The 57,671-nt window shown below is 35.6% G+C and carries 47 protein-coding genes, 1 other RNA gene and 2 pseudogenes (1 of these 50 running past the window's edge); 29 read left to right on the top strand and 21 right to left on the bottom strand.

Features of this window, described 5'->3' with window-relative positions; genetic code table 11:
- The 4 genes from DRF59_RS11670 to DRF59_RS11655 all read left to right on the top strand — a co-directional run.
- Positions 1–468, top strand: partial view of a DUF1573 domain-containing protein gene (locus tag DRF59_RS11670; protein ID WP_115959971.1) — the 3' portion only. It extends 33 nt beyond the left edge of the window; only the last 468 of its 501 coding nucleotides appear in the window; its start codon lies off the left edge, out of view; the stop codon is at positions 466–468.
- Positions 469–478: 10 nt separating this feature from the next.
- On the top strand, positions 479–841 hold the full coding sequence (gene yajC, locus DRF59_RS11665) for a preprotein translocase subunit YajC (protein WP_115959968.1): 363 nt from the start codon (positions 479–481) through the stop codon (positions 839–841).
- A 117-nt stretch (positions 842–958) separates the two neighbouring features.
- Positions 959–1,681: an SDR family NAD(P)-dependent oxidoreductase gene (locus DRF59_RS11660; protein ID WP_241505573.1), complete on the top strand. Its 723-nt coding sequence runs from the start codon at positions 959–961 to the stop codon at positions 1,679–1,681.
- Between the two features lie 322 nt (positions 1,682–2,003).
- Positions 2,004–2,852, top strand: coding sequence for a mechanosensitive ion channel family protein (locus DRF59_RS11655; protein ID WP_115959962.1), 849 nt, complete (start codon positions 2,004–2,006; stop codon positions 2,850–2,852).
- 126 nt (positions 2,853–2,978) lie between these two features.
- Here DRF59_RS11655 and ligD read toward each other — a convergent pair whose 3' ends face one another.
- The 3 genes from ligD to ku form a co-directional block, all read right to left on the bottom strand.
- Complete coding sequence (ligD, locus tag DRF59_RS11650) at positions 2,979–4,862, bottom strand: DNA ligase D (RefSeq protein WP_115959959.1); 1,884 nt, start codon at positions 4,860–4,862, stop codon at positions 2,979–2,981.
- Positions 4,863–4,933: 71 nt separating this feature from the next.
- Positions 4,934–5,539 (bottom strand): DNA polymerase ligase N-terminal domain-containing protein, encoded by a 606-nt coding sequence (locus DRF59_RS11645; RefSeq protein WP_115959956.1) that lies wholly within the window; start codon positions 5,537–5,539, stop codon positions 4,934–4,936.
- Positions 5,540–6,325 carry a non-homologous end joining protein Ku gene (gene ku, locus DRF59_RS11640; protein WP_115959953.1) on the bottom strand — a complete coding sequence of 262 codons (786 nt, stop codon included), beginning with the start codon at positions 6,323–6,325 and terminating at the stop codon, positions 5,540–5,542. It lies immediately after the preceding gene.
- Between the two features lie 145 nt (positions 6,326–6,470).
- Between ku and DRF59_RS11635 the strand changes: the two genes are divergently transcribed.
- Both DRF59_RS11635 and DRF59_RS11630 read left to right on the top strand, forming a co-directional pair.
- On the top strand, positions 6,471–7,037 hold the full coding sequence (locus DRF59_RS11635) for a Crp/Fnr family transcriptional regulator (protein WP_115959950.1): 567 nt from the start codon (positions 6,471–6,473) through the stop codon (positions 7,035–7,037).
- A 172-nt stretch (positions 7,038–7,209) separates the two neighbouring features.
- Positions 7,210–8,481, top strand: a complete 1,272-nt coding sequence (locus DRF59_RS11630; RefSeq protein ID WP_115959947.1) for an adenylosuccinate synthase — start codon at positions 7,210–7,212, stop codon at positions 8,479–8,481.
- Between the two features lie 71 nt (positions 8,482–8,552).
- Here the strand turns inward: DRF59_RS11630 and aspS are convergent, their stop codons facing one another.
- Both aspS and DRF59_RS11620 read right to left on the bottom strand, forming a co-directional pair.
- On the bottom strand, positions 8,553–10,307 hold the full coding sequence (aspS, locus tag DRF59_RS11625) for an aspartate--tRNA ligase (RefSeq protein WP_115959944.1): 1,755 nt from the start codon (positions 10,305–10,307) through the stop codon (positions 8,553–8,555).
- A gap of 136 nt (positions 10,308–10,443) precedes the next feature.
- Complete coding sequence (locus DRF59_RS11620; RefSeq protein ID WP_115959941.1) at positions 10,444–10,803, bottom strand: ankyrin repeat domain-containing protein; 360 nt, start codon at positions 10,801–10,803, stop codon at positions 10,444–10,446.
- Positions 10,804–11,095: 292 nt separating this feature from the next.
- Here DRF59_RS11620 and DRF59_RS11615 point away from each other — a divergent pair, with 292 nt between their 5' ends.
- A complete protein-coding gene (locus tag DRF59_RS11615) occupies positions 11,096–12,490 on the top strand; it encodes an MATE family efflux transporter (protein WP_115959938.1) in 1,395 nt (464 codons plus the stop codon).
- 95 nt (positions 12,491–12,585) lie between these two features.
- Complete coding sequence (locus tag DRF59_RS11610) at positions 12,586–12,705, top strand: 30S ribosomal protein THX (protein WP_115959935.1); 120 nt, start codon at positions 12,586–12,588, stop codon at positions 12,703–12,705.
- 56 nt (positions 12,706–12,761) lie between these two features.
- Here DRF59_RS11610 and DRF59_RS11605 read toward each other — a convergent pair whose 3' ends face one another.
- The 3 genes from DRF59_RS11605 to DRF59_RS11595 all read right to left on the bottom strand — a co-directional run bounded on the left by DRF59_RS11605 (position 12,762) and on the right by DRF59_RS11595 (position 15,273).
- Positions 12,762–13,418 (bottom strand): DUF937 domain-containing protein, encoded by a 657-nt coding sequence (locus tag DRF59_RS11605; protein WP_115959932.1) that lies wholly within the window; start codon positions 13,416–13,418, stop codon positions 12,762–12,764.
- 84 nt (positions 13,419–13,502) lie between these two features.
- A complete protein-coding gene (locus DRF59_RS11600; RefSeq protein WP_115959929.1) occupies positions 13,503–14,762 on the bottom strand; it encodes a protein O-mannosyl-transferase family in 1,260 nt (419 codons plus the stop codon).
- Position 14,763: 1 nt separating this feature from the next.
- Entirely contained in the window at positions 14,764–15,273 is a 510-nt protein-coding gene (locus DRF59_RS11595; RefSeq protein WP_115959926.1) for a DUF2480 family protein, read from the bottom strand.
- A 139-nt stretch (positions 15,274–15,412) separates the two neighbouring features.
- Between DRF59_RS11595 and lpxB the strand changes: the two genes are divergently transcribed.
- The 12 genes from lpxB (at position 15,413) to DRF59_RS11535 (ending at position 35,746) form a co-directional block, all read left to right on the top strand.
- Positions 15,413–16,516: a lipid-A-disaccharide synthase gene (gene lpxB, locus DRF59_RS11590; RefSeq protein ID WP_115959923.1), complete on the top strand. Its 1,104-nt coding sequence runs from the start codon at positions 15,413–15,415 to the stop codon at positions 16,514–16,516.
- A gap of 39 nt (positions 16,517–16,555) precedes the next feature.
- Positions 16,556–17,647, top strand: a complete 1,092-nt coding sequence (locus DRF59_RS11585) for a glycoside hydrolase family 99 protein (RefSeq protein ID WP_115959921.1) — start codon at positions 16,556–16,558, stop codon at positions 17,645–17,647.
- A gap of 146 nt (positions 17,648–17,793) precedes the next feature.
- Positions 17,794–19,566, top strand: coding sequence for a ComEC/Rec2 family competence protein (locus DRF59_RS11580; protein ID WP_115959919.1), 1,773 nt, complete (start codon positions 17,794–17,796; stop codon positions 19,564–19,566).
- Positions 19,567–19,711: 145 nt separating this feature from the next.
- The gene (locus tag DRF59_RS11575) at positions 19,712–20,374 is read left to right on the top strand and encodes a succinate dehydrogenase cytochrome b subunit (RefSeq protein ID WP_115959917.1); all 663 of its coding nucleotides are present in this window, start codon (positions 19,712–19,714) and stop codon (positions 20,372–20,374) included.
- A 15-nt stretch (positions 20,375–20,389) separates the two neighbouring features.
- On the top strand, positions 20,390–22,402 hold the full coding sequence (locus tag DRF59_RS11570; protein ID WP_115959915.1) for a fumarate reductase/succinate dehydrogenase flavoprotein subunit: 2,013 nt from the start codon (positions 20,390–20,392) through the stop codon (positions 22,400–22,402).
- A 24-nt stretch (positions 22,403–22,426) separates the two neighbouring features.
- The gene (locus tag DRF59_RS11565) at positions 22,427–23,194 is read left to right on the top strand and encodes a succinate dehydrogenase/fumarate reductase iron-sulfur subunit (protein ID WP_115959912.1); all 768 of its coding nucleotides are present in this window, start codon (positions 22,427–22,429) and stop codon (positions 23,192–23,194) included.
- Between the two features lie 359 nt (positions 23,195–23,553).
- Complete coding sequence (locus DRF59_RS11560) at positions 23,554–25,083, top strand: TlpA family protein disulfide reductase (protein ID WP_115959909.1); 1,530 nt, start codon at positions 23,554–23,556, stop codon at positions 25,081–25,083.
- Positions 25,084–25,192: 109 nt separating this feature from the next.
- Positions 25,193–26,599: a 23S rRNA (uracil(1939)-C(5))-methyltransferase RlmD gene (gene rlmD / locus DRF59_RS11555; protein ID WP_115959906.1), complete on the top strand. Its 1,407-nt coding sequence runs from the start codon at positions 25,193–25,195 to the stop codon at positions 26,597–26,599.
- 73 nt (positions 26,600–26,672) lie between these two features.
- On the top strand, positions 26,673–27,149 hold the full coding sequence (locus DRF59_RS11550; protein WP_115959904.1) for a DUF6452 family protein: 477 nt from the start codon (positions 26,673–26,675) through the stop codon (positions 27,147–27,149).
- On the top strand, positions 27,115–27,774 hold the full coding sequence (locus tag DRF59_RS11545; RefSeq protein ID WP_115959901.1) for a DUF6048 family protein: 660 nt from the start codon (positions 27,115–27,117) through the stop codon (positions 27,772–27,774). Before DRF59_RS11550 ends, DRF59_RS11545 begins: the two co-directional genes overlap by 35 nt.
- A 294-nt stretch (positions 27,775–28,068) precedes the next feature.
- Complete coding sequence (locus tag DRF59_RS11540) at positions 28,069–31,044, top strand: reprolysin-like metallopeptidase (protein ID WP_115959898.1); 2,976 nt, start codon at positions 28,069–28,071, stop codon at positions 31,042–31,044.
- A gap of 289 nt (positions 31,045–31,333) precedes the next feature.
- On the top strand, positions 31,334–35,746 hold the full coding sequence (locus DRF59_RS11535; RefSeq protein ID WP_115959895.1) for a GEVED domain-containing protein: 4,413 nt from the start codon (positions 31,334–31,336) through the stop codon (positions 35,744–35,746).
- A gap of 87 nt (positions 35,747–35,833) precedes the next feature.
- Here the strand turns inward: DRF59_RS11535 and coaE are convergent, their stop codons facing one another.
- The 4 genes from coaE to ruvB form a co-directional block, all read right to left on the bottom strand.
- Complete coding sequence (coaE, locus tag DRF59_RS11530) at positions 35,834–36,463, bottom strand: dephospho-CoA kinase (RefSeq protein WP_115959892.1); 630 nt, start codon at positions 36,461–36,463, stop codon at positions 35,834–35,836.
- Between the two features lie 9 nt (positions 36,464–36,472).
- Complete coding sequence (locus DRF59_RS11525; RefSeq protein ID WP_115959889.1) at positions 36,473–37,339, bottom strand: MBL fold metallo-hydrolase; 867 nt, start codon at positions 37,337–37,339, stop codon at positions 36,473–36,475.
- A 13-nt stretch (positions 37,340–37,352) separates the two neighbouring features.
- Positions 37,353–37,964, bottom strand: a complete 612-nt coding sequence (locus DRF59_RS11520) for an FMN-binding negative transcriptional regulator (protein ID WP_115959887.1) — start codon at positions 37,962–37,964, stop codon at positions 37,353–37,355.
- Positions 37,965–38,057: 93 nt separating this feature from the next.
- Positions 38,058–39,080: a Holliday junction branch migration DNA helicase RuvB gene (ruvB, locus tag DRF59_RS11515; protein WP_115959884.1), complete on the bottom strand. Its 1,023-nt coding sequence runs from the start codon at positions 39,078–39,080 to the stop codon at positions 38,058–38,060.
- 251 nt (positions 39,081–39,331) lie between these two features.
- Here ruvB and hutI point away from each other — a divergent pair, with 251 nt between their 5' ends.
- The 3 genes from hutI to DRF59_RS11500 all read left to right on the top strand — a co-directional run bounded on the left by hutI (position 39,332) and on the right by DRF59_RS11500 (position 43,026).
- Positions 39,332–40,558, top strand: a complete 1,227-nt coding sequence (hutI, locus tag DRF59_RS11510) for an imidazolonepropionase (protein ID WP_115959881.1) — start codon at positions 39,332–39,334, stop codon at positions 40,556–40,558.
- 114 nt (positions 40,559–40,672) lie between these two features.
- Positions 40,673–41,596, top strand: coding sequence for a formimidoylglutamase (gene hutG, locus DRF59_RS11505; protein ID WP_115959878.1), 924 nt, complete (start codon positions 40,673–40,675; stop codon positions 41,594–41,596).
- 137 nt (positions 41,597–41,733) lie between these two features.
- Complete coding sequence (locus tag DRF59_RS11500) at positions 41,734–43,026, top strand: aldehyde dehydrogenase family protein (RefSeq protein ID WP_115959875.1); 1,293 nt, start codon at positions 41,734–41,736, stop codon at positions 43,024–43,026.
- 89 nt (positions 43,027–43,115) lie between these two features.
- Here the strand turns inward: DRF59_RS11500 and pyk are convergent, their stop codons facing one another.
- Genes pyk through DRF59_RS11475 form a run of 5 tightly spaced genes read right to left on the bottom strand, consistent with a single transcriptional unit; the run spans position 43,116 to position 47,297 of the window.
- Entirely contained in the window at positions 43,116–44,561 is a 1,446-nt protein-coding gene (gene pyk / locus DRF59_RS11495) for a pyruvate kinase (RefSeq protein ID WP_115959872.1), read from the bottom strand.
- A complete protein-coding gene (locus tag DRF59_RS11490) occupies positions 44,554–45,027 on the bottom strand; it encodes an IPExxxVDY family protein (RefSeq protein ID WP_115959869.1) in 474 nt (157 codons plus the stop codon). The genes pyk and DRF59_RS11490 overlap by 8 nt, the downstream gene beginning before the upstream one ends.
- Positions 45,005–45,769: a ribonuclease III gene (gene rnc / locus DRF59_RS11485; RefSeq protein WP_115959866.1), complete on the bottom strand. Its 765-nt coding sequence runs from the start codon at positions 45,767–45,769 to the stop codon at positions 45,005–45,007. Before rnc ends, DRF59_RS11490 begins: the two co-directional genes overlap by 23 nt.
- Positions 45,770–45,778: 9 nt before the next feature.
- A complete protein-coding gene (fabF, locus tag DRF59_RS11480; RefSeq protein ID WP_115959863.1) occupies positions 45,779–47,023 on the bottom strand; it encodes a beta-ketoacyl-ACP synthase II in 1,245 nt (414 codons plus the stop codon).
- Positions 47,024–47,057: 34 nt separating this feature from the next.
- A complete protein-coding gene (locus DRF59_RS11475) occupies positions 47,058–47,297 on the bottom strand; it encodes an acyl carrier protein (protein ID WP_002976354.1) in 240 nt (79 codons plus the stop codon).
- Positions 47,298–47,630: 333 nt separating this feature from the next.
- Between DRF59_RS11475 and DRF59_RS11470 the strand changes: the two genes are divergently transcribed.
- The 4 genes from DRF59_RS11470 to DRF59_RS11455 all read left to right on the top strand — a co-directional run bounded on the left by DRF59_RS11470 (position 47,631) and on the right by DRF59_RS11455 (position 53,486).
- Positions 47,631–48,797, top strand: a complete 1,167-nt coding sequence (locus DRF59_RS11470; protein WP_115959860.1) for a hypothetical protein — start codon at positions 47,631–47,633, stop codon at positions 48,795–48,797.
- Positions 48,798–48,871: 74 nt separating this feature from the next.
- The gene (locus DRF59_RS11465; protein ID WP_115959857.1) at positions 48,872–49,123 is read left to right on the top strand and encodes a class I lanthipeptide; all 252 of its coding nucleotides are present in this window, start codon (positions 48,872–48,874) and stop codon (positions 49,121–49,123) included.
- A 15-nt stretch (positions 49,124–49,138) separates the two neighbouring features.
- On the top strand, positions 49,139–50,401 hold the full coding sequence (locus DRF59_RS11460; RefSeq protein WP_115959854.1) for a lanthionine synthetase LanC family protein: 1,263 nt from the start codon (positions 49,139–49,141) through the stop codon (positions 50,399–50,401).
- Positions 50,394–53,486, top strand: coding sequence for a lantibiotic dehydratase (locus DRF59_RS11455; RefSeq protein WP_115959851.1), 3,093 nt, complete (start codon positions 50,394–50,396; stop codon positions 53,484–53,486). The genes DRF59_RS11460 and DRF59_RS11455 overlap by 8 nt, the downstream gene beginning before the upstream one ends.
- A 293-nt stretch (positions 53,487–53,779) precedes the next feature.
- Here DRF59_RS11455 and DRF59_RS21325 read toward each other — a convergent pair.
- Together DRF59_RS21325 and DRF59_RS11450 are read right to left on the bottom strand one after the other, a co-directional pair.
- Positions 53,780–53,920 (bottom strand): annotated as a pseudogene (locus DRF59_RS21325) (IS982 family transposase); the annotation flags it as partial.
- Positions 53,913–54,430: pseudogene (locus DRF59_RS11450) on the bottom strand (M24 family metallopeptidase); the annotation flags it as partial. The pseudogenes DRF59_RS21325 and DRF59_RS11450, both read right to left, overlap by 8 nt.
- Before the next feature lie 145 nt (positions 54,431–54,575).
- On the opposite strand from DRF59_RS11450, the gene DRF59_RS11445 reads away from it, so the two are divergent.
- Entirely contained in the window at positions 54,576–55,040 is a 465-nt protein-coding gene (locus DRF59_RS11445; RefSeq protein WP_123873679.1) for a hypothetical protein, read from the top strand.
- A 5-nt stretch (positions 55,041–55,045) separates the two neighbouring features.
- Entirely contained in the window at positions 55,046–55,378 is a 333-nt protein-coding gene (locus DRF59_RS11440) for a hypothetical protein (protein ID WP_115959845.1), read from the top strand.
- A gap of 51 nt (positions 55,379–55,429) precedes the next feature.
- On the opposite strand, the gene ssrA is transcribed toward DRF59_RS11440, so the two are convergent.
- Both ssrA and DRF59_RS11430 read right to left on the bottom strand, forming a co-directional pair.
- Positions 55,430–55,833, bottom strand: a transfer-messenger RNA (tmRNA) gene (ssrA, locus tag DRF59_RS11435).
- 134 nt (positions 55,834–55,967) lie between these two features.
- On the bottom strand, positions 55,968–57,671 hold a 1,704-nt coding region (locus tag DRF59_RS11430; RefSeq protein ID WP_133297272.1), incomplete at its 5' end, for a T9SS type B sorting domain-containing protein.

Raw genomic sequence — 57,671 nt, 5'->3', positions numbered from 1 at the left:
ATCATAGGCTTTGGTTTAGTTTCCTGCAAAAAAGAAAGCAAAGAAACTCAAAGCGCTGATTCTGTAACTACTGACTCTGTTGCTGCAGCACCGGCAGTGACTGATTCATCTGCTACTTTAACAACTGAAGCTGCTGCTCCGGTTTCTAATGAACCTTTAACTTCTATTGCTTTGTCTGAAAGCAACTTCGATTTTGGAAATATTAAAAAAGGAGATAAAGTAGAGCATGTTTATGAAGTTACCAACACCGGTAAAAATCCATTGATTATTTCTGAAGTTAAGCCCGGATGCGGATGTACAGCTCCTGATTTCACAAAAGAACCGATCATGCCTGGTAAAAAAGGAAAAATTACATTGCACTTCGATTCTGCAAACTTTGATGGAAATGTTCAGAAGTATGCAGATGTTTTTGCAAACGTAGAAAAATCCCCAATTAAATTAACGTTCACTGCGAACATCCAACCATAATTTTTAAAATATGTTGACATTATTTTTACAGGCACAGCCACAAGGATCATCATCTATGATGCTGATTATGATGGGTGTGATGTTTGTAGGATTCTATTTCCTGATGATAAGACCTCAGATGAGAAAACAAAAGCAGGAAAAAAACTTTCAGGAAAACCTTAAAGTAGGGACCAGAGTGGTTCTTACCTCAGGTCTTCACGGAAGAATTGCCCAGGTTCAGGATGATGGTTTCGTAATTGAAACATTATCAGGAAAACTGAAATTTGAAAAAGCTGCTGTATCAAGGGAAATGACTGAAAGTCGCTTCGGTGACAAGTCAAAAACAGCTGATAAAGCTGACAAAAAAGAAACGGAAACTGAAGAAAAAAAATAATTCAGTAGAATAATATTAGTAGCGGCTGGTGAACAAAGTTCACCAGCCGCTACTTTTTAAGGGACCTTGTTCCGGAATTTATTTCTTATCAATTATCTTTGCTGTATGGATCAAAATATGAATAAAACGGTTCTTATTCTGGGAGCAAATTCTGATGTGGCAAAACAATGCATTAAGCAATATATTGCCAAAGATTATTCTGTAATAGCTGCCTCTAGAAATACAAAATCACTGGAAGACTTTATCCTTGAAAATAACCTGGCACATTCAAAGATTACAGTTGTATATTTTGATGCTGCAGAATTTGATTCCCATCATAAATTTTATGAAGGACTTTCTGTAAAACCCCATATCGTTGTTTATGCTGCCGGTTTTCTGGTTGACAATCAGAATGCACTGCTAAATTTCAAAAACGCAAAACAAATGATGGAGGTCAATTATATGGGAGGAGTCTCTATCCTAAGCATTATTGCAATGGATGAAAGCAATAATAACCTGGAAAGAATTGTAGGCTTATCTTCATTATCCGGAGTCAGAGGGAGGAAAAGTAATTTCGTATACGGAAGTACAAAAGCTGCATTTACCCAGTATCTGGCAGGATTAAGACAGGAGCTTGCCTCCCGTAACATTATTGTCAATGCTTTGGTAATAGGATATATCAGAACCAAGATCAATGAAGGGTTGAAGCTTAATGAATCTCTTATTATGGAGCCGGATTATGTAGCAAACTTTATAGTCAATGCCGGAAGATCCTTTATTATTGTCCCTGATTTTAAATGGAAAATAATCTATTATATATTAAAGCTTTTGCCGGAAAGCCTGGTTTCTAAATTGCCATAATTCAGATCATTGAATTAATTTTATTTTTTAATTGGAGCGGATTTCGGAAATTTATTTTCGTCTGTATTAAATTTCGGTATTCTCTTTGCTATTGTAAAACCCAATTTTCTTCTTAGTAAAATTCGATTACAAAAATGAGCATTGAGAAAAAACAGATCATACCTGTTTTACTATTCAATTTAATTTGATACATCAAACATTTACTTTAACCATAATGGTTTAGGTTAGTTTCTTCTGAAAGTATATATGCTTTCCCTCAATTTCATTTGATTTTTACTATTCACAGGAATACTGATATGCAATATTAAAATAGTAGTTTAAAATGAATGATTTAGAACTGAACAAAATTCAGCAGCATTGGGATACTTTAATATCTTCCGCAATTTCATGGGCTCCAAGAATTATCACTGCCATAATTTCGGCAGTAATGATCTATCTGATTGGCGCCTGGCTAATAAGAATGATTAAGAAACTTGTTGAAAAAGCTTTTAAAAAGCGTAATATGGAAGTTTCTTTACAACATTTCCTTTTAAATATTATTAACTGGGGACTCAATATTCTCCTCTTTATAGTGGTGGTTACTCAATTGGGAGTGCAGACCTCAGCATTCGTTGCCATGATCGGGGCAGCAGGTTTAGCTATAGGTCTGGCTTTACAGGGGTCATTAACAAATTTTGCCGGAGGAATACTTATTCTGTTGTTAAAGCCGTTTAAAATCGGAGATTTTATTTCTATGAATTCAGGAGCTTCGGGAACTGTGCAGGCTATAGATATTTTTCATACGAGACTGGTTACTCCGCAGAACCAGTTAATTGTGATTCCTAACGGAGTGGTTTCCAATAACAGTATTACCAATTTTACCCAATTAGGTACAAGAAGAACCTCAATAGACATTGGAGTGGCTTATGATGCTGATCTGAGACAAACAAAAGATCTTCTGCTGGAGGTCATAAAAAATAATCAATATGCTCTTTCAGTACCGGCTCCACAGGTAGTGGTAACTGAACTTGGAGAGAGTGCTGTAAATATATCGGTAAGAGTGAGTACTTCCACTGAAAATTTCTGGGCTATGAATGAAGAGCTGATTATCAACTGTAAGGAAGCCCTTGATCAGGCCGGAATTGGTATTCCTTTTCCACAAAGAGATGTACACCTTTACAATAATCAATAATTACATTCTGAATTGATATAAATATTCCGGCAGTATTATACCGCCGGAATATTTATTTAGGTATAGAAAGAAGAGGAATTTATAGAATCATTTTAAACTCCTTATCTTAACCTGTCCTGAAGAAAACTAATCATTCAGTTCCTGCAGAGCTTCCAAAGCTTTCATCATATCGATTCCCTTACCCAGGACAGGTTTAAAAAGATCTCCTTTTTCTTTAATCCTTTCCAGAGCATTATTAATATTAAAATCTGTTGGTTTTATGCCTGCTTTAAGTTCATTCCAATCCAATGGCATGGAAACTGAAGCTCCTTCCTTAGGCCTCAGGCTATAGGCACTGGCTAACGTTTGTCCTGTTCTGTTTTGAAGATAATCAAGGTAAATCTTATTTGAAGCTCTTTTTTGTAAGCTCCTTTCCAGTGTTGTTATTTTCGGAAGGTTTTTATTAACCTGCTTCATAAGAATATGCGCAAAATCCTTTACCTGATCAAAATCATAATTTCCGCCCATCGGAATGTAGACATGAATTCCCGTACTACCCGAAGTTTTGCAATATCCTTTTATTTTTATTGAGTTCAGGACTTCATTGACCTGAAGAGCAGTCTCAATAACATCATCAAATGTATTTTTCTTTGAGGGATCAAGGTCTAAAACAAGATAATCAGGATGCTCCAGATCAGGAAGCGAGCTGTTCCACGGGTTAAGGTCAATACAGCCCAAATTATTCAGATAAGCTAAAGTTGCCTTGTCGTTACAATAGATGTAATCGATGTATTTATCATTAGATTCAGAATATACTTCTGTTGTTTTAATCCACTCGGGCACATGTTCACCGGCATCTTTCTGGTAAAAGCTTTGTTCTTCAATTCCGTTAGGAAACCGGTTAAGAGATAATGGACGATTTTTTAAATGGGGAAGAATATAACTGGCAACAGATTGATAATATTCAATGACATCTCCTTTGGTAATACCATCATTAGGAAAATAAATTTTATCCTGATTGGTCAGTTTAACAATATGCTTGTTTAAAGTGATTTCCTTTTCCTTTTCAGCGTGCGCTGTTTTTTTTGAAGAAGTTGTAGCTTTCATATCTTTAAATTTTTCGGTGTATTTATTATTGACGGGACTCTTAACTTCCTGTGGTTCTTTATCCTCACGGATAGCTATAAAAACAGGATGTCGATAAATTCCATCTTTGGTAATTTCGGAATACTTGATTTCGCAAACCAATTCAGGTTTAATCCAGGTCACCGGCATATTAGTTTTTGGAATTTCATCAAATGGAGCTGTTTTTACAATTAGTTTTTCAAGTTCTCCATAAAGCTGTCTTAAAGAAGTTTTATTAAAACCTGTTCCGGTATGTCCACAATAGGTAAGTTTGTCATTAATATATTTTCCCAGGATTAAAGCACCGAAATTTTCCCTGGACCCTCTTGGTTCAGTAAAGCCACAGATAATGGCTTCTTCTGTATTTGAAAATTTTATTTTAAGCCAGTCACTGGTTCTGTGGTTTTCTATATATTGGCTGTCAGCGCGTTTGGCTATCATTCCTTCCAGCTTCATCTTTTTCATCTGCTCAAAAAATTCAATTCCTTTTTCCGGGATATGATCGCAATATTTAATAGTATCTGTTTCAATTAAAGCTTCTTTTAAAAGTTCTTTCCGCTGAAGCAGAGTGAGCTCTTCTGTGGAATGCCCGTTTAGCCAGAGAAGGTCAAAGACCTGATATACCAGAGCAAGATTGGGATTGTCTCCAATTTGTTGTAAAAGCTGGAAGCTGGGTCTTCCATTTTCGTCATACGCCACAATTTCTCCATCCAGGATCATATGTTGCTTTTGCAATAAGAAATCCTGGGCTACTTTACTGAATTTGGATAAGAAAGAAATGCCATTCCGGGAATAGAAGAGTGGCTGATCATTACTCAGATCTGCAATAGCTCTGTATCCATCCCATTTTATTTCAAAGACCCAGTCCTGATCATCAAAAGCTTTCTCAGAAAGTTTTGCTAACATGGGTCTGATAAAATTTTTTAATTTTTTTTCAGTGGTTAAAGAATTAATACTTCTGAAATGGCTTTCTGAAGTTATGATTTCTTTTTTCTGCTTTTTTTCAGGCTTTTTTTTTCCTCTAAAAATTTAGTGACCAATGATTTGGGAGAGGTATTCTCTTCTGCATCATACGGACTTTCTGCAAATTCGTCTTTATGTTTGATGAGAAGCCAGGCGTTGTCTTCTGAATTTTTCATTTTAACCAGAGCAAATTCACCTTTCAGTTTTTTACCATGTAAAATAAATTTTAAAGATCCTGCATGCAGTTCTTTTAACAATTCTTTTTCATCAGAAACTGCTGAGTTTTCTTCCAATGGTTCATAGGTACCGCTGTCCCATACCTCAACTTGCCCGGCTCCATAATTCCCTTCAGGAATATTTCCTTCAAAGTCCTTATAGTCGTATGGATGATCTTCCACCATCATTGCCAGCCGTTTATCCTTTGGATCCAACGACGGGCCTTTCGGGACCGCCCAGCTTTTTAAAACACCTTCCATTTCCAACCTGAAATCATAATGAAGCCTGGTAGCTGCATGCCTCTGAATAACAAAAATCAGTTTATTTTTACTTTTTTTTGTTTTTCCCTTTGGTTCACTCGTTTCATTGAACTTACGCTTTTTATGATAATCCTGAAGAGCCATTTATGATGCGGATTTAGATTTGGAACTGTTAAGACTGGCTTTTAACTGGGCCATAAGGTCAATCACTTTACCTTCCTGTGCAGGTTGGGCTTTTTTGGCTTTGATATTTTTGCCTTTCGCTTTCTGTTTAATAATCTTCATCAGATCATCAGAATAGGTATCTTTATACATTTTAGGATCAAATTCCTGGGAAAGCTGTTCTATAAGGTTTATCGCCATTTTTAATTCTGCCGGCTTTGGAGCTTTATGGGCAGGAATTTTTAAATCTGAATAATCCCTTATTTCCTGATCAAATCTAAGACGATTCAGAACCAGGATATCATCATTGTAGGGACGTATCATACCAATTGCCTCGCTTTCACGAAGAACAAAAGTTCCTATTCCTACCATTTTTGTTTCTTCAAGAGCTTTCAGGAGAAGCCTGTAAGCACTTTCACCATTTTTCTGGGGTTCCAGATAATAAGGTGTTTCAAAGTAAACACTATCTACTTCTATTTCCTTTACAAACTGGTCAATAGAAAGTATTTTCGTTTTTTCAGGGCTTGCAGCTTCGTAATCTTCTTCATCAAGAACGATATATTTGTCGTCCATGAGATAACCTTTGACGATATTTTCCCATTTTACTTCTTTCCCCGTATTTTCATTTACTCTTTTGAATCTGATATTTGAAAAATCAGATTTATCAAGCATGTCGAGATCTAATTTACTGGTTTCTGTTGCAGAATAAATCTTAACGGGAATGTTTACTAAACCGAAGCCAATGGCGCCATTCCAAATTGCTTTCATTGTCTTACGTTTTTAAAAATCAAGCAATTAATATGCCGTGTGAGGCTGGTGTGGTATGTTTTAAAGGCTTTTTGTCAAATGGCAATTGTTTTAATGTTTTACTTTCATATCTTTATATTTCCATAATCTGCGGATAAAAATCATCATGGAAGAGCTTTTTAATTATATCAGAAAATTCGGGGTGTTGAGTGACAGGGATGAGCTTCTTATTGGCGAAGGAATCCAGGAAGTAACCGTACAGAAAGGCGAAATTTTTGTAGAAGCCGGAAAAGTAAGTCAGAGGATTGCTTTTGTAAAAGAGGGCGTTTTCCGGTCTCTGTATTATAATAAACAAGGAGATGATTTTACCCGTTATTTTATTTATGAGGGACGATTCATCGGAGACTTTCAGGGATTTACCGACCAATTGCCTGCTCATGAATATATCGAGGCCATAACTGATGCTGTATTGCTGGTTATTGATCTGAAGCATTTTAAAATACTCGAAGAAAAGATTTCTGTATGGCCTGTATTATTTGCCAGAATTCACGGATTTGTTGCTGAAAATAAATTAAAAGTAGCAAGTATTATGCTTAATCAGGATGCAAAATCCCGGTATATCCATTTTTTAAATCATTATCCCGGACTGGCCAACAGAGTTCCCCAGTCTATGCTGGCTTCATACCTTGGAGTAACACCTTCTTCATTAAGCCGTATCAGAAGAAATATTTAGTTGTAGTGATAAATGATGGATTAAAGGTTTAGGATTAGCTGTGTTAAAATCATGGTTTTCAGCATTGAATATAATAAACTTACTATCTGTTTCTAATACAACTGCTCTTTTTGCCAAATGACAATGGCTGCCTTTTCAAACGGTCATAGCTTTGTATCATAAAATTTTAAATATGGATATTGTATTAGGATTGCAATGGGGAGATGAAGGAAAAGGTAAATTTATTGATCTGATCAGCGAAAATTATGATATTACAGCCCGCTTTAATGGCGGAGCTAATGCAGGACATAGTATTGAACGTAACGGGAAAAGAATTACACTTAAAATGATTCCTTCGGGAATCTTTATGAAAGAAGTTCAGAATGTAATTGGCACCGGAACAGTTCTTGATCCTGTAAGTTTTAAAAAAGAAATACTGAATCTCCATACTTTTGAGCCAGCCATTCAGCCGGAAAAAAATATAATTATTTCCCTCAAAGCCCATTTGGTATTGCCAACCTATAAGCTTCTTGATATTTTTATGGAAGAAAGCTCTGATTATACAACAATTGGAACAACCAGAAACGGGATAGCACAGGCTTATTCAAATAAAATATTAAGACAGAATCTGAGAGTAGGGGATATGTTCCTTCCGGATTTTCAAAGCCGGGTACAGCATATTTTGAAAAGAGACTACAAAATGCTGGAAGATAAAGGAATGGTTGCCCTACCTGCTCTGGAACCGGTCATCGAAGAATTTTTTGATGCAATAGATTTTCTGAAAAAATTCAATTGTACAGAAACCGAAATATATCTTAATAATGCTCTATCCGATGGAAAAAAGATACTGGCAGAAGGTTCACAAGCTACAATGCTGGATATTGATCATGGTACATATCCTTACGTGACATCTTCTTCAGCCACAGCAGCAGGAGCTTGCTCAGGGTTAGGTATTTCACCTAAAAAAATGGGTGATATTTATGGGATTGCAAAAGCATATTGTACAAGAGTAGGCAATGGGGCATTTCCAACGGAGATTCTAGATGAGTTCGGAGATGAACTCAGAATGAAAGGAAATGAATTTGGATCTAATACAGGCAGACCAAGAAGGATCGGGTGGCTGGATATTCCGGCTTTAAAATATGCTGTAATGATTAATGGCGTTACTCAGCTGGTCCTCACCAAAGCAGATGTCTTAAGCGGATTAAAATCAGTGGCTGTTTGTACTCATTACGAACTGGAAGACGGGACCATTGAAACGGTTTCAGGTGCTCTTCCTCATCATGCAAAACCTGTCCTGAAATGGATGGCAGGTTGGAAGGCTGATTTTTCCAGTATAAAAAATAGATCTGAATTGCCTGAAGAATTAACTGATTTTCTGATTTATCTGGAGACTGAATTGGAAATTCCTGTAAGTTATCTTTCTATCGGGCCTGGGAGGGATCAGATTTTGAAAATGAAATAAGGTATTTCCAAAACATTTATCATACGATTCAATCATCAAATGAAAAAGCGGGGCATCGCCCCGCTTTAAATTTATGCTTTTAAATCTAATTTTAATTCAAGCTCATCAAGCTGTGCATCAGCAATAGGAGCAGGCGCATCAATCATGACATCCCGTCCTGAATTATTCTTAGGGAAGGCAATATAATCCCTGATCACTTCATTGCCATCCAGAATTGCTACCAGACGGTCAAATCCGAATGCTAAACCACCATGAGGAGGAGCTCCGTATTTGAAAGCATTCATCAGGAATCCAAACTGAGCTTCTGCTTCTTCTTTTGTAAATCCTAGCAGATCAAACATTCTCGATTGTAATTCTTTATCAAAAATCCTGATTGATCCTCCTCCGATTTCATTTCCGTTAAGAACCATATCATAAGCATTGGCTCTTGCTTTTCCCGGATCTGTTTCCAGTAAATGGATGTCTTCCGGTTTTGGAGAGGTGAACGGATGGTGCATTGCATGATATCTCCCTGTCTCCTCATCCCATTCCAATAGCGGGAAGTCTACCACCCAAAGTGGGGCAAACTCATTTCCTTTTCTTAATCCCAAACGGTTTCCAAGTTCCATCCTCAATGCTGAAAGCTGGGCTCTTACCTTGTTTTCGTTTCCGGAAAGAATAAGCATCAAGTCGCCTTCTTTTGCTCCAAATTTTTCAATAATCTTTGTCAGATCTTCTTCAGTATAGAATTTATTTACTGATGAGGTTTTTACTCCGTCATTCTGGAATTTTACCCAAACCATTCCTGAAGCTCCAATCTGCGGACGCTTTACCCAATCAACAAGTTCATCAATCTGCTTTCTTGTATATTCTGCACATCTTTCTACGTTAATTCCGACCACTAATTCTGCATCATCAAATATTTTAAAATCCTTTCCTTTTACCAGTTCATTAAGTTCTACGAACTCCATCCCGAAACGGATATCCGGTTTGTCATTTCCATATTTTCTCATGGCATCCGCAAACGTCATTCTCGGAAAGTTACCAAACTCCTGACCTGTAATATCTTTCAAAAGTGTTTTAGTCATTCCTTCGAATACATTCATGACATCTTCCTGCTCTACAAAAGCCATTTCACAGTCTATCTGTGTAAATTCAGGCTGTCTGTCAGCTCTTAAATCCTCATCACGGAAACATTTTACGATCTGAAAATATTTATCCATTCCTCCCACCATCAAAAGCTGTTTGAATGTTTGGGGAGATTGAGGCAATGCATAAAACTGTCCCGGATTCATTCTGCTTGGTACTACAAAATCTCTGGCTCCTTCGGGAGTTGATTTAATGAGAACGGGAGTTTCTACTTCAATAAAACCTTCATCAGAAAGGTAATTTCTTACTTTCTGAGCCATTTTGTGACGGAAAATCAGTTTTTCTTTAACCGGATTTCTTCTGATATCCAGATAACGGTATTTCATTCTTAATTCCTCTCCGCCATCTGTTTCATCTTCAATAGTGAAAGGTGGAAGCTGTGAATCATTCAGAACAACTAATTTTTCCACTAAAAGTTCAATTTCTCCTGTTGGAATGTTTGGGTTTTTGCTTACCCTTTCAATAACTTTTCCGGTAACCTGAATTACAAATTCACGCCCCAGCTTTTTTGCTTCTTCCATTAACTGTGCAGAAGATCGCTCCTGGTCAAAAACCAGCTGGGTAATTCCGTAACGATCCCGAAGATCTATCCAAATCATAAATCCTTTGTCACGGATAGTCTGTACCCATCCTGATAGTGTAACTTCTTCATTCAGATTTTTTAGAGATAGCTCTCCATTGGTGTGTGATCGAAACATAATTATTTGTTTAAAGTTCAATGTTTAAGGTTCATATATAAACCTTGCTTTTTTCGTTGGCAAAGATAAGGTTTTTGAAAGTTTTATAAACAAAAAAACTTCCTTTCGGAAGTCTTGTATAATTTTTTAATCTGTTTTAGTTTCTAGTTGCTCCATGCTGAATCAGTAACTGGGCTGTTTCTTCTCTTTTTCCTGTTTCTGCCAATTCCAGCGGTGTTTTATCCTTACATTTCTTATTAATATTCACTTTGCTGTTCAGTAGAAACTTGATGATCGTATTGCTTCCGTACAGGGCACTGAAGCCAAGTGGTGTATAAGATTCCTGACCAATCGTAAAGCACTTATTGTAATCTCCCGGTGCAAACTGCTTTTTAAATGTTGTTATATTATCAGAGTTGATGGCTTTCATTTTTGCCTGAGAAAGCTGTTGAGCAGAAAACATACCGGCAGATAATAACATTCCAAATAGAAAAGTAGTAGAGATTATTTTTTTCATAAGAACTATTTTTTAGAATATACAAATCTAATTAAATTTTATTAGCAATTGCTAAGTTTTGATAACATTTGCCTGTATTTATGATATATCTGAAAAAATCGTTAAAAGCGATGTTGCCTATTTTTTCAACGCTGCTTCATCAATTAATTTTTGGATACCTTCTTGTTGCTCATTTTGATAGCTATAAAAAGCATTGCAGATAATTTTATCCTTGAAATACATGAAAAAACTTTTCATATGCTAAGTCCTGATTATTTCTGAATCAATATTTTTGCTGATAAATAGAAAATTTATGACCCGATATATAAGTTTCCTTAAAAAAGCGCTGAGTGGTGAAGAAGCAGACTATACGAAGATAAGTATCAGGAGTGCGGTACTGTTTTTAGCCATCCCGATGATGTTGGAAATGGCTATGGAATCTGTATTTGCTTTGGTTGATCTGTATTTTGTAGGACATTTAAAAGAGAGTGGTTTTGCCATTCAGACTGTAGGGCTTACAGAATCTGTTCTTTCTGTAATGTATTCTATTGCGATTGGAATGAGTATGGCAGCAACGGCTTTGGTAGCAAGACGGATTGGGGAAAAGAATCCGGAACAGGCTTCCAGAAGCGCTGCCCAGGTTTTGCTGGTGTCATTTCTGATCACTTTCATTTTAAGTGTATTGGGGGTAATATATGCTGAAGAAATTCTGATTCTGATGGGATCAAAGCCGGAGGCTGCGGCGTATGGGAAAAATTTCACAAGAATTATGATGGGAAGCAGTACTATTATTATGCTTTTGTTTTTAATAAATGGAATTTTCAGAGGAGCAGGAAATGCAATGATTGCAATGAAAAGTTTATGGATTGCCAATATTGCCAATATTATTCTCTGTCCGGTTTTAATTAAAGGTGTGGGGCCTATTCCCGCGTTGGGATTAACAGGTGCTGCATTAGCCACCACAATAGGACGGAGTATCGGGGTGATGTATCAGCTATATCATCTCCTTGTAGCTGATACGCAGATCCGAATAAGGCTTAGCTATTTTAAACCGGATTCTGATCTGATCAGATCCATTATAAAGATTGCAACACCGGGAATCTTTCAGTTTGTCATTGCATCATGCAGCTGGATTTTTCTGGCAGAACTTGTAGCCACTACAGGAGGAGAGAATGCTTCTGCAGGTTATCAGACCGCATTAAGATTAATGATGTTTTTTATGCTTCCAGCCTGGGGGTTAAGTAATGCTGCCTCTACACTGGTAGGACAAAATATGGGAGCCAATGAGATGCTGAGAGCAGAAGAGTCTGTAATGAAAACCGTAAAATATAATGTGATCTTTATGTTAGCAGTCAGCCTGATATTCCTCTTAATGGGTAATTTTCTGGTTAGCTTTTTTACCCGCGAAACTGAGATTATGAATTTTGCAAAAAATGCACTTCATATTATGAGTACGGGATTTATTTTTTATGGAATAGGAATGGTGATGATCAATGCATTCAATGGTGCAGGAGATACATGGACCCCAACCTGGGTAAATCTGTTCGGATTCTGGCTGTTTCAGATTCCTTTAGCTTATTTTCTAGCAAAATATTGGGGAATGGGCCCTAAGGGTGTTTTTATTTCAATACCGGCAGCTGAAACCCTTATTACTGTAGTAGCCTTTATTTTATTTAAAAGAGGAAAGTGGAAAACAGTAAAAGTTTAAGAGAACTGAATTTCAGATTTCTACTTTGTCATGCAATGCATTGGATTTTAAAAGAATATTTCCTAAATTCGTAAGAACAACAAATACTTATTACTATGGGAAAAGGAGATAAAAAGTCAAGAAGAGGTAAGATCAATTCAGGAAGCTATGGAAAAAGAAGGCCTAAGAAAGCCTCAAAATCCTTTGTAACCTCTGAAGAAAAAACTAAAAAATAGCAATAAAAAAGACCAAAGAATAATCCTTGGTCTTTTTTTATAACAAATTAAACTAATTATTTTCCTCCAAGAATATTTCCAAGAATGCTTCCCAGGCCACCTTGTTGTTGCTGGTTATTATTTCCTCCGCCAAGCACGCTTCCCAAAATATCATTCAAAGGATTTCCTGATGACTGAGACTGGCCTCCTCCCAAAACACTTCCCAAAATGTCATTCAAAGGACTGGATTGTTGTGCCTGTGCCTGGTTAGAAGCATTTCCCAGGATTCCTCCCAAAAGATCTCCTAAGCCTCCTGCTCCTACATTATTTTGCTGTTTTTGCTGTCCTATATACCCCATGATAACAGGAGCGAGCATTGCCAGGATAGGACCGATTTTATCAATTGAAATTCCGGTGTTTTGAGAAAGCTGGTTTTCCACATTACCTTTTTGACCACCGAAAATATGATTAAGAATAGAACCTCCTTCAGCTTGTCTGGCTTCTACCTGCGAAGCATCATCAAGAATACTCCCATTATGATCTTTGTCCAGAGCATTGTTTAACGCTTCCGCTTCTTTAGCGTCCTGAGATTTATTTCTCAAATAAGAAATGATCAGGGGAGTTGCTACAGCCAGTAAGGCAATAACCTGATTTCTGCTGATTCCAAATTTGTTTTCAGCCTGTTCAGCAACCTGGTTGCTCGTATTCCCTGTAAGTAGGTCTATTAAACTCATTTTTTGTGTTTATTTTAAAGTGTTAAGTAGCTCAAAGTTATCAAAAATTATGGTTCACAAAATGGCTACCGGTCATAATTATTGTTAAAGTTTTCTGATTTCCTCCTCTGTGAATCCTTTGCTCTTTAGCAGCTCAATATATTTCTCTGCTTCTTCGGTCATCCAGAATATAGGATCAGGGGCTGTCTTTTTGTCTATCGTAAATTCCAGAATGCCGACATTGTTGTTCATCCATGGAAGCATATAGTACTCCAGGCCGCCTTTATATTTTTTGTAGTGATCAAAATCCTGTCCTTTTTCGGTAAATGACACCACTTTAAGGGATAATACATAAAAAAGAGGGATGAAGAGACATATCCAGGAAATTTTTTTTACTACAGGATATTTTATCCGGGACAGTCCGTAGCCCACAGATAATGCGAATATCATATTAAAAGGAATAAAGAAAACGTAATTGTCTGTAACGGCATAAAAGGTTGCAAATCCATATATACATACAGATCCTATGAAAAAAACAAGGAACATTTTTTTGTTAGACCTGTATAAAAAATAGATTCCTGCAATCCCTGGTACAGTAAATATATTAAAGTTGTAAATGATATATACTACGGATTTTATAAGATCCTGGATATACTGGGTCACCGTTTTTTTAAACGAATCTGAAAGCCATGATCCCCGTTCAGAAGTATAGGGTGAACTCAGAGAAAGCCCCTGAAAAATATTTAAGATTGTAATGGAGGCAAATATCAGCAGAAATAATAATAAAGAAGTATACGCATATTTCATTTCCTTTCTGAAATAATAAATGAATAAAATAAAAGCCGGAATGAGTAATATATTCTGAATATGTACCCAAAAGCTAATTCCTAAAAATACACCGCTTAAAATAATATATTTTTTCTTATCATCCACGAAGCTTCTGACTACGGAAAAGAAAAACAAACTCAGCCATAGAGAATTGTATGTGTAAACTTCTACTATTTCTGCATTTTTCCAGAATGAGAAACTAAAACCAAAAATAAATGTGGAAACAATTGAGACCCATTCAAGTTTGGTAATACTTCGTACTGTACAATAAATTATAGAGACCGTAAGAGATGCTGATACGATAATCAGAAACCGGCTGGCTTCAATAGCATTTGCGCCCGAAATATTTTTAATGAAAATAACCGTGTTAATATATAAAAAATGAGTGGTAGCGGTAGCGGTTGTCACAAAATCACCCTGTTCTGCCGGAAGTACAAAGCCAATGGCATCTGCAAAAGGAATTTTCGTAAAGCTTCCGCTATAATAAATGGCCAGGAAAATGAAGAATATAAAAACTGCGGATAAATATTTATTCATTCTAGTTCTTTACAATAGGAACATTTGAACAGGCTTCTCCGAACATCAATGATTTTACAACAGGCTTTAATTGTTCGACCAGTTCGATATAAGCATTTTCCGGAATTTCTTTATCTGAACACCCTTTTACCAAAACTCTTTTGCCTCTCATTTCCTCAAAGTCATAGGTCTGAATAGCATTATGCATAAGAATAATCTCCAGGTCCTCACGATCACCGAAAACGATTTTTTTAGCCACATCTGTAAGCTTTGCAGTCAGTACAAAATAAGCCCAAAGTGGAATAATTGTATCTACGGAATTGTAGATATAGATGTATGCATCCTTGTATTCTTCAACATTAATAGCCTCTACTTTTTCACGAAAATCTTTTTCTTTCAGGATCATTTCCTGAAAAAGAAAATCTTTAAGATCAATACCCTTTCTTTCTCCTTTTGGGAGTAAGGTCGTAAGGTCAAAATTTATAAGGCCGCTTTCTGCAACTTTATTTCGGATTTCAAATTCTTCTGACATTTTTATCGTTATCTTTGAACAAATTTACAAATTAAGATCAATATACATTTTAATTTGTTCTCTATCCTTACCATAGAAACCTCCCATAATTATAATGTGTTTCTGATGGTCATAAAAACAAATAAAGATTTCGGAAGAAATGAAATATTATATTATTGCGGGAGAGGCTTCCGGTGATCTGCATGGAAGCAATTTAATGAAATCCTTAAAACAACAGGACTCCCATGCAGAGTTTAGATTTTGGGGCGGCGATCTGATGAAAGCCCAGGGCGGAGTGCTGGTAAAACATTATCGGGATCTGGCCTTTATGGGGTTTCTTGAAGTTGTGATGAACCTGAGAACAATTCTGAACAATATAGCATTCTGTAAAGAAGACATAAAAAAGAACAGGCCTGATATTTTAATACTGATTGACTATCCGGGGTTTAATTTAAGAATTGCCAGATTTGCCAAAGAATTAGGGATTAAGGTAATCTATTATATTTCCCCACAGCTTTGGGCGTGGAAAGAAGGACGGGTAGAGATCATTAAAAAATATGTTGATGAAATGATGGTCATTCTTCCGTTTGAAGAAGATTTTTACCGTAAACATGGAGTCCACTCTCATTTTGTAGGACATCCGTTATTGGATGCTATTTCTGATCTGAAAGAAATTAATATTGACCAGTTTAAGACAGAAAACGGACTGAACGAAAAGGAAATTATTGCACTCCTTCCGGGGTCCAGAAAACAAGAAGTTGAGAAGATGCTTGAAATGATGCTTTCCGTGAGGCCTTATTTCAAAAACTATCAATTTGTAATAGCCGGAGCTCCAAGTCTTCCCAAAGAATTTTATCAAAGATATGTAGATGATAATGTACATTTTGTATCTAATATGACTTACGATCTGCTGCGGTGTTCAAAAGCAGCCCTTGTTACTTCGGGAACAGCAACACTTGAAACTGCTTTATTAAATATTCCGGAGGTTGTCTGTTACCGGGGAAGTAAAATTTCCTATGCAATAGCGAAAAGGCTTGTAAAAAACATTAACTACATTTCCCTAGTGAACCTGATCATGGATAGGGAAGTTGTAAAAGAGCTGATTCAAAATGATCTCAATACTAAAAATCTTGTTGATGAACTTAATAAAATTCTGGAAGGGGAGAAGAGAAAACAGGTACTGAATGATTATGCCCTTTTAAGAGAGAAGTTAGGAGGTAAAGGAGCGAGTGATCATGCAGCCCGGGTAATTTTAAAAGTATGAAAAATTAAAATTTTATAAGAAGTACAAATTGTTACTGGAATGAATTATTTAAAAAACTTTCTGCTGCTTGTCCTAAGTCTTTTTTCCTTTTCAAATAGCTTTGCTCAGAAGAATAACTCAAGAGATAAAGTTCAGATATTCTATTATGGCTGGTATGGAAATCAGGCTGTTGATGGAAGCCTTCAACATTGGAACCATGAAATCATCCCTCATTGGAATAATCCAAAATGGAATAATCTCGGCCATTACAAAGGAGGCGATGACATAGGTGCTAATTTTTATCCTGCTCTGGGTAATTACAGCTCTAATGACAGGAAGATCATTGAGAAACATATGAAAATGATCAAAGAATCAGGAGTAGGGGTCGTTGTTGTAAGTTGGCTGGGAAAAGATTCTTTCACAGATAAAAGCATGATTAAATATCTGGATATTGCTAACCGGTATGATCTGAAAATAGCATTTCATATAGAACCGTTTTATAAAACAATTACTGAACTTAAGGAACAGCTTTCCTATCTTATTAAAACATATTCTCATCATCCGGCTTTTTACAAGAAGGATGGAAAACCTCTGTATTATGTGTATGACAGTTATAAGATCTCTCCTGAAGAATGGTCGGAAATGCTTTCCGTGAGTGGTCAAAAAACGGTACGTAATACAGATCTGGATGCATTCTATATAGGATTGTGGGTAGATCAAAATGACAGTGTCTTCTTTGATAAGTCTGGATTTGATGGCTTTTACACATATTTTGCCAGTGAAGGTTTTGTCTTTGGAAGTACAACTTCTAACTGGAATTTTCTTGCTAAATATGCAAAGGATCATCACATGATTTTCATACCTTGTGTTGGACCCGGATATTCGGATACAAGGATAAGACCATGGAATGAAGCTAATTTCAAAAGCCGTGATAATGGCAGATATTACGAAAATATGTTTAATGCTGCGATAAAAATTAATCCTGAAATTATAGGAATAACTTCATTTAATGAATGGCATGAAGGAACGCAGATAGAACCTGCAATTCCAAAAAGGACCGGAGAATTTATTTATGAGGATTATGGAAAAGATCCCTGGCTGTATATTAAAGAAACAAAGCGTCTGACCGATGTGTTTTTAAAAGAAAAGTAAAACTTTTTATTTAAACATTATTTTAGAGTAAAAAAACAAGCGCCCTGTTAATCTCTTTGAGAATTTTCAGGGCATTTATTTGGTAAGCACAGAGGTAGATAAATAACCGTTTTAGTTCCTATTTTAGAAAAATAACTGATGAGAACTTGAACAGACAGCCACTTTTTATTTTAACAGTATGTTTTATCCTTGGAATATTTCTTCAGGATAGATATTTATTGGAAAATACTTTTATTTATTTTACAATTATAAGTTGTGCTGGAATTTTAATTTCCCTGTTTCTGCATTCTTATTTTTTGAGTAAAGTGAAGCCTTACTTATTGGGCATATTATTTTTTTGTCTAGGAATTATTTTTCATTTTTTCAATACTTTTTCTCCTGATTATGGAATAGATTTAAAAGAAAAGCAGGATATCGTTTTTAGTGTTTCTCAGCAATTAAATTCGACGGAGAAATACAGGAAATATGAGGGAGCCGTTCAAGCCGGAAATAAAAGTTTTCACGCCATCATTTATATCCCGAGAAACAGTATTGAGGCTGATTTTAAACATTATTATAAGGCCCGGGCTAATATTGTACAGGTAAAACCTCCGAAGTATGATTTCCAGTTTGATTATGCCGGATATCTGAGGCGTAAAAATATTGAGTATCAATGTTATCTTTCCGGTGATCTTTCACATGCAGATAAACCGAATCTGAGTTTTGGGGATGTAATCAGGCAGCAAAGACTTGAAGTTTTACAAAATATTGATAATACCAGGATGTCAGAAGGAACGAAGGCTTTTTTAAAAGGCATTATATTGGCTGACAGAACAGAAATTGACATGGGGGTATTGGAAGATTTTAACAAAACCGGTCTTGTTCATTTGCTGGCTATTTCAGGTACTCATATTATGGTCATTTTCGGAATGTTTTACTTTTTGCTGGTACGTTTTATTCATTTGGATTTAAGAAAGTATGCAATCATTGTAAGTCTTGTATTTATATGGTTTTTTGCAATGTTTATAGGTTTTGGAAATTCAGTTTTAAGGTCTTGTATCATGCTGAGTGTTTATTTCATTTATATTATGTTGCAGAGAAAACCGGATCTGCTGCATTCCCTTGCTTTGTCAGCACTTATTATTTTATTTTTTGATACGCATCAGCTTTTTGATGTAGGATTTCAACTCAGTTTTTTAGCTGTTTTGGGAATTTTCTGGTTGAATCAACCTCTGTTAAAGCTTTTTCCGAGACAGGATCATTATCTTAAAAAACTGATATTTAATACCATTACCATTTCAGTTTCAGCACAACTGGCTACACTTCCTGTGGTTTTGTATTATTTTCACCAGTTTTCTTTCATCTCAGTGATTGCTAATTTTGTTATTGTTCCTTTTTCGGAAATAATTATTGTATTTTCCTTTTTGGTGACGATTCTTGCTGCTTTTCAAACCAACCTGGAATATATTTATACAATATATGATACAACAATTCAGTTTTTATTAAAAACAATCCATTGGTTTGGCAAAGTAGATATGCTGTTTTTTGAAAATATCCCAATGAATCTGCCAGAAGTTGTAACAATACTGGGGGTAGTATATCTTTTCAGATCTTTTATTCTAAGTATTAATTTTAAGAATTTTATGGAATTGCTAATATCTGTAGTCTTGTTTTTAATCGTTAGAATAGGATCTGATATTATTGAAAATCAAAAAGATGAGGTTGTTTTTCATCACTTTAATAAAGATCAGGTTTTATTGGTTAAAAAAGGGAATAAAGTATGTTTCTGGGTTCCTGAAAAAGCTGAACAGAAAAAGATTACCCGTTATGTTATTAATCCTTACTGTTCATCAAGAAGGATAAGCGATTATGAGATAAAAACCTATTCGTCTTCAGTACGAAAAATAGTGTTTCAGGAACAGGTTTATGACTTGAAATAACCTTTAACTTCATTTTTATTTTTCCTTTATTTATAACGTTTTAAGTCTTATTTAGAAAGATTACAAACTGGCTAATTGTGAGATTTCTCACTTTTCGATATTGTTAACATTTCTTAATTTTGTGGAAATTCAAATTTAAACTTATATGGCAGGTTTAACGAGTTCTACGATAGGTAGAAAATACGCTATGGCATTATCAGCTATGTTTTTGCTGATTTTTCTTATACTGCATTTGACAACCAATTTGTTATCAGTTCTGAATAAGGATGCGTTCAATACAGCATCTGATTTTATGGGCTATAATCCTTTTGTGCAGTTCTTAATGCAGCCTATTCTTGGTTTTGCAGTGATTTTCCATTTTGTAATGGGATTTATACTTGAAATTAAGAATAACAAAGCACGTCCTGTAAAGTACGCTGCAAACAACGCTTCTGCTAATTCTTCATGGATGTCCAGAAATATGATTATTTCCGGGGCTGTAGTTCTAGCTTTTCTGGCGTTACACTTGTATGATTTCTGGTTCCATGAAATGAACTACAAGTATCTAGAAGGCATTGCTCCCGATGCAGAACGTTTCTGGCCGGAGCTTCATGAAAAGTTTGCTGATCTCTGGAGAGTGGTTTTATATGTGGTTTCTTTTGTTTTATTAGGACTGCATTTGGCTCACGGTTTTCAGTCTTCATTCCAGTCAATCGGTGCCAGACACCCAAAATATACTCCGGTAATCAAGGCTTTTGGAAAATGGTATTCAATCCTTATTCCTGCCGGTTTTGTTTTTATCGCAATTTTTCACTTTGTAACTCAATAATATCAATATACAAATATGAGTAAATTAGATTCAAAAATTCCTGCAGGTCCTTTAAAGGATAAATGGAAAAATCATAAAGACCATATGAACCTTGTTGCACCAAACAACAGAGATAAGATTGATATTATTGTTGTAGGTACAGGTTTGGCAGGAGGTTCTGCTGCTGCTACTTTAGCGGAACAGGGGTACAATGTAAAAGCATTCTGCTATCAGGATTCTCCAAGAAGAGCACACTCTATTGCTGCTCAGGGGGGGATTAACGCCGCTAAAAATTATCAGGGTGACGGTGACTCTACGTACAGATTATTCTATGATACTATAAAAGGTGGTGATTATAGAGCAAGAGAAGCCAATGTTTACAGATTAGCGGAAGTTTCTGCAAATATCATTGACCAGTGCGTGGCACAAGGTGTTCCTTTCGGAAGAGAATATGGAGGACAATTAGATAACCGTTCATTTGGTGGGGTTCAGGTAAAAAGAACATTCTATGCAAAAGGACAAACCGGCCAGCAGCTGTTATTAGGTGCATATTCTGCCATGAGCCGTCAGATCGGTAAAGGAAGAATCAAAATGTACAACCGTCACGAAATGATGGACCTTGTAATTGTTGACGGAAAGGCAAGAGGGATTATTGCAAGAAACCTAGTAACGGGAGAGATTGAAAGACATTCAGCTCATGCTGTCGTAATTGCGTCCGGAGGATATGGAAATGTATATTTCCTTTCTACCAATGCAATGGGATCAAACGTTTCTGCTGCATGGAAAATTCATAAGAAAGGTGCTTTCTTTGCGAACCCTTGTTATGTGCAGATTCACCCGACTTGTATTCCTGTACACGGAACACAGCAGTCTAAGCTTACTTTGATGTCTGAGTCACTGAGAAACTCAGGAAGAATCTGGGTTCCTAAAAAGATTGAAGATTCAGTAGCCATCAGAGAAGGTAAACTAAGACCGGAAAATATTAAAGAAGAAGATAGAGATTATTATCTTGAAAGAAGATACCCTGCATTCGGTAACCTTGTACCTCGAGATGTTGCTTCAAGAGCCGCTAAGGAAAGATGTGATGCAGGATTTGGAATTGAGAATAATGATACGAAGGAAGGTGTTTACCTTGATTTCTCCACGGAGATTATGAAGAAAGGTAAAGAAGCAGCTATTGAAAAACATATTCATAATCCTACAGAGCAGCAAATCTATGATCTTGGTAAGAAGTGGGTTGAGGAGAAATACGGGAACCTGTTTGTGATGTACGAGAAAATTACAGCGGATGATCCTTACAAAACTCCGATGAAGATTTATCCTGCAGTTCACTATACTATGGGAGGTGTTTGGGTAGATTATAACCTTCAGTCTACAATTCCTGGGTGTTTTGTAATTGGTGAAGCAAACTTCTCTGATCACGGAGCAAACAGGTTGGGGGCTTCTGCACTGATGCAGGGTCTTGCTGACGGATATTTTGTACTGCCTTATACAATAGCAGATTATCTTTCTGCAGACATCAGAACTGGTGCTATTCCTACAAATTCCGGAGCGTTTGATGAAGCTGAAAAAGGGATTAAAGAAAAGATTGATTTCTTCCTGAATAATAAAGGAACTCATTCTGTAGATCATTTCCATAAGAGGTTAGGACACATTATGTGGAATAAAGTAGGAATGGGAAGAACTCCTGAAGGGCTGAAAGAAGCGATCAAAGAAATAGAAGAAGTAAGAAATGACTTCTGGAAGAACGTAAAAGTTCCTGGCGAAGGAGAAGGAATGAATACTGAGCTTGAAAAAGCATTCAGAGTAGCAGACTTCCTTGAATTGGGACAACTAATGGCCATCGATGCCCTGCATAGAAATGAGTCTTGTGGAGGACACTTCCGTGAAGACCATTCAACTCCGGATGGAGAAGCGGAAAGAGATGACGTTAATTACAAATACGTCGGAGCTTGGGAATATCAGGGAGCAGATATCAACAATGAGATTCTGCATAAAGAAGAGCTGATATATGACAACATCGAGGTTAAAACTAGAAGTTACAAATAATCTCCAACCTATAAATATATAATTATGAGTGCAAAAAAAGGCTTACATCTTACGCTGAAAATTTGGAGACAAAAAAATAATAAATCTAAAGGTCAGTTTGAGACCTATAAAATATCAGATGTTTCTACAGACTCTTCATTTTTAGAGATGTTGGATATTCTAAACGAAAACTTAATTAACGAAGGAAAAGAACCTGTAGCTTTTGACCACGACTGTCGTGAGGGGATCTGTGGAATGTGTTCTCTTTACATCAATGGTAGAGCTCATGGTCCGGACACAGGTATTACCACATGCCAGCTTCATATGAGGATGTTTAAAGACGGTGAGACGATCGTTATTGAACCATGGAGAAGTGCTGCCTTCCCTGTTATTAAAGATTTAATGGTAGACAGAAGTGCATTTGACAGAGTAATGGCTGCCGGTGGTTTCGTATCTGTAAATACTTCGGGAAATACATTGGATGCCAATGCTATTCCGGTGCCTAAAGAAGATGCGGATAAAGCGATGGATGCTGCTGCCTGTATCGGATGTGGTGCTTGTGTAGCTACTTGTAAAAACGGATCAGCAATGCTGTTTGTAGGAGCTAAAGTTTCTCAGTTTGCGCTGCTTCCTCAGGGTAGGGTAGAAGCAAAGAGAAGAGTTCTGAATATGGTTAAGGCTATGGATGAAGAAGGATTCGGGAACTGTTCAAATACAGGAGCATGTGAAATAGAATGTCCTAAAGGAATTTCTCTTGAAAATATTGCAAGAATGAACAGAGAATACATGTCAGCCCTTGTTGATCAGGGATAATACATAAATTAAATTTATTTAAAAAAATACCATTTCTATAAATGGTATTTTTTTATGGCTTATTTTTAAGCCATAAGGGTATTATTCCAAAGGTATTTATATGATCTTTATTGGAATATAATTTTATTTAAAATATTTTTCTTGTTAAAGTTTGTTAACTTATTAAATATGCTTTGGTATTCTTTATTTAATAAGTCTATATTTGGTGGGTAATAGAATTGTTTTTTAATAATAAGAAAGCGGCTAAAAAATGCTGGAGATCTCTTTAATGGGAGGCTTCATAAAATTTTTAAAAAAAATAATCGGTGTGAATTAAGAAGCCTTAAAAAGCGTATTTTTGTGTAATATTAAAAATTGAAATGAAAAAATATCTTTTATTGTTTATCATCGCGGTTTTCGTGATGTCTTGTTCAAAAAAAGTAGAAGTAAAAGGAAAAATTACTGGAGGTTCACCACTAGAAAGAATTGAATTCGTAGAAGCTTCAGGAGTGGGAACCTTACCTTTGATTAATATAGGTTTAGATAAAGACGGTAACTTTTCCGGAAACTTTGAAGCTCCTAAAGATGGAATGTATGTAATTAATTATGCTAACAGGCAGAACCTTATCTATCTTGAAAGAGGACAAAATGTAAATATTTCAGGAAACGGAATGACCTTTCCAAATGAGTATGTTATTACCGGAGATGCTAAAAAGAATAATGACTTTTTACAGGCTACTCAGAAGTTCCTGGCAGAATATGCAGGTAAGGTAAACTTAAACCAACTGATGGCAGGTGATGAAGCTGCATTTTTGAAAGGAGTTCGTAAAGTAGAAGCAGATATCAATAAAAACGTTGATGAGCTGGCAAAAAAGAATAATCCAAGCAGCGGACTTGTGACATGGAAAAAGAATGATGTTAAAGTAACCATCCTGAATTTGCTTGCAAACTATGAAATGTCACATGGCCCAATGGCAGGAAACCCATCATATAAATCATCTAAAGCTTTTAAAGATTATGAAACCAAATTAGAAGATGATAAAGATGCAATGGTAAAAACAATACCGCTTTACAGACAGTACTTATTGGTTAAAATGACTCCTGATTTCCAGAAATATGCTGAAGCAAACAGTAAAGGGAAAGCAGATATTACGACTTCTGAGCTGTTTGCCCAATATCTGAAGACTAAAAAAGAAATCTCTCAGACTGCTAAAGATTATCTTTTAGCTTTTGTAATGGCGCAGGCCGACATCCATCCTACAACTCCTGCTAATAAAATTGATAAAATCAAAAAAATCATTGATACTGATATTAAGGATGCTACTATTAAAAGTGACTTGCTTAAAATGCAGGTAGCAATTACAGGATTAAAAATCGGTGAAGCAGCTCCTGAAGCTCCTTTGGTAAAACAGGATGGGAAAGCATACAAGCTTTCTGAAAACAAAGGAAAGCCTTATATGTTATTCTTTTATGCTTCATGGAATCCTTATATTAGTGAAGCGACAGTCCCTGTATTAAAAGAAGTGGTTAACTTTTATAAATCTAAAATGAACTTTGTATTTGTAAACGTTGATGATACAAAAGATCAGTTTGTTAAAACAAGCAATTCTTTATTGAAGGGGATTCAGGGAGTAAATGTATATGGAGAAAAAGGTATGGAATCAGAAATTGCTAAAAAGTACGGCGTTTACGGATTCAAATTGCCTTGTTTTGTTATCATTGATAAAGATGGTAAAATTGCCAGCAGGTCTTTCGTAAATTTAGGAGAGCCGGAACTGGTAACTGTTTTGGATAAATTAACAGGTCTTTCGGCTCCTAAAGTAGATCCGAATATGCAGCTGCAACCAGGATTACAGGTAGACCCGTCTGCCCAGCAACCGGCAAACCCACAATCGGCTCCAACGAAATAGTAAACTTTGATATAGATGAAAACCTTATCTTCGGATAAGGTTTTTTTTATTGTATTTTTGCAGAACGGAACGGAACGGTTTCAAATACAGAAAAAATAGAATTTGTAGAATGAAAAAGAAGAAAAATATTATTCTTGAAAATATTAAGCTTGTGGCTGCCGGTGCAAAAGGTGTTGCTATTGGAAGAACAGAAGAGGGTAAAACAGTACTGGTTTCAGGAGCTATTCCCGGAGATCTGGTAAATGTAAGAGTCAAAAAAGCAAAATCCAAATACTATGAAGCGGAAGCAATAGACATCTTAGAGAAATCTCCGTTCAGAACAGAGCCTAAATGTATACATTTCGGAACCTGTGGAGGATGTAAATGGCAGAATATGAGCTATGAAAAGCAGCTTGATTTTAAACAGGAAGAAGTATATAACAATATTAAAAGAATTGGAGGTATTGATGATTTTGAAACGGTACCTATCCTGGGTTCTGAAGAACAGTATTTTTATAGAAATAAGATGGAGTTTTCCTTTTCTAATGCAAGATGGCTTACTCAGTACGAAATAAGTTCTGAAGAAAATTTTGGGAGTAAAGATGCTTTAGGATTTCATATTCCCGGAATGTGGAGTAAAATTTTAGATCTTAAAGAATGTTTCCTGCAGGAAGATCCTTCTAATGCAATAAGGCTTGCAGTAAAAGAATATAGTGTTCAGAATGGTCTTGACTTTTTTGATGTAAGGAACCATGAAGGTTTCCTGAGGACTTTAATGATGAGACAGAATTCCAAAGGAGAATGGATGGTTCTTTTTCAGCTTTTCCGCGAGGAAAAGGAGAACAGAGAAAAGCTTTTCCAGTTTTTATTAGAAAAGTTTCCTCAGATTAAAACTTTGGTATACGCTATTAATCCAAAAGCTAATGATTCAATCTATGATCTGGACATTAATGTATATTCTGGTGATGGATATCTGATGGAAGAAATGGACGGATTGAAATTTAAGATCGGGCCGAAGTCATTCTTTCAAACCAATTATAAACAGGCATTGGAATTATACAGAAAGACCTTGGAATTTGCAGATTTGAAAGGAGATGAAGTAGTGTATGATCTGTATACGGGAACAGGAACAATTGCACAATATGTTGCAAGAAATGCAAAACAGGTAATTGGAATTGAATCGGTGCAGGAAGCGATAGATGCAGCAATTGAGCACGCTGAATTAAATGGACTTACCAATACAACTTTCTATTGTGGAGATATGAAAGATATTTTCAATGATGAATTCTTAGCTAATCATCCTAAAGCAGATATTCTGATCACAGATCCCCCACGAGACGGGATGCATCAGAAGGTGGTAGAGCAGATCCTGAAGCTTTCACCTGAAAAAGTAGTGTATGTAAGCTGCAACTCGGCTACACAGGCGAGAGATCTGGCATTGATGAAGGAATATTATACACTGGTTAAAATATTACCGGTAGATATGTTCCCACAGACCCATCATGTTGAAAATATTGCCTTATTGGTTAAAAAATAAATTATTTAAATTTGAATTCAGATCTTATATGAAACGCAAGTTCCATCTGATAAGATTAAAATAGAATGTACAGATGAAATATTTTAAATTTTTTATGATAACCTGCCTGATGGGAATACTTACTTCCTGTGGTGGAGATGATGACATATGTGAAAGCGGAGAAGGCACACCGAGAATAAATATCGCATTCAGGTCATTTGAAACAGGAAAGGCGATGACCCTGGATTCGTTATATGTGGCTGTAGATTACGGTACAGGAAAAGTTCAGCTTGGTGGTGTTGGAAATGTAGATTCAAGGCTTATTCCCTTAAGAGTAGATGACTCTCCTTATACGGATGTTTATTTTAGGTTAAGGGATAAAGGAGCTGAATCCAAAGTCAGGATAAAGTATACTACTAAATCTACATATGTGTCTCCCGGATGCGGAATAAAAAAAACATATGAAAATTTAAATTCAGAATTAATAACTCCAACTCCTGTTCAGGGTTTACAGGAGGGGCAAAATTATATAGAGAATGAAGACAAGACTAATCTTTACCTTCTTTTTTAGTTTATTTGGTATTTTTAACTGGGCTCAGGATAAAAAAGAAGATAAAAAGGATCATTGGAAATATGAACCGAACTTTATGGTTGGTTTTGATGTTCTTAATACCGGTACGGCTTTTTTTTCAGATAGAAAATTATACCAGGGATTTATTTCTTCAAAAATAAAAGGGAATGTACACGCTATTGCTGAAGCCGGGTTTGAGAAAAACATATATCAGAAGAATGGCTACGATGCCAAAGTAAATGGTCCTTTTGTTAAACTGGGGGCATTTTATATGTTGGCAAAAGATGCAGAAAATGAATTCAATGGATTTTATGCCGGTGGAAAAGTAGCCGGTTCATTTTATAATCAGGAGTATATGGCAATCCCGGTTCGCGGTTTTGGAGGCAGTAGTTCTTCTGTGTCTTTTCCTTCTTCATCCCAGACCTCTTTCTGGCTGGAGGGAACTATCGGGGGAAGAGTACAGCTGTTTAATTCCAATTTCTATATTGATGTAAACCTTCAGCCACGATATCTGGTATATACATCAAAACAGGAAGAGATATCTCCCATGATAATCCCCGGATTTGGAAGAAGCTCCTCCAAATTTAATATGGGATTTGCATGGAATATAGCATATAAATTTTAAAGGAGCATCTAGCTCCTTTTTATGTTTTATGGCATGATCTGATTTTAAATACCTGCTAAAATTAAAGTGGTTTTGAAATTGTTAAATTTTTAATTTTATGTAGTATTGGTGGGTTATTGTATAATAAAATCAATATTTTTTTTGAAATTGAAAATAAATAAATTTAACTTAATTTTTGTGTTTTTGTAATCAATTTTAATTTTTGTGGTAGTATTCTTTTTATTTAATATTTAAGTTTTAAATATTTATAGTATAAAATGGTTATATTTGGAAAAAAAATATAATTAACATTTTATGAAAAGACTACTTACTACTTTGATGTGTGCTTTAGTAGGAGGAACGGTGTTCGGGCAATGGACGCCGGCTTCTGGTAAGGTAGATGTCAAAAAAAGAGCAGAAGTTAAGGCTGCCCGTGTAGAATCGTATTTCAAATTGGACTTAAATCAACTGAGGACTCAATTGAAAGGAGCGCAGGAAATGGGGGCAAATGCTAAACCGGTTGTTGTTTCTATACCAACGTTAAGTGGAAGAATTGAAAAATTCAATGTATACAGTTTCCCTGTTGTTGTAAAAGAACTTGCCGATAAGTATGAGTTAGGCTCTTATATTGGGGTTTCTGTTGATGATCCTACTCATCATATCAGATTCTCGGTGGCACCAAATGATTTCCAGTCTATGTTGTTTAAGGACGGAAATTATGAATTTGTTGAACCTGTGGATAAAGCAAATGGACTATATTCTGTACATCCGAAAAGAAATAAATCCGGAGACAAGCCTTTTGTATGCAGTACTACTGAAGATCCTGCTGCTGTAAAAGAAGTTGAAAGCTTGTATAACAGTGGAAAATCATTTTCTCATAACCCGGGATCATTTAATAAAAATTCAGACAAGAAATACCGTACCATGAGATTGGTAATCTCAACTACGGGCGAATATACTACATATTTTGGAGGAGTTCCCGGAGCTTTAGCGCAAATTAACGCAACTCTTACCAGGGTTAATGGTGTTTTTGAAAAAGATTTTGCACTGCATTTAAATTTACAATCCTATCCTTCTTTGATTTATACAGATGCTAACACTGATCCTTATTCACCAGCATCACAAATGAATAACTGGAATCTTGAGTTACAGCAAAAGCTAACCGCTGTAGTAGGTAATGAAAATTATGATATAGGACATTTATTTGGGGCCAGTGGCGGCGGCGGAAACGCCGGATGTATCGGTTGTGTATGTGTGAACCCTGCTACACCTACCAGTAAAGCAAAAGGTTCTGGTTTTACTTCCCCTGCAGATGCTATTCCGATGGGAGATAACTTTGATATTGATTACGTGGCTCACGAAATGGGACACCAGTTGGGAGGAAATCATACCTTTTCACATGCAATTGAAGGGTCTGGTGTAAACGTTGAGCCTGGATCCGGATCTACTATTATGGGATATGCAGGAATAACCGGAACGACTACTGATGTACAGGAGCATTCTGATGCTTATTTTCACAGAGCCAGCATCGGTCAGATTCAAACAAACCTGATTAATAAAACTTGCGATATTGAAACTTCTGTGGCAAATAATCCACCAGTAATTGCTGCTCTTTCCAATTATACAATTCCTAAGAAAACTGCATTTGTACTGACGGCTGATGTTACGGATCCGGAGGGAGATGCAATGACCTATACCTGGGAACAAATGGACAGCGGAGCTACAAGCTCACAGACCATTAATAAAACTAATTTAGGGAATACAACGTATGGAGCATCTTTCAGATCAGTTGCGCCTTCTGATAGTCCAACAAGATATTTTCCTAAATTTTCTTCTGTACTTGCCGGAGTTTTAGATAATTCATTAGATACATGGGAATCTGTTTCACAAGTAGCCAGAAACTCTAAATTTGCTATTACTGCAAGAGATAACAGTGCGAATATATTACAACAGCAGACCAGCTCTGCACAACAAACAATAACCGTTGGTAATGACGGGCCTTTCCAGATTACCCAGAATTATCTTTTCTCTAATGCAGCTTCCAATTTGACATGGGATGTTGCTAATACATCCTCTGCACCTTATAATGTTGCAAATGTTAAGGTTGATTACTCAACAAATAATGGAACAAGCTGGACTGTTCTTTCTGCATCCACCCCTAATGATGGTTCAGAATCTTATACAATGCCGTCAGCATTGAACGGGCAGACTGTTTTAGTGAGAATTTCAGCTATTGGAAATGTCTTTTATGCCGTTAAAAAGGTTTCTGTAACTTCGCAGGTAACATGTGGCTCAGCACCAATAGGCGTTGTAGCTCAGAATATTACTCTAACCGGAGCTAATATCTCATGGAGTCCTGTTGCTGGTGCGGCATCTTATGTTGTACAATATAAATTAGCATCTGCTTCTACATGGTCTCAGGTGTCTGCTTCTACAAATTCAGCAACATTAGCCAATTTAACTGATTGTGTTCCATATCAGGTTCAGGTGGCAGCAGTTTGTTCTGGTGTGACAGGTCCTTACTCTGCTGTGACTACTTTCTCAACTGCATGTACAGCGTATTGTACATCTGCTAGTGACAGTGGACAATATAATTATATTTCTAATGTAACATTGGGAACAGTAAATAATACAACTGCAGGCTCAACCTATTCAAACTATACTACCAATACAACTTTACAACCAATATTATTAGTCAATAGTTCAAATACAATAAGTGTATCGCTTACTGTAACTCTTTCAGGAGCCAGTACTAATGCAATGGCTGCATGGATTGATTTTAATAAAAATGGTGTATTTGAAGCTAATGAGAGAGTTTTGGATATGCCAATAGAGCAATTGATAGTTGGAACTACACCTAAAACGGCAACATTTACGGTTCCGTCAACAGCTGTAACAAATTCTCCGTTAAGAATGAGAGTTGTTACTATTTTAATGAATCCGAATTATATAGGAGAGAGTATTCCGGATGACTTTGCATGTGGAGATTTCCCTAATGGTGAAGTAGAGGATTATAATGTAATAATTGCCAATAATCTTGCAACTTCAGAAACAGGAGCTCAGAATAATGGTATTCAGCTATATCCAAACCCGGTAAATGATATTTTAAATGTAACTAAAGTTTCAGATAAGGCAACTTATAAAATTTATAGTGCTGCTGGCCAATTGGTTGATAGCGGAAATATCAATAGCGGAAAAATTAATGTTTCAGCTTTAGTTAAAGGCGGATATGTAATTACTATTGATGAAAAAGGTCAGAATCAGTTCCGATCTAAGTTTATCAAAAAGTAATGTAAACCCTTAAAATATTAAATCCTCAAGTTTCTTGAGGATTTTTTTTATTTCAAATCATATAAAGCATTATTATGGAATTTTTTCAAAAAAAGATTTTAATGGATGCGTAATAATGAAAAAATTATTAGATTTGTGTAATTATTAAAATATTAGCGTATGAGGTGAAAATTATTTTTTTTATACAGATTTCTGTAAACAAGGATGTTTCAAAATATATTTGAAAACAGGAAAATAGGAAAAACCTATAATTCTTTTACTATTCTATCATTTATTAAATTTAAAAAATATGAGTGTACTTTTACTCTGTAAAATGAGCAGGCCCCGGAGGGCGCTCATAACACTGCTATGTATGGTATTCGGATTATTCCTACAGGCACAAACAATTACAATTGGTACAGGAACAAGTACTCAAAGATACCCTTTGAGCTGTTATTATGGATTTGAAAGATCCTCATCACTTTATACTGCGGCAGAATTAAATACTGCGGGAGGTGGGACCGTATTATCCTTAGCCTGGAATGTTACAGCAGCTTCAAATAATACCATGCCGGTAAAGGTGTATCTAAAGTCTGTACCAAGTACTACAACAACCCTTACGGCACAAACATGGGCTGATGCAACCAGTGGGGCTTCTCTGGTATATGATGCCAGTTTAACCAACATGCCAACGGGTTGGAATACGTTAACATTACAAAATCCTTATTATTATAATGGAACTGATAACCTGGTTGTACTGGTAGAAACCAACTACGGCGGATATGGGACGGGGCCATATACAGGAAGTGCTGTGACTTACAGTACTGCTACATCAAAGCATATGTATATTCAAGGCGATAATACCCCTCCGACAGATACGGGATACGTCTCTTCCAGCAGACCAAATATCCAGATTACTTTTGGCCCGGCACCTTCATGTGTCCCTGCGGGAATTTTATCATTGGGAGCTATTACGACTACAAGTGCTCAAGTCAATTGGGGAGCAGCCAATCCTGCGCCTGCTGGTGGATATGAAGTATATTACAGTACTTCGAATACAGCTCCTGCAGCAGGAACACCTCCTTCACAAGTTACTACAGGAACTAGTGCTAATCTTTCTCCGCTAACCCCTAATACAACTTATTATGTATGGGTAAGAGCAAAATGCAGCGGAACAAACCTGAGCTTATGGACCGGACCACTGTCTTTCTATACAGGATTCTGTACACCAACAGGAGGTACCTCCTCAACTTCTTATTACCTGAACGATGTTACCACAACGGGAGGAATTTCGAATATCAATTATACGGCTTCTTCTTATCAGGCGTATGTTAATAGTACTGCTTCGGTGGTTTCGGCAATACCTACTACTTCGGTGACTATGAATCTTGCATCTGCAGGTAATAATACTTATCACTATTATGTATGGGTAGACTGGAATAATGATATGGACTTTAACGATCCGGGAGAAACAATCATTGCAACGACCAGCTATACCGCAACTGCAACTGCAACTATTCCTATTGCGGCATCACAGGCACCTGGAAATTACAGAGTCAGAGCTGCAACAGCATATTCAGGAACACTTTCTCCTTGTGGTCCGGCACCTAACGGAAACTATGTTGATTATACATTGAATGTAATCGCTCTGCAACCTTGTGATGCTTCTCCTCCAAGTAATATTACCGTTTCAAATATCACTGCGAGTTCAGCTCTTATAAACTGGGTTCCTGCGATAGGTGCTACATATAAATTACAATACAGAAAAGTGGGAACTGCAGCATGGTCAACCATTGATATTACAACACCTCTTACAGGCAGTCAGTTAATCAGTAACCTGACTGATGCAACTCAATATGAATATCAGATTGCTACCATTTGCGGAGGCTCTCAAGGAACATTCTCACCTTTGGATGATTTTACAACACTTGCTCTTACATATTGTGATCCGAGTCCGGTGAATACAACATCTGCCGGATATATCAGTAAAGTTTTAGTGGTTCCTACGAACGCTCCTATAATGTCAAATGACTCAGGATATGATGTATATAAAGATTATACTACGGATCCATCTAAGACAGTAATCTTAGTAAGAGGACAGGGTGGTAATAAAATTACAGTTACAAAATACTGGCCGGGCAGTACATCTTCTTATGGGGTTGTAGCATGGATCGATTACAACAGAAACGGAATTTTTGAGGACAGTGAAAAAGTATTGGATACTTCGAGCAGTACAACTACTCCGGTAAACAACACCTTTACAGTTCCGACAGGTGCCGCCATCTATAGCGGACCTGAGCCTACCCGCATGCGTATTGCGATGCAGCAGTATGATGTTCCGATTGCTTGCGGTTCATTCGGAACGTATGATTATGGTGAGGTTGAAGATTATCCGGTGAGATTTATTGATCAGCAGCCTTGTTCAACGGCTCCTCCAACAAATATTACTGTTTCAAATCTTACTGCAACAAGTGCAACCTTCTCATGGGTAGCTACTACAGGTGCAACATACAACCTGAGGTATAGAACTACAAGCCCTATTGGTACCTGGGTAACAGTAAACGGTATTACAGGGAATTCCTACACTGTTCCTGGAACAGCTCCATTAACAGAACAAACTAACTATGAAGTTCAGGTTGCTACAATATGTAATGGTAATACAGGAACGTTCTCTGCATCAGTACCGTTTGTAACACCTCCATTATCTTATTGCCAGATGACAGGTAGCGGTGATAATGACCATATCTCAAATGTTACAGTTACTTCTTCTAACCAGGGGGTACCACCAATGAGTAATACTTCGGTACAAACAAGCTATATCAGTTATACAAGTGCTCAGACATTAATTACTCTGGATATTGGATCTACAGGTAACAAAATATCTGTTGCAAAAGGCTGGACAGGTGCTACAAATAATGATGCCGTTACAGCATGGCTTGACTTTAACAGAGATGGACAATTCACAGATGCGGAAAGAATTCTTATCTCTCCTGCCAATACAACTACTCCTGTAACGGGAACCTTCGATGTTCCGGCAAATGCATATCCGGGACCATTGACTACTACAATGAGAGTTGTATTAAAACGTTCCAGTGCTCCGGTAATGTGTCAGAATGCAGTTAACGGAGAAGTAGAAGACTATAGAGTGAAATTGAGACCTTGTAGTAATGCTACTCCGGGATCTCCAACAATTACGCCTACCCATAACAGTGCTACGGTTACCTGGTCAGGTGCGACAAACAATGTAAGTTATATTGTAAGATACAGAGTTCAGGGAACACCTCCTGCTGCATGGACTGAAGTATATGCTTCTACACAGCTTGGTAACATTCCGCTTGTTATTAACAATTTGACACCGGCTACAACTTATGAAATTGAAATTGCTGCAATTTGTGGAGCTACCATTGGTACGGCAACACCTATTAAAACATTTACAACGAGATGTGATCCTACACCTCCAAATGTTACGATCAGTACTATTACTCCTACTACGGCATTAATTACCTGGTCGCCGCTTGCAGCAAGTTCTTCATATACCCTGAGATGGAGAAAGGTGGGAACTACAGGATGGCCAAATGCATTGATCAGTTTACCTGCTGCTCCTGCAAATACCTATGTGCTTGGAAGTGTGGTACCATTGGAACCATATACAACGTATGAAGTACAGATTGCCAATAAGTGTAACGGAGAAACGACTCTGAATCCATATTCAAATCCAAAAGTATTTACTACAGAAAGGATTTGTGAAATTCCTCCTCCGGGATTGACCATTACCCAATTATTGCCAACAATGGCAGAGGTTAAATGGGATCCTTTCCCTGGAGCAACATATGTATTAAGATACAGAAAAGTGGGAATTCCAAGCTGGACAGAAGTTCCGACACCTGTTAATAATGTAGTTTTATCAGGATTGACAGAGCTTACTAAATATGAAATGCAGGTGGTGAATATTTGTAATGGTACACCAGGAAACTACACTCCTTTATACTATTTCACAACTCCTACCGTGATCTATTGTAAGATGGAATCTGACAATGCTGCCGGAGAACATATTGCAAAAGTTACGGTGAAGCCGAACGGAAAACCAACTATGGAAAATGAGTCCGGAGCTTCTACCTACACAGATTATACAGGAGTGACTGAGAAGTTTATTGAAATGATTCAAGGCTCAACAGATAATGAAATTATTATTGAGAAAAAATGGACCGGAACAAATTATAATGAAGGAATCGCAGTATGGATTGATTTCAACAGAAACGGAGAATTCGATATCAACGAAAGAGTCTTTACTTCCCCTCCGAATACCACAACTCCGGTTTCAGGAAAATTCAGTGTACCTGCGGATGCATTTGTAAGTATGACAGATTACAAATATGTAGTAATGAGAGTTGCTATGCAAAGAGATGGTGTTCCTGTAAGTTGTATTAACTTTGCGAACGGTGAAGTTGAGGACTATACAGTTAGAATTACTAAAAAAGGAGTTCCAAACCCTATAGATCAGACAGGAATTATGATCTATCCAAATCCGGTAAGTACGGTATTATATGTTAAAAATATTAGTAAAAGAGCTAAATATAAGATCTATAATGCTGCCGGACAAGTGCTTGCGGATGGTATTCTTCTGAACAACCAGATCAATGTAAGTAAACTGATCAACGGTGTTTATGTAATAGATATCGATGATAATGGTAATACAATCCAAAAGAAATTTATTAAAGAATAATCAATTTAAATTTCAATAAAATAAGCCTCCAGAAATGGAGGCTTATTTATAAAAAAACTCGTCAGGAAAGCTTTCCTGACGAGTTTTTCATTCAATACTAAAAACGATCTGTTCGGTCTGTTCTTTTAAGTCTTCCAGATTTGTATTGTTATAAATAATACAATCTGCGATTTTAATTTTATCTTTCTCAGGCATCTGCTTCTCCATAACAGCCTCTACTTCCCGATAGGTTTTATTGTCTCTGTCCATTACCCTTTTGATCCTGATATTATCTTCTGCAGTTACTAAAACGGACTTATAGCATTGTCTGTTCAGTTTTAGCTCAAATAATAATGCTGTTTCCTTAAAAATCAAATATTTTGTCTGTTTCCGAACCCAGTTTTCAAAGTCAATTCGAACAGCCGGATGAATAATTTCATTTAACTTTTGAAGAAGGTCTTTGTTATTAAAAACTTTATCCGCAACAAATTTCCTGTCATATAAACCATTCTCATCGTATGCCTTTTCACCCAGGAGATCTTTGATTTTAATTTTCAGATTTTCGTCATCATTGACAATTGTCTTTGCTCTGTCATCAGAGTAATAAACTGGAAATCCAAATTCTTCAATAAAACGGGCCACTGTCGTTTTTCCTGAACCTATTCCCCCGGTTAACCCAATAATCTTGGGTGATGGTTCAGGTTCTGCCTGCTGGGTTTCTGAATGTAACTCTTCCATAATTAAAAATTAATATCCAAAAACATCATTAAAGCTGAACGTTTCATCTAGTCTGACTCCTTTTTCTGTCATTTTAAGACTTGCAAGTTCATGATGAGCATCATGTTCAAAGAATAATAAATATTCGTTATCAACACATTGTTTCAGAAACTTTCCTTTTTCTTCCAATGTTAAAAGAGGCCTGGTATCGTATCCCATCACATATACCTGATTGATATGTCCTGCCGTGGGAATAAGGTCTGCTGCAAAGACAACCGTTTTTTCCTGATACTGAATTACAGGAAGCATCTGTTTTTCAGTGTGCCCGTCCACAAAAATAACGTCCATTTTAAGATCCGGAGCAAAACCATAATTTCCTGTTGTAGGAAGTGGTAGAAAATTTAATTGGCCACTTTCCTGCATCGGTATGATATTTTCCTTAAGGAAGCTTGCTTTTTCCCTTGCATTAGGTTCGGTAGCCCATTGCCAGTGATTCTCGTTCGTCCAGAAGTTAGCATTTTTAAAAGCCGGTCTGTATCCGGTTCTGTCATCGTTCCATTCTATGGCACCACCGCAGTGGTCAAAATGAAGATGAGTAAGAAATACATCAGTAATGTCTTCTTTTACAAACCCATACTTCTTTAAATTTTTATCCAGATTATCATCTCCCCAGAGCGAATAATGCCCGAAGAATTTATCATCCTGTTTATTACCCAGACCGCAGTCTATGAGGATTAATTTTTTACCATCCTCAATAAGAAGGGACCGTGTGCCAAGTTCAATTAGATTTTTTTCGTCCGCCGGATTTGTTTTTTCCCACAGACTCTTTGGGACGACGCCAAACATAGCTCCGCCGTCAAGTTTAAATTTTCCACATTGTATTGGATATAATTTCATATGTATATTTTGATTAATTCTTTATTGATTTCATTTTCTCAGCAATCTTTCTGGCATTATCATCTGATTTTTCAAGATGAGATATAATATTTTGAAAATCACTATCTTTTCTGTTTTGTGAAAGTTTTTGCTTAATGAATATTTCTGTCGGGATGACTTTAATACCAAAAGCTCCCTTCATTTCTTTTTCTACAAATTCATTTCCCATATCCTTTACAAGCATAGGACACTTTTGAGTTTTCTCATATTTGGAAGTTAATTTCTCTAAATGAACATACAGTTCATCATGATTCATTAATTGTACATTTCCATAAATTTGTAATGCTTCATAATTCCAGGTAGAAACATTGACATGATCATACCAGCTGCTGGAAACATACGTATGGGCTCCTAAAAAATCACAAAGGACTGTATCTCCGTTTTTCAGACTTTTTGCCTGTGGGTTTGCTCTGGAAAGATGGGTTTCAAGAAAAATATTTTCCGCCTTGTCTTCATTCAGCATCATCATGGAATGCGTCGCCCTGATTTTATCTTTAGAAGAAATTAATAAAGCAAAAGAATTTTCACTGATAATTTCTTTCATCAGGTCGTAATCTTCACTCTTATATAATTTGGGTATGAACATACATTTATTTTATCTTAATCACAGTGTTCTAAAGTTAATCCGGCAATATTAAATCACAATGAAAACCAAAACTTTTAATACTTATAATTTATATTAAAACAGCTCTCCGGGATTTTTAGGTCTCGAAATATTCAGATGTCTGTATGCTTTTTCCGTAACCTCCCTTCCTCTTGGTGTTCTGATAATAAATCCTTCCTGAATTAAAAAAGGTTCATAAACTTCTTCCAGAGTTTCAGGGTTTTCTCCAATAGAAGTTGCCAAAGCCGAAATTCCAACAGGTTTGCCCTTAAAATTTTCAATCATGACACGCATAATTTTATTATCCATCTCATCCAGTCCGAATTCATCTACATTCAGAGAATTCAGCGCATACTTTGTAATATTGATTTCAATTTCACCATTTCCCTTGATTTCCGCAAAATCACGGACTCTTCTCAGTAGTGCATTGGCTATCCTTGGCGTTCCACGGCTTCTTCTTGCTATTTCAATAGAGGCATCTTCATAAATTTTCACACCCAGTACTCTGGCACTTCTCTGAATGATCATGGATAAGAGTTCAATAGAATAATATTCCAGTCTACTCTGAATTCCAAACCTGGCAAGCATTGGTTTGGTAAGCATACCACTTCTGGTCGTTGCACCTACCAGTGTAAACGGATTTAGCCCGATCTGAACACTTCTTGCGTTCGGACCTGTCTCAAGCATAATGTCTATTTTGTAATCTTCCATCGCAGAGTAGAGATATTCCTCTACCACTGGAGAGAGACGGTGAATTTCATCAATAAAAAGAACATCATTCTCTTCCAGATTTGTTAAGAGCCCGGCCAGACTTCCCGGTTTATCCAATACAGGTCCGGAGGTGATTTTACAGTTTACCCCAAGCTCATTGGCTATGATATTGGCTAAAGTTGTTTTTCCCAGACCTGGAGGACCATGTAACAGGACATGATCTAATGCCCCACCCCGTCTTTTGGCTGCGGTAACAAAAACTTCAAGATTTTCCAGAGTCTTTCTCTGTCCTGCAAAATCTTTAAAGCTCTGTGGGCGCATCTGTTCTTCCTGCATCAGCTCCTCACGTGAGTAGTTTTCCTTATCTGGATGTAAAAAATCTGGCATTAATCATTTCATTTACCTCAAAGATAGGAAATTTAGACCAAGGTAGGAAAGCAGATTAAGAAAAGGTGAAATTGAGACTGAGATTTAGCCGGAGTTGGATTGAGCTTAAGTTTAAGAGAAAAATTGGGATATTTTAAGTATTTTTGAATGTAAATATTGATGTTTGAATTGGAATGTAAATTTAATTTATCCTGCTTTCAGGAAATTAAATCATAATGGTGCATTCATCTTTTAACCTTTAGCCTAAATACATGAAATTAATAGGACCATTTAAGCAGGTTGTAACACTTGCTAACTTACCATTACGTGGGAAACTTACTGATGAACAGCTGGAAGTTATTACAGACGGAGGAATTATTACAGATCATAATGGTATTCGGAAAGTAGGAGATTTTTTAACACTTAAAGCTGAAAATCCTGATATAGAGATTGAAGAGATTGAAGGAGAGCAGGTGGTTCTTCCTTCTTTTGTAGATTCTCATACCCATATCTGTTTTGGAGGTAACCGTGCCAATGATTTTGCGATGCGTAATGCGGGAAAGACTTATTTGGAAATTGCTGAAAGTGGAGGAGGAATCTGGAGTTCGGTACAGCATACCAGAAATGCTCCGGAAAAAGAATTATTGGCTACTTTGCTTGAAAGGATTAAATTTCTTGTTGGTCTTGGTATTACAACCATTGAAGTAAAAAGCGGTTATGGCTTAGATGTTGAAAATGAATTAAAAATGCTTCGTATTATTAAGCAGGCCCGGCAGTTTACTAAGGCCTCTTTAATTCCTACCTGTCTTTCCGCGCACCTGAAGCCTAAAGATTTTGAAGGGAGCAATCCGGAATACCTGGAATATATCATTACTGAGATTTTACCTAAAGTAAAAGAAGAGAACCTGTCTGAAAGAGTGGATATTTTTATTGAAAAATCAGCTTTTCAGCCGGATGAAAGTAAAGACTTTTTACTTAAAGCTAAAGCTCTAGGTTTTGAAATAACAGTTCATGCAGATCAGTTTACTCCGGGGAGCTCAAGAATTGCTGTAGAAGTGGGGGCCAAATCAGCGGATCACCTAGAAGCCACCATTGATGAGGATATAGCGTTCCTTGCACAGTCTGATACCGTAGCAACAGCCCTTCCGGGAGCAAGCCTGGGGCTTGGGGAGAAATTTACACCGGTAAGGAAATTATTGGATGCAGGTGCAATCGTAGCTATTGCCAGCGACTGGAATCCTGGTTCAGCACCGATGGGTAACCTGATAACCCAGGCTTCAATTTTAGCAGCTTTTCAGAAACTGACAACTGCTGAAGTGCTGGCCGGAATGACTTTCCGGGCTGCTTACGCTCTTAATCTTGAAGATAGGGGAAAACTGGAACCTGGTAAAAAAGCTGATTTTGTTACATTCAAAACCAATAACTTCCAGAACATACTCTATAATCAGGGAAGTATTAAAGCCTGGAAAACTTATATTGATGGCTCATCTGTAAATTAATTGCCATAATATTGTTATCCAATATAGAATAAGAGAAAGTAGTTTTTATATAAACAATATTAATTAGCTTTACGAAGTATAACTATGTAAAATAAAATTGAATTTTAAAGGATTATGGTTCAAAATATTTGGCAGGGTAGATTGGATGGTGAAGAGCTTCTTTTCCACAGAATATTTCAAAGAGTAAAAGAAGAACAGAATTACGATAATATTTCGATGAATGATTTCGTTTTGCACGGATTTGCAGTAGATGAAGGTGTAAGAAGAAACCGAGGTCGTCAGGGTGCTAAGGAAGCTCCGGATGTAATCAGGAAGAATATGTCTAATTTTCCGGTCATACTTCCGGATTTTTCATTGCTTGACTTTGGTAATATTACCTGTGAAGATGGTAACCTGGAATATACTCAGAACAATCTTGCCAAGAATGTTTCCAAGGTGCTTTTAAAAGGAGGGAAATCTTTAGTGCTGGGTGGAGGGCATGAGGTGACCTATGCCCACTACCTGGGAATAAAAACCGCTTTTCGGGAGCAAAAAATCGGAATCATTAATATAGATGCTCATTTTGACAACAGACAGCCGGAAAAAGGGGTGGGGGCAAGTTCGGGAACAGGATTCTGGCAGATTGCACAGGAAGGCCCTGTTAATTCTTTGCATATTGGGATTCAGAGAAATTCAAATACCTTAAAGCTTTTTGATACAGCACATCAGTATGGGATGAAATATATTCTTGCAGATGAATTGTTTTTTGAAAATCTCCCTTCTATCTATCAGCGTATTGATGAGCTGCTGGACCAGGTAGATTTTGCTTATCTTACAATCTGTATGGACGTATTTAATGCTTCAATAGCTCCGGGTGTTTCTGCTTCGGCTTATAATGGTATCTTTGCAGATGCTACGTTCATGCATTTCTACAGGCATATTTTAAAAAATAAAAAATTGATTGCACTGGATGTGGCTGAGGTTAACCCATCCTTTGATATTCAGGAGAGAACGGCAAGATTGGCAGCATGCCTTGTGAATGAATGGCTGATGATTTAAGATAAAGTTATATTCTACCGATAGAGAAAATCACTATATTATTTATCCCTAAGGAACAGAATTTGCTGATTTGACGGTGCTTTTATCTAAAAAGCACAAATAAATTCATTAGCTGAATTTAAAACAGAAATTATATTATGGAACAATTGATTGAAAACAAGCTGATTAAAGCAGATAAAGCGTTTTCATTATGGAGAAAAATGCCGTTTGAGGAAAGGCAGAAGTTAATTGCAAAAGCAGCAACAATTTTTAAAGATAATTCAGAGAAGTTTGGAAGGATCATTACTACTGAAATGAATAAGCCCATTTCGGAATCTATTGCTGAGGTGGAGAAATGCGCATTGATGATGAATTATTATGCAGATGCTGAGAATATTTTAAAACCTGAAAAAGTTGAATCTGAATTTGCCTATTCTGAAGTCCATTATGTTCCGAAAGGTGTAATTTTAGGTGTAATGCCCTGGAACTTTCCCTTTTGGCAGGTATTGAGATTTGCTGTTCCTGCAATTTTAGCCGGAAATACAGTAGTTCTGAAGCATGCTTCAATTTGTTTTGGAAGCGGAAATGCCATTGAAGAAGTTCTTTTGGAAGCAGGTTTCCCTGAAGGGATTTTCCAGAACCTGGAAGTGGGGCATAAAGCAGTGAAAGAAATTCTTGAACATGATGTGATAAAAGGAGTAAGTCTTACAGGCAGTGGAAAGGCAGGAGGAGAAGTGGCTTCAATAGCAGGTCTGAACATTAAAAAATCTTTACTTGAATTAGGAGGAAGTGATGCTTTTATTATTTTTGATGATGCAGATCTGGAGGAAGCAGCAAAGGCCGGAGTTAAATCAAGACTTCAAAACTGTGGCCAAACCTGTACTGCGGCAAAAAGGTTTATCATTGATGAAAAAGTTGAAGATGCATTTCTACCTAAATTCATTGAAGAATATAAAAAATATGAGATCGGCGATCCTTTGAATAAAGAAACCAAATTAGCAGGAATGGCAAGACCGGATCTGGCTGATGAGTTAGAGGCCCAGTTTAACAGAGCATTGGAGAATGGAGCAGAAATCATTATACCTTTAGAACGGATTTCAGAGAATGAATTTAAGCCGGGTTTAATCCGGGTTAAGGAAGGAAACCCCATTTTACGGGAAGAGCTTTTTGGACCTCTTGGTATGATCATGATTGCCAAAAATGATGATGAAGCTTTACAGATTGCTAACGATATTCCTTTTGGACTTTCAAATTCTGTCTGGACTAAGAATAAGAACCGTCAGCTGTTTTTTATTGAAAACCTTGAATCAGGAACCGTAAATATCAACAGAATGACAAGTTCTGATCCGCGTTTTCCGTTTGGTGGCTCCAAGGCTTCAGGGTATGGAACAGAATTATCCCTATTGGCTTTAAAGGAATTCGTAACAGCAAAAACAATTGTAGGAAATTAAATTACTATTGTAAAATATATAATATTATAACATAAAAACTCCCGGAATTCCGGGAGTTTTTATGTTATAATATTTGTTTTTTGTTCGTACTAAACAGTTGTCAACCTTAATGTATTTGTTTTTCCACCTTCATATGATGGAGTAGCATTGATATTGATTACAAAATCTCCGGTTTCAATATATCCGTAATTGTGGGTTAGCATATTAACCTGGATGATTGTTTCATCTGTAGATTTTTTCATGTCATAGTAGTAAGCATGAACCCCCCAAAGAAGATTCAGCATTGTGATGACTCTTTTGTTACCACTGTATACAATGATATGAGAATTTGGTCTGTGAGCGGCAAGTTGAAATGCTGTATACCCCGAATGAGTAAGGGTGACGATAGCAGAAACATTAGTTGTTTTTGCAATTCTTACTGCTGCAAGGCATACCCTGTTCGTAATGAATCTTTCATCAATACAGTTGTAATCTTTTTCAATTGGCTCATTTTTGTGTTGATAAAAATGAGTGGTTTCTATATTCTTGACAATTTTTGCCATATTTTCCACTACCTGTACCGGATATCTTCCTACAGATGTTTCTCCTGAAAGCATTACCGCATCAGCTCCATCCAATACAGAGTTGGCAACATCGTTTACTTCCGCTCTGGTTGGCGTTAAACTGTTGATCATTGTTTCCATCATCTGGGTAGCAATAATTACAGGTTTGGAATAGAACCTGGCTTTTTCAACCAGATTTTTCTGAATAGCAGGAACTTCTTCCATTGGAACCTCTACTCCTAAGTCACCACGGGCAACCATAAGACCATCGCATTCCAATAAAATTTCATCAATATTTTTAACACCTTCCGGTTTCTCAATCTTAGCAATAATCGGAGTCTTAAACTTACCGTTTGGATGCTTTTCGATCAGGTCTTTAAGGTCAATGATATCCTGGGCATGACGTACAAAAGAAAGGGCAATCCAATCTACTTCCATATCAAGCATGAAATTTGCATCCTGAATATCCTTTTCTGTCAAAGCAGGAAGAGATACATTTGTATTAGGAAGATTTACTCCTTTTTTCGAGCTTAGAGGCCCTCCCTGAATGGTTTTTGCTCTTACCGTATCCTTTTCATTGGTTTCAATAACTTCCAATACCAGTTTCCCATCATCAATAAGGATTCGTTCCCCTACTTTTACATCTTGCGGAAACTGTTGATAAGTCATAAATACTTTGGTAGAATCTCCTTCTATCTTTTCATTAGTGAAAGTAAGAATATCCCCCGGGTTCAGATATGAACCCTCTTTTACCACACCTACCCTTAGCTTCGGCCCTTGAAGATCTCCGAGAATACCTACAGAATAACCATACTCTTTATTCAGCTCTCTAATTATTTCAATATTTTTTCGAACTAAGTCATAATCTGCATGTGAAAAATTTATTCTGAAAATATCAACACCTGCTTTCATTAAATCCAACATCACCTCCTTTGATGAAGAAGCTGGCCCTAGTGTTGCGATAATTTTTGTCTTCTTTAAATACTTATTCATAATACTGGATAATTTGATAAAGTTCTTCGTCAGAACTCAATGTATAATCTTGAATTGGAAACACAAGATTTTCAGGGAGCAAAATTACGGAAAAATCAGGAAACTGTTCCGAACTATGCAGAATATATTCTACATCTACCTGATTATTTAATAAAAATTTAATGTTTTCTTCTTCTGTAAAGAGCTCGGTCTGAACTTTTTTTTGTTTACTTTCTGAAGATTTGTTTGAAATAAAAGTAAAACAGGTTTTCGTAAACTTGTCATATGCCTCGAATCTCGGAAAAAAATAGTCAAAGTAATCCCCATGAAAGACCAGGTCTTTTTTTCGTGAGAAAATGAGGTTGTTTGTTTGATTTATTGTATAGAAAAACTCGTGAGCGGGTATATCTTTTGCTAATCTTACCAATCCTATGGCAATATCTTCAAATTCTATATCATCCAGATCATAAAGTTTTTGAATTTCCAAGTATGTTTTCTTTTTTGTTTAAAATATAAAATGCACGCTGTGCTGCCTTTTCTTCCGCCTTTTTCTTGGAGGTTTCTGTTGCATTTGCAATTTTATCATCTCCGAGCCAGACGTGGCACCTGAATACAACAGCTTTGTTAGCTTGTATTTCTTCACAGGTTTCGTACTTTATATTGACCTTCTTTTTCTGACTCCATTCAAGCAGGAGACCTTTGTAGCTTACAATTTTATTTTCCAGTTTGTTAATTTCGGTCGGGGTCAGTAATTTTTCCAGAATGATCTTTCGGCAAGTATCATATTGGAAATCTAAATACACCGCTCCGATTAAGGCTTCAAATAAGTTTCCGGAGATATTTTCACCTAATGCTGAAGAACTGTTTTGCTTTTGCAGAAGGTTGGTAAGTTTTAAATCTTCTCCTAATTTATTAAGATTTTTCCTATTAACAATTTTGGACTTCATTTGTGTCAGATAGCCTTCATTAGCCTGAGGGTAAGTCTGGAACAAATGACAGGAAATAATTGTACCCAAAACAGAATCTCCCAAAAATTCAAGCCTTTCATAATTACTGTCTTGATTTTTAGAAGAGTTTTTCAAAGAAAAAGCCTCACGATAAAGAGCAATATTCTGTACCTCTGTACCCAACACTTTTCTGAGTTCGGTACTGAGAAAATATTCTCTCTCCGTTAATTGTCTTTTTCTTTTTTTAAGAAGGAATTTAGAAAAGTATTTCTGTAACTCCATTCATTGAATTTAGATTTTCTTAAATAGAACGCAGGCGTTATGCCCACCAAATCCAAAAGTATTGCTCATGGCTACTTTTACATCTTTCTTCACAGCGGTGTTAAACGTAAAGTTTAATCTGCTGTCTATCTTTTCATCATCAGTAAAATGGTTGATGGTAGGAGGAACAGTACCATGAATAATAGTTCCTAACGCAGCGATAGCTTCAATAACACCTGCTGCACCCAGAAGGTGGCCGGTCATTGATTTTGTAGAATTGATCTGAATGTCGTAAGCGTGCTCACCCAATAATTTTGAAATTGCATTGGATTCAGCAATGTCTCCTAATGGAGTAGAGGTACCATGCATGTTGATATGATCTACTTCATCAGCAGTTAAACCTGCATCTTCCAAACAGTTTTTCATTACCAGATAAGCGCCAAGGCCTTCAGGGTGTGGAGCTGTCATATGATATGCATCTGCACTCATACCACCTCCCAATAATTCTGCATAAATTGTAGCACCACGTTTTACAGCGTGCTCGTATTCTTCAAGAACAATACATCCTGCACCTTCACCCAGTACAAATCCATCTCTGTCTTTGTCAAAAGGTCTTGAAGCTGTTGTAGGATCATCATTTCTTGTAGAAAGTGCCATCATTGCATTAAATCCACCGACACCACTTGCTGTAACGGCAGCTTCAGAGCCTCCGCACACAATAACGTCTGCTTTTCCTAACTGGATAAGCATTTTGGAATCAATTATAGCATTTGCTGAAGATGCACATGCAGATACTGTTGTATAATTCGGTCCGTGAAAACCATATTCAATTGAGATCTGACCAGGAGTCATATCAGCAATCATTTTAGGAATGAAGAACGGGTTAAATCTAGGGATTTCCGTATTTGCCCATCCTAATACTTCCGTTTCAAATGTTTCCAGACCTCCGATTCCGGAGCCCCAAATTACACCAACTCTGTTTTTATCTACATTATCCTCAATAATACCAGAATGTTCTACTGCCTCTCTGGCAGCAACAAGTCCCAGCTGGGTGTTTCGGTCCATTTTTTTAGCTTCTTTCTTATCGAAATGCTGTAACGGATCGAAGTTTTTCACTTCACAGGCGAACTTTGTTTTAAAGTTTGTGGCATCAAAAAGAGTAATCGGAGCGGCACCGCTCTCACCTTTCACAAGATTTTCCCAGTATTCTTTTGCATTATTTCCTATTGGCGTTATTGCTCCAAATCCGGTTACAACTACTCTTTTTAATTCCATAAACTTTTAAAATTTTCTTTTTTGTTGAAGAATATTATTTATTTACTACTTCTTCGATGTAAGCGATAGCGTGTCCTACAGTAGTAATTTTTTCAGCTTGATCATCAGGGATCTGAATGTTGAATTCCTTTTCAAATTCCATGATTAACTCAACTGTATCTAGTGAATCAGCTCCTAAATCGTTAGTGAAGCTAGCTTCAGGAGTTACTTCTGTTTCTTCAACGTCAAGCTTATCAGCGATGATAGCTTTTACTCTTGATGCAATGTCTGACATAGTAAATTATTTTTTTAATTGTTAGATGGTGCAAATATATAAAATTCTTTACGATAAAACATTTTTTTAGTCTTTTTTGTGGACTGGAAGCTTTCATTTTAGATTGTTTCGTTTTAGTCTTTTCGTTTTCAGTAGGTTATATTTTACACAGGCCGGACAGGATAAAATCAATTTAAATTACCTTATTTTATATCGATGAGCTTTAATATTGACTTTTTATTAAGATAGAAACTCATTCCTAAAATAAATATATGTTTCTTTTAGGATTAGAAAATAGTTTTAAATTTGAAGTTATTCACTTATAATGGAATACTAATATTAAAATCATTTAGAATGAAAATTTTCAACTTATTTTTCTTACTTTTTTTAAACATTTTATATTCTCAGGCTATATGGAAGGTTAAAGTAGTTGACGAGCAGGAAGGGACACCTATACCTAATGCCAGAATTTTATTTTCTAGTGAAGTTTTATATACGAATGACGATGGTGAGGTTTTGATTCCTGAAAATAAAAATGTAAATATGATTGATATTACAAAGTCTGGCTATATTTCTGAAAAACTAACCACAGGTACTTCATTATTAAAAATGAAACCTCTTTATAAGCAACTTGAAGAAGTAAAGATAATCAACGTTGATATAAAAAAAATATTTGAAGAGGTTTCTAAAAAATACACGAAATTATATTATAGTGCCCCCTCTCTTTATGATATAGTTTATAAGCAAAAGAATACGGATAATGGTGGACTAAGTTTTTTGTTGATTGCTGAAGCCAGCTTATGGACAAGTTCTAATTTTTATAGTTTCAAGTATAAAAATGACTATGATCAATTTGTACAGATGGAACTTAATGATATAAAATATTTTAAATCTACTGAGAATAAAAATGATTTTTTTAAAGGATCATCTTTAGACCAATCTAAAGATTTTGTTGGAAATATTTTTTTTAATTATGAATTAATAAGAGTTCTTGGTTTTCTATCAGTTAAAGATGTAAAACTTTCGGGAAGATTAACAAATGATACAGATCATGAGCAATTGATTCATTTCAAAATTCATGCTCCTTTAGCCGGAGTTAATATATCTGGATCTATTCTATATAATAAAGTAGATCATATTATTACTCGCTATGAGGCAAATTATGATCAGAGTGAGCTTCCTTATTATAAAAATAAAACTGATAATGGTATTGATTATGAATTCAAGCCAGGGAATGGTACCGTAATTTTTGAATTTTATAAGAAAGATAATAAATATATTCCATCTTTATCAGAAATTAAAGGGGAAAGCTATGTTCTTTATGAAGGTAAAAAAAATGTCAAAACTTTCAATCGAGAAATTATTTTTCAAAGATTTAATGAAACAAAAACTGGAGGGTTACAGAACAAAATAGACCTTAATAAAAAATTATGGGAAAATATTCCTAATGATAAAAATAAAGATAGTAATGTTTTGCTTTCTAAAGATGAACAAAGATTTATAGAACAAAAAAATGATTAGAAAATATTTTGTTAGATAAATAATTTTTTCTATTTTTAGCAAACAAAAACAATAACCTTTAAAACTTAAATCTTATGAGCAAAAAGAAATTGACTCTTAAAAAAGAAAAAATTACATCGTTAACAAAAGCAGATATGGAATCTGTGAAAGGAGGAGAATTAGGTATTGATGATGGCTTGGAAGCTGGAGGAACTGCCAGGAGTTCTAATAATGATTTTACATGTTGTTGGTGTACAGGGGGAGGAAATACTAGTAATTTAACGTATTGTCCTCAAACTACGACACAACCGACTTACACGACAAACTCTCCATACCCTACAAAATAATTTTTTTAAAAAAATATGAATAAACAATGCTTTGCTAATTGCAGGGCATTGTTGTTTTATGATATTAAGATGAAAATTGATTTGGCTAATAAAACAGATGATAAGATTTGCGAAATTGCAAATTATTATATTGAAAATTTTAATCCCTCGGAGCATAAATTATCTCTATTTGATGGTTTAGGAGGAGTGGCATTATTATTTTTTGAAAAGATAAACTCAGACCTCCGAACTCATGAAGATGAGGAATTCTTTTTCAGGATTTTTGATATTATTTATGATAAATTAAATAGTGAAGATTATTCATTGACTTATTGTGATGGTCTTACTGGTATAGCTTTTCTTATAAGAATTTGTAAGACATATTTGGAGACCAACGATTATGATGTTGAAGAATTATTAATAGACATAGACAGAATCATTCTGGATTCTATGAGTTGTGATTTTGAGGTGGTAGATGACTTTAATTCTTTAGACTTTTTACATGGAAAATTAGGCGTTTTACATTATTTGATTACCTTCAATATTAATCCGTCATCAACAAAAGTAATTTACAATCATATTGTTGTATCCATTTTTAAGAATCTGAACAAGATTAAAAATACTGATAACCAATCCTTTAATTATGGTTTGGCACACGGAATGTGCTCATATATACATATTGTCATTAATGGAATAGATCTAGCTGTAGACAAAACTCAGGCCGTAAGTCTTTTGAAATTGATTGGTGAAATATACCTGGATGCTGATATCAATTTTTCCAATCTATCGCTTTACCCTAGTATAAGTAGTAGAAATGATTTTGAAAAAAATGCTTCTTTTTTACATCCTTTAGGTTGGTGTTACGGGGATCAGACTATTTCAACATCTTTGCATAAGCTGGGACAATTTTTAAATTCTGAAAGAATATTAAAGCATTCATATAAAGTTTCTGATCACTGGAAAAAAAGAAACGATATATATACATCCCTTGGAAATTCTGAATATTATGACTTTTCTTTTTGCCATGGAATGTCAAGTGTAGCTTTTTTTAATAAAAAATGGTTTGACATTACCAATGATATAGGGTTTTTAGAAAATTATAAAGTTTTTATGGATTTAATAATTTCCCAAATTCAACAGGATGATACTATTGCTGGGTTTAAGAAGTGTACAGGGGATGAGAACTTATATAAAAAAGATTGGGGGTTGTTGACTGGTGCTACCGGCATAGGCTTGAACCTGATGTATCAAAGAAATAATAGAAATAATAATTGGCTAAAACTTTTTTTGTATGAATGATTTATTTTCAAAAAGTGTTATTAGAACACCAGTAAAATGTTTTGAATATTATCAGGAAATTCTAAACTATGATAAAAGAGATCTTTTTAAACTTTTAATAAAAGATGATTTTTTTTTAAATGCTTTACATACAGCCTCTCCTGTCTTCTATTCTGAATTTATTAAACAAAATGAAAATAGTTTTTCTGAAAACCAGAAAATGGTATTAACCTGTATTAAGTATATTATAAGATTGTCGACCCGCTGTACACCTTTTGGGCTTTTTTCTGGTAATCTTGTTGTGGAACATGGAAATGATATTTCAGAATGTAATATAGAAAGGTCTCCTGGTTTTATTATACATACTCGTTTGGATGCAAATCTTTATCAGATGTTTTATGAAAATCTTGAAAAAGATCATAATATCCGACAGCTACTTCGGTATTATACAAATACTAGTTTGTATAAGCATAATAACAATTATCGTTATGTTGAGTTTACCCATAATCAACAAAATGGTAAAAGAAAATATGAGCTGACACAGGTCACAATAGATATCATATTAAAGAATATTATAAATAATTGTTCTCACGGGACTAAATATCCAGATCTTATAAAATATATTGAGGATTTTGGTTACGAACGGGATGAAGCTGCAGAGTATGTAAATGAATTAATTGATTCTCAGATAATCATTTCAGAATTAAGCCAATCTTCAATAGGAGGAGCTTCTGAAGTAGAACTATTAAAAAAACTGGAAAAGATTCAAGAAGAATTTAATGTTAAAATACTTAATGAAAAAATAGAGTCTCTAAAGTATATTATAGATAAAGAAGAGACTATAAATAATTCAGATCAGCATATATCTTTAGAAAATACTAAAGACCTGAATGCTTTTTTCGAAAATCAATTTCCTAATAAGAAAAACAAGGTTTTTTTACATAAAGAAATAAACTTTACTACTCAAAGTAATTTGCCTGTATCATATGATAAATTTCTTCAGGATGCTTCTTATGTTTTAGATAGAATAGGAGATAAAAGCAATATTGAAGAAATGAGGATTTCAAAGTTTAAAAGACTTTTTGTAGAAAAATATGGTGATTCTATACAGAAATTGACCGATGTTTTGGATGCAGAATCGGGAATAGGTTATGGTGAGTTTTTGAATAGTGGAGGAATAGATGATAATCCCATTATATTTAATCTGCAAAACTCTACATCAGAATACAAGAATAATGTAGAAATCTATTCAAAAGATAATTATCTTATCTCCTCTATAAAAAAAGCTATTAAAAATAATTTAAATGTTAAACTTGAAGAAAGTGAGTTAAAAAGCTATAATCCAGATGGGCTCAAACTAGGAGCAACTTTTGCTTATTTTGGTGAATTATATAAAGATCATGATAATAAAGATATTTTTTATATTAAGGGCATTGCTAGCTCGCCTATTAATTTGTTAGGTAGGTTTACCAACAGTAGTGAAAAAATTACAGAATTAGTACACGAGATATCAACCTTTGAACATGAATTTTTTAAGGATTTTATATGTGCAGAAGTAGATTATATTCCTGAGTCTACCCTTGGCAATGTTATCCTTAGGAAAAAATTTAGGGGAAACCATATATCGTATTTGGCAAGCCCGGTAATGGATGGAAATATTAGTATCCAAGATATATATATTTCTGTAAGAAATAATAAAGTTGTTTTAACAAATGAAGAAAATAAGGCCATCATGCCTTTCTATTCGAATGCTTTTAATATAAATCACCCAAAAAACTTGCCTTTATTTGAACTGCTTGCAGATATAAAATATCAATATGACTATACAAATTCCAAGAATCTTAATATTGATAAGTATCATCAGTTTTTAGATCATATTCCAAGAATTGAATATAAAAATGTAGTTTTAAGAAGAGCTAGTTGGATAATAAAATTTTCTGAATTAAAAAAATCTCAAAATGTTCATATTAAGGGGATGAAAATGCTTTTGTCAGATTATAAAGTTAATCGATATATTACTTTTGAAGAATGGGATAATGAGTTGTTGATTGATATTGAAAATACATACACTTTAGAAATTTTATTAAAAGAGTTGGAGAAAAAAGGCAGCTTAATATTAAGAGAATATCTCCTTTCTGAGTTTAAATCAGCGGTAAAGGTTAATAATAAGGATGTCAATAACGAAATTATTTTTTGCAAAAAGAATTTAAATAACTCTAATGAACATAAGATTACAATACCGAAAAAAAGAAATATTAAGCAAACATTTTCCCCAGGCTCTGAATGGGTTTATTTTAAAATTTATATAGGTAATAAAACCGCGGATGATTTACTGATTAAATTGGATAAAATAATTAAAGATTTGATTAGGGGAAATTTTATTAAGTCTTTTTTTTATATTAAATATACTGAAGATTCATTCCAATTGAGATTAAGGTTAAGATTGACAAAAATTGATAATTTTGTAACTGTTTTTAATGCAATCTCATCCCTTCTGGAAAAATGGAAAAGTAATAAAAGAATTCATAAATTTTCTCTTGAAACATATGAGCGAGAACTGGATAGATATGGATATTCACAAATAGAAAATTTTGAAGAGATTTTTTTCAAAGATAGCTTGTTGTCACTTGATTTTATCAAATATTCAAAAACATCTGATATCCCGGCATGGCTATTTTGTGCAGAGTATATTTTTAATACTATTAATGCACTTTTCAATGATAGGGATAAAGCATTAGAGTTTATTGACTTTATGAAAAGTAGTTATGATATTGAGTTTAACTCAAATAAGCATACAACAAAGTCTATCAATCAAAAATATAATGATCATAAAAATATTTTAACTGAAGTGTTCTTCAAAAAAAATACGCTGTTACAAGAATCAACAACATTGTGCTATGATATTCTTGAACTTTTAAATAAGGTTAAATATTCATCTAAGCAGGAGTTTTTTTCCTATTTGGGAAGTGTTTTTCATATGCATGTCATAAGAGTCGTAAGAACGAATAACCGTTTGTATGAATATTTAATTTATTCCTTTTTACTAAAAATAATAAAGACTCAGATTGCTGTAAATCTGCAATATGGTCAATCTATTATTAAATAAAATCAAGACGAATTGATTCTTTAACAGTTAACTTCTTGATCGTCATTTAAAATACTGTTTGTTTTAATTTGAAGAATCTACTTACATGAAGAAATAAAATCTGGATGCGTAAAGAGAATCTAATCAAATAGATTCTCTTTTTTATTGACTTGAAGGTATACGACTAATAGTCCAATTGAATTAATTTATAGATGTTTTTTTTTGTTATTGCCCCCGTTGTGCATTTTAAATAATGCTGACTTTAAATTATTGATATTTGATTGGAATGGGCTTTATTGATAAATTACACAACGGCCACTTATAGAACAAACCGTATGAAGTTTGTAACTATAAAAATGCATTTGCTGGGAGGCACAAAAGCCTCTGTTTGGATAACAATATTCAGCATCTTTACAAATTTTTGAGGTGTGGTTTCTGGAAAGTTTGTAAACTTCTTCCTGCACCATGTCCTCTAAGGTTTTTAATGACTTTGGATCCTCTTTTTTTGCCTCAGTTTCCATAAGGTGCCCGATATCTGCTATTTTTACACCTCCTTTTATATGGCTTATTGCTTTTTGTAGAATATCTTTGGATGCATCTATTAACTTTTTGTTGGTTAATGTCTTTTCCGATAACAAATGATCCGCCATTATCTGCCCAAAAACCATTGAGCTCTGCTGATACATCAATATTAATGAGATCTCCTTCTTTTAAAATCCGTTTTCTGCAGGAATACCATGGCAAAATTCATTATTAACACTGATGTATGTCCATCCCGGAAAACCATATGTAAGGTGCGAAGCAGACTTTGCTCCGAAGCCGGAAAGTATTTTCGCACCATATTCGTCAAGGTCTTTTGTACACATTCCGGGTTGGGCATACTGTGTCATTGCTTTCAATGTATAGGCAACAGCTTCACTTATTTTTTGCATTCCGGAAAGCTCATATTCATTTGTTATAGACATATTTTTATTTTGTGTTAAAAATATATATTTCTGCTTATATTTTTCTGTTATGGAGATGTAATGTACTTTATCATAATTAATTAACTGTTTTATTCAGGGAAAAGTGTACATTTATATTGCTAAAAAACTATTAAAATTTAATTAAATGAGTCAGATTGTTTTAAACAAACGTGTATCTCTATTGATGAGCTTTCTGCTTGTTATCTTGACCAGTTGTACTTCCATTAAACTGATTAGTGATTATGATGAAGTGACTGACCGTAAAATTGTGGCATTACAGGAAAAAGTTACCGGTTTTGTAGTTAAAATCAGAGACGAAATAGGGGCGGATCAGGCTAAGTATGCGAATTATAAATCTTTTTATCAGGATGTAAAAGTAGATCTGGAGACTCTTAAGATCCGGACCAATGCTATTGATAATAATAAAATTGTGCAGGATCAGGTTTCTGAGCTGTCCAATTATATTGATAATTTAGAGAAAGTTCATAAACTTGGATTTACCCATGTTTCTGAAATTGATCTCATCAACAGCCAGTGTAATACCATATTTACCTCTCTTACCAAATTACAGCTGGCTTTAAAAAGAGGAGAGAAAAATGCTAAAAACTAATAAAAATGGCAGATATAGACTATAATCAATTACTAAAAGACATGTTAAACGCAATGAAACAGTCATTGACAGATGATTGGAGTAATGCTCAGCCTTATGTTAAAGCAGAGGTCAATTCTTTTATTAACAATATTAAATTGATCGGAGAATTGAAATTGACAGGTAAAATAACAGAGGAAAAGGCAAGGTTGTATCTGGAAATGCAAAAGAGTACAATGAGAATTGTTTTACTTACCATTGACGGACTGACAATTATTGCTGTGGAAAATGCGATTAATGCTGCAATAAATGTTGTTAAAAATACAGTGAATACAGCAATTGGCTGGGTTATTTTGTAGCCTGGGATTTGAATAAAACAAAAGAGAAGAGTAAACGTACTCTTCTCTTTTTTGTGGAGTTGGAGGGATTCGAACCCTCGTCCAAACAAGCAATACATAAGCTTTCTACATGCTTATTCTGCTATTGGTTTTCGTCTGAAAGCAGAGAGCAGACACCCAACTTTCAGCTTATCTTCTAAAATTTTCGTGCTTTAGCCGAAGCATCTAAAGCCTTATTTCTGCATTCCTATATCCCAGAATCAAACGCCGCAGAACAGAGCATTTGTGGAATATCTTGCTTCCTTACTGAAATCTTCGGGAAAACGCTTGAATCTACTATACTTCGATTATTAAGCTGCAAGAGCGAACTCTTCGTTGCCAGTTAAAATTTTGTAGCAAGGGATTATAGAGATCGCGCTACGGTTCTCTGCATGCTTACTTACCCATTGGTCTTGCTGTCGAAACCAGTCAACCCCATGAATAAAGTGAATGCAAAGATAGAGATTTTTGTTTATATATGTTTATGCTGCCATTGCTTTTTTTAATACTTATAATAGACATGTAAATATGATTACAATCATAAAAAAAACCGGGTTAACCCGGTTTTTCTCTAATTTCGATTCTGTAGTAATATCCATCCTGAGGCTGTTACTGTTTTCTGTGATAATCTATCTTTCCATGATAATTTATACCAGTAAGTCCCAGTCGGAAGAGGTCGTGAAAGGTACACTCCGTACCATACAGGAGTTTGTGGGCTTACCTTAAATACTGTCTGCCCGTATCTGTCATAGATATCTCCTTTAAAATCACCGTATTTACTGATGATACTGAAATCTATGACGTCATTATATCCATCATGATTAGGAGTTATTATGTTATTTATAAAAAAAGTGAAATATTCAGTACTGGCAATACAGTATAGACCTTTATTTCTTACCTGAACAGAATACATTGCATTTCTGAGGATATTGTTAAAAACAGGAGAAGAATACCAGGTAATTCCACCATCAATAGAATATTCCAAAGGTGGCATTCCGTTATTTTTAGCTTTAATAGTGAGTGAGTTGTCATTGTAAATTATTTCCTGGATTTCAGGTTTTGGAATGGCAGTCACTGTCGCAGTGAAGTCCTTAGAACAATATCCGTTGTTTATTGTTACGGTATAAGTTCCGGTTTGGGTAGGATGAATGATTTGTGTTGATTCTCCGTTACTCCAAAGGTAAGTGTAGCCTGTTCCTGAGCCTGCATCTAATGTTATCCGGTCTCCGTCACAAATTTCAATATTACCAAGGACTGACGTAATTTCAGGTACAACCTTAATGGTTATTGTTGCATTGGCAGTACATCCGTTAGCTCCCGTACCGGTTACAGAATAGGTGGTTGTATCTGCGGGAGTGACTGTTTGGGTGTTTCCTGTTCCCGGAAGCCCGGTCCAGGCGTAGTCTACAGCTCCGGTGGCGGTAATGGTAACAGATTCTCCTTTACAGATGGTAAGTTTTGTAGAAGATAAACTAAGTGCAGGAGGATTTGTATTTCCGGTCACTGTTATTGATGATTGTTTTATGCATCCCTGTGCAGTTGCACTGGAAATGGTAAGTGTATAGGTTCCGCTATTATTTACTACAGGGGTTAAAGTATCAGCTCCTGAAATAATGTTACCCCCGCCGGTAGCTGTCCATAAGAAAGTAGCACCAGACTGATAAACGGAAGCTGTTGCAACCAGGGTAATCTGTGGCTGTGTACAGGTGATAGGTGAAGGGGCGGCTATGTTGATAATAATCTGAGGGTCTGCTGTCACGGTAACAGATTTTTGATATTGACAGCCTTCCTGGGTTATAACGGTTACAGTATATGTTCCGGATGTTGTTACGGTATTTATTGCTGTAGTAACCCCGTTAGACCATAAAAATGTATTTCCGTTTCCGGAAGCTGTAGCGGTAAGTATATTGGGGGAGCCTTCACAGAATGTCAAATTTCCCATAATCTGTATATCAGGATCAGTAGCTGTCGTAATGTTTATATTGACAGGTTCGCTTACGCATGTTCCGTCATTAACAGTCAGAGTATAGGTGCCTGCTGTGTAGATGGTGATACTCTGGGTTGTTTCCCCTGTTGACCAGAAATTTCCGGTTGGGAAATTAGAAGTCAGAGTTATACTGTTACCTTGGCAAATCGTTGTAGCTGAAGCGGTAATAACGGGAATAGGATTTGTATTTATACTGAGCTGGATTTCAGCGACCTTAAAACATGCTGCAGATGCAACCCTTACATACACAACTGCATTTGCTGATACATAAGCAGAAGGATTGGTTAT

Origin of the sequence: Chryseobacterium flavum, from assembly GCF_003385595.1 — a bacterium.
Classification (GTDB): domain Bacteria; phylum Bacteroidota; class Bacteroidia; order Flavobacteriales; family Weeksellaceae; genus Chryseobacterium; species Chryseobacterium flavum.
Note: the sequence above shows the minus strand (reverse complement) of the source record. Positions and strands in the feature narration are given on the sequence as shown.

What these genes read in the sequence shown, in the direction of transcription:
- DRF59_RS11540 (WP_115959898.1), top strand. Translation starts at nt 28,069, where the DNA reads ATGAAAAGACTACTTACTACTTTGATGTGTGCTTTAGTAGGAGGAACG.
- DRF59_RS11470 (WP_115959860.1), top strand. Translation starts at nt 47,631, where the DNA reads ATGAAAATTTTCAACTTATTTTTCTTACTTTTTTTAAACATTTTATAT.
- DRF59_RS11440 (WP_115959845.1), top strand. Translation starts at nt 55,046, where the DNA reads ATGGCAGATATAGACTATAATCAATTACTAAAAGACATGTTAAACGCA.
- DRF59_RS11500 (WP_115959875.1), top strand. Translation starts at nt 41,734, where the DNA reads ATGGAACAATTGATTGAAAACAAGCTGATTAAAGCAGATAAAGCGTTT.
- hutG (WP_115959878.1), top strand. Translation starts at nt 40,673, where the DNA reads ATGGTTCAAAATATTTGGCAGGGTAGATTGGATGGTGAAGAGCTTCTT.
- DRF59_RS11630 (WP_115959947.1), top strand. Translation starts at nt 7,210, where the DNA reads ATGGATATTGTATTAGGATTGCAATGGGGAGATGAAGGAAAAGGTAAA.
- DRF59_RS11660 (WP_241505573.1), top strand. Translation starts at nt 959, where the DNA reads ATGAATAAAACGGTTCTTATTCTGGGAGCAAATTCTGATGTGGCAAAA.
- DRF59_RS11445 (WP_123873679.1), top strand. Translation starts at nt 54,576, where the DNA reads ATGAGTCAGATTGTTTTAAACAAACGTGTATCTCTATTGATGAGCTTT.
- DRF59_RS11605 (WP_115959932.1), bottom strand. Translation starts at nt 13,418, where the DNA reads ATGAGTTTAATAGACCTACTTACAGGGAATACGAGCAACCAGGTTGCT.
- DRF59_RS11610 (WP_115959935.1), top strand. Translation starts at nt 12,586, where the DNA reads ATGGGAAAAGGAGATAAAAAGTCAAGAAGAGGTAAGATCAATTCAGGA.
- fabF (WP_115959863.1), bottom strand. Translation starts at nt 47,023, where the DNA reads ATGGAATTAAAAAGAGTAGTTGTAACCGGATTTGGAGCAATAACGCCA.
- DRF59_RS11620 (WP_115959941.1), bottom strand. Translation starts at nt 10,803, where the DNA reads ATGAAAAAAATAATCTCTACTACTTTTCTATTTGGAATGTTATTATCT.
- pyk (WP_115959872.1), bottom strand. Translation starts at nt 44,561, where the DNA reads ATGAATAAGTATTTAAAGAAGACAAAAATTATCGCAACACTAGGGCCA.
- DRF59_RS11520 (WP_115959887.1), bottom strand. Translation starts at nt 37,964, where the DNA reads ATGTTCATACCCAAATTATATAAGAGTGAAGATTACGACCTGATGAAA.
- lpxB (WP_115959923.1), top strand. Translation starts at nt 15,413, where the DNA reads ATGAAATATTATATTATTGCGGGAGAGGCTTCCGGTGATCTGCATGGA.
- DRF59_RS11570 (WP_115959915.1), top strand. Translation starts at nt 20,390, where the DNA reads ATGAGTAAATTAGATTCAAAAATTCCTGCAGGTCCTTTAAAGGATAAA.
- DRF59_RS11535 (WP_115959895.1), top strand. Translation starts at nt 31,334, where the DNA reads ATGAGTGTACTTTTACTCTGTAAAATGAGCAGGCCCCGGAGGGCGCTC.
- ku (WP_115959953.1), bottom strand. Translation starts at nt 6,325, where the DNA reads ATGAAAGCAATTTGGAATGGCGCCATTGGCTTCGGTTTAGTAAACATT.
- DRF59_RS11525 (WP_115959889.1), bottom strand. Translation starts at nt 37,339, where the DNA reads ATGAAATTATATCCAATACAATGTGGAAAATTTAAACTTGACGGCGGA.
- DRF59_RS11635 (WP_115959950.1), top strand. Translation starts at nt 6,471, where the DNA reads ATGGAAGAGCTTTTTAATTATATCAGAAAATTCGGGGTGTTGAGTGAC.
- DRF59_RS11575 (WP_115959917.1), top strand. Translation starts at nt 19,712, where the DNA reads ATGGCAGGTTTAACGAGTTCTACGATAGGTAGAAAATACGCTATGGCA.
- DRF59_RS11465 (WP_115959857.1), top strand. Translation starts at nt 48,872, where the DNA reads ATGAGCAAAAAGAAATTGACTCTTAAAAAAGAAAAAATTACATCGTTA.
- DRF59_RS11655 (WP_115959962.1), top strand. Translation starts at nt 2,004, where the DNA reads ATGAATGATTTAGAACTGAACAAAATTCAGCAGCATTGGGATACTTTA.
- DRF59_RS11475 (WP_002976354.1), bottom strand. Translation starts at nt 47,297, where the DNA reads ATGTCAGACATTGCATCAAGAGTAAAAGCTATCATCGCTGATAAGCTT.
- ligD (WP_115959959.1), bottom strand. Translation starts at nt 4,862, where the DNA reads ATGTTAGCAAAACTTTCTGAGAAAGCTTTTGATGATCAGGACTGGGTC.
- DRF59_RS11565 (WP_115959912.1), top strand. Translation starts at nt 22,427, where the DNA reads ATGAGTGCAAAAAAAGGCTTACATCTTACGCTGAAAATTTGGAGACAA.
- DRF59_RS11645 (WP_115959956.1), bottom strand. Translation starts at nt 5,539, where the DNA reads ATGGCTCTTCAGGATTATCATAAAAAGCGTAAGTTCAATGAAACGAGT.
- hutI (WP_115959881.1), top strand. Translation starts at nt 39,332, where the DNA reads ATGAAATTAATAGGACCATTTAAGCAGGTTGTAACACTTGCTAACTTA.
- aspS (WP_115959944.1), bottom strand. Translation starts at nt 10,307, where the DNA reads ATGTTTCGATCACACACCAATGGAGAGCTATCTCTAAAAAATCTGAAT.
- DRF59_RS11560 (WP_115959909.1), top strand. Translation starts at nt 23,554, where the DNA reads ATGAAAAAATATCTTTTATTGTTTATCATCGCGGTTTTCGTGATGTCT.
- DRF59_RS11595 (WP_115959926.1), bottom strand. Translation starts at nt 15,273, where the DNA reads ATGTCAGAAGAATTTGAAATCCGAAATAAAGTTGCAGAAAGCGGCCTT.
- DRF59_RS11585 (WP_115959921.1), top strand. Translation starts at nt 16,556, where the DNA reads ATGAATTATTTAAAAAACTTTCTGCTGCTTGTCCTAAGTCTTTTTTCC.
- DRF59_RS11460 (WP_115959854.1), top strand. Translation starts at nt 49,139, where the DNA reads ATGAATAAACAATGCTTTGCTAATTGCAGGGCATTGTTGTTTTATGAT.
- rlmD (WP_115959906.1), top strand. Translation starts at nt 25,193, where the DNA reads ATGAAAAAGAAGAAAAATATTATTCTTGAAAATATTAAGCTTGTGGCT.
- DRF59_RS11600 (WP_115959929.1), bottom strand. Translation starts at nt 14,762, where the DNA reads ATGAATAAATATTTATCCGCAGTTTTTATATTCTTCATTTTCCTGGCC.
- yajC (WP_115959968.1), top strand. Translation starts at nt 479, where the DNA reads ATGTTGACATTATTTTTACAGGCACAGCCACAAGGATCATCATCTATG.
- DRF59_RS11615 (WP_115959938.1), top strand. Translation starts at nt 11,096, where the DNA reads ATGACCCGATATATAAGTTTCCTTAAAAAAGCGCTGAGTGGTGAAGAA.
- DRF59_RS11545 (WP_115959901.1), top strand. Translation starts at nt 27,115, where the DNA reads ATGAAGACAAGACTAATCTTTACCTTCTTTTTTAGTTTATTTGGTATT.
- DRF59_RS11455 (WP_115959851.1), top strand. Translation starts at nt 50,394, where the DNA reads ATGAATGATTTATTTTCAAAAAGTGTTATTAGAACACCAGTAAAATGT.
- coaE (WP_115959892.1), bottom strand. Translation starts at nt 36,463, where the DNA reads ATGGAAGAGTTACATTCAGAAACCCAGCAGGCAGAACCTGAACCATCA.
- DRF59_RS11550 (WP_115959904.1), top strand. Translation starts at nt 26,673, where the DNA reads ATGAAATATTTTAAATTTTTTATGATAACCTGCCTGATGGGAATACTT.
- ruvB (WP_115959884.1), bottom strand. Translation starts at nt 39,080, where the DNA reads ATGCCAGATTTTTTACATCCAGATAAGGAAAACTACTCACGTGAGGAG.
- rnc (WP_115959866.1), bottom strand. Translation starts at nt 45,769, where the DNA reads ATGGAGTTACAGAAATACTTTTCTAAATTCCTTCTTAAAAAAAGAAAA.